Origin of the sequence: Labrys sedimenti (assembly GCF_034424805.1) — a bacterium.
GTDB classification, from domain to species: Bacteria; Pseudomonadota; Alphaproteobacteria; order Rhizobiales; family Labraceae; genus Labrys; species Labrys sedimenti.
This window is the reverse complement of the sequence record NZ_JAXOUF010000014.1, coordinates 56,860-113,853: the sequence shown is the minus strand read 5'-3', so window position 1 is coordinate 113,853 and position 56,994 is coordinate 56,860. Positions and strand designations below refer to the sequence as shown.

Sequence of the window (56,994 nt, the reverse complement as noted above, 5' to 3'; positions counted from 1 at the left end):
TGGGCGTCGCCGACACGATGCCCCGCGACTTGCGCAGCAGGCCGCGGTTGATCAGCTCGTCGAGATCGCGATGCACGGTCATCAGGCTGATGGCGAAGCGTTCCGCCAGTTCCTCGATGCGCATCGTGCCCTCGGCCATCACCGCCTGCATGATGAGCTGGCGGCGGGCCAATTGGCGGGCATGGCGGCTGTCGCTCGGCACCTGATCGGCGATGATCTGTTCCAGCGTTTCGTCCTGCGTGGCTCTCGTCGATGTCATGTCGGTCTGTTTCCGGATTGAGCGACGGCAGGATATCCCGAAGTGCCGGAATATGCCTGCCTGCAGCAATCACCGCTGTGGAAGGACGCGACACGCCCTGCGAGAGCCGGGATGGCCAACAGCCATCCCGGCTTCGTCATTACTTGGCGAGCGTAAAGGCCGAGACATACTTGTCGACATTGTCCTTGGTGATCAGGACGCAGTCGAAAAGCTGCTTTTCGGTCGCCGCGCCGGTCTTGCCGGTCTTGATGAAGGTGTCGGCCTGGACGACGGCTTCCTTGGAGAAGACGGCAACCGGCTGCAGGACGGTGTATTGCAGTTCGCCAGCCTTGATCGCGGCAACCGCGTCCGGCGAGCCGTCGAAGCCGCCGACCTTGACCTGCTTGAGCTTGCCGGCTTCCTTCAGCGCCGCGACGGCACCGAGGGCCATCTCGTCATTGCCGGAGATCACGCCGATGATGTCGGGATGGGCCTGCAGCATCGACTGCATCTTCTGGTAGCCCTGGGCGCGATCCCAGTTGGCGACTTCCTGGGCCGACTTGGTCAGGTCGGGATATTGCGTCAGCACGGTTTCATAGCCGTTGGAGCGGGTGGCGGCGTTGTTGTCGGCGGGGTTGCCGAACAATTCGACATATTTGCCCGACTTGGCGACCGAATTCACCCACTGCTCTGCGCCGACGGCAGCGCCCTGCGCATTGTTCGAGACCAGCTGGGCCTTGGCCAGACCCTCCTTGTTGATCTCGGCATTGACGAGGAACACCGGAATGCCAGCATCGACGGCCTTCTTCACCGCGCCGACCGATCCGTCCGCATTGGCCGGATCGAGGATGATGGCGGCGGACTTGTTGGTGATGGCGGTATCGATCAGCGTGCTCTCGGTGTTGGTGTCGCCCTTATGGGCGGCGACCGAGGCGGTGTAACCGAGCTGCTCGGCGGTCTTCTTGGCGACCTCGCCCTCGGTGAACCAGTAAGGATTGGCCGGATCGGTGACGATGATCGAGATCAGGCCCGCCGCCGAGGCCGAGCCGATCAGCAACGGGGTCACGGCGACGGCCGCAACCAGTAAACGCATGCCTTTTTTGAACATTGGGCATCTCCCTTGATTGGTGAAGTTGTCTGCCGTCGCAAGACGGCAACGATCCCACTGCAGATCTGTTGTTGTTGCCGAAATGGGAAAGTTTCTGCGCGGACTCCTAGCCTTGCCGGCCGCGGGCCTTGTACTGGATCGAGTTGAGCAGGACGGCGAGCACGATTACCGTGCCGGTGAAGACGGTCTGCCAGTAGGAGGACACGCCGATGATCACCAGCCCGTCCGACAGGAAGCCGATCACGAAGGCGCCGAGCATCGTGCCCTGGACCGTGCCGCGCCCGCCGGTGAGGGCGGCGCCGCCGATCACCACGGCCGCGATGGCCGTGAGTTCATAGGTCGTACCCGCAGTAGGGCCGGCCGAGGTCAGCTGTGAGGACAGCACCAGCCCGGCGATCGCCGACAGGATGCCGGAGACGGTATAGACGGTGATCTGCACACGCTTGACCGGTACGCCCGACAATTCGGCGGCGCGGGCATTACCGCCCGAGGCATAAAGCCAGCGGCCGAAAGCGGAGCGGCCGAGTACCAGGGCCGTGACGATGGCGAGCGCCGCCAGGATCAGCACCGAGATCGGCACGCCGAACAGGCGGTTGAAGCCGAGCCACTCGAAGCCGGTATTGCCGAGATCGGCATGGCCGGAGAGGCTGTTGTAGGTGAGGCCGTTGGTCATCAGCAGCGCCACGCCGCGAGCGACATACATCACGCCCAGCGTCGCCACGAAGGCAGGCACCCGAAACCAGGCGATGAGCACGCCGTTCAGCGCTCCGACCAGCCCGCCGACCACCAGGGTCAGGATCACAATGGCCCAGACCGGCGGGTAGAGGATGACGCCGGCGACTTGCAAGGTCACGCCGCCCATCAGGAAGCCGGCGACGCAGCCGGACAAGGCCAGTACTGAGCCGACGGACAGATCGATGCCGCCATTGAGGATCACCAGCAGCATGCCGAGCGCCAGGATGCCGTAGATGGCGACGTGCGAGGCCATCGTCAGGAAATTGCCGAGCGTGAAATAGTTCGGCGACAGGAATGAAAAGACCGCAACGATGAGGATCAGCGCGAAGAAGGCGCGTCCTTCGAGCAGCAACCGGCCGATGCCGGGGCTCGATTTCTGCCCCTTGGCGCTCGTACTTGCAGCGGTTTGCGACATGGGCAGGCCTCCTAAAAGCCTAGAGCGTTTTGCGATCTGCCGGCACTGGCAGGGGTCGCAAAGTCGTGTCGAAACAAAGAGTTAGAGCAAAGGCGCGGTTTCATTCGAAGGCGCCTTGCTCTGGAGGGATCAATGGACCACGGCTTCGCCCGAGGCGGCCATGATCTCGTCCTTGCTTGCGGTTGCGCCGAATTCGGCGGCGATGCGGCCCTTGCGCATCACGATGATGCGATGCGCGACGGAGAGGCATTCGCCGACTTCGGAGGTGGAGTAGATGACGGCGAGGCCCCGGCGTGCGCCCTCGGCGAGAAGCCGGAACACCTCGGCTTTGGCGCCGATATCGATGCCGCGGCTCGGCTCGTCGAGCAGGATCACCTTGGGGTTGGTGGCGAGCATCTTGCCGATCACCACCTTCTGCTGGTTGCCGCCGGACAGCGAGCCGATGGGCGCGCCGCCGCCTGCCGTTTTGACCGTGACCTTGCGGATGGTGTCGTCGATCAGCTGCTGCTCGATCCTCAGCGAGGTGAACAGGCCGCGGGTGAAATCGGCGATCGAAGCCAGGGACAGGTTCTGGCCCACGCTCATGGTCTGGACCAGGCCGTCGCGCTGCCGGTCTTCGGGAACCAGGGCCAGGCCGGCCTGGATGCGCCGGGCGATGGTCAGGCCCGAGACCTCGTCATCCTCCAGGAGGACCTGGCCGGACGAGGCCTTGAGGCGCCCGGCCAGGGTTTCCAGCAATTCGGTCCTGCCGGCGCCCATCAGGCCGTAGATGCAAACGATCTCGCCGGCCTTCACGTCCAGCGACAGCTTGTCGACCACATTGTAGCCGCCGCCGGCGGGATCCGGCACCGTGAGCTCGCGCACCGAAAGCGCCGTGGCGCCGAATTCGTAGCCTTCTGGGGGAGAGCCGAGGTCATAGTTCTCGCCCACCATGTTGCGCACGATCCATTTGAGGTCGATCTCGGCACGCGGGGCATAGGCCGTCATGGTGCCGTCGCGCAGGACGACGGCGTGATTGGTGATCTCCAGCGCCTCTTCAAGATGGTGCGAGATGTAGACGATCGAGACGCCCCGGCTGGTAAGGTCGCCGATGACCTTGAACAGCACCGCCACCTCCGTCGCCGACAGGGCCGAGGTCGGCTCGTCCATGATCAGGATGCGGCTGCGGACCGAGAGGGCGCGCGCGATCTCGACGATCTGCTGCTGTCCCAGCCGCAATTCGCCGACCGGGGTGAGGGGATCGATGTCCTCCTCGAGCTCGGCCATCAAGGCGCGCGTCTCTTCCTCCTCCTTGGCGAAGTCGACGCCGGTGAGGCCCATGATCTCGCGGCCCATGAAGATGTTGTCGCGCACCGACAAATTGGGCGCGAGAGAGAGTTCCTGGTGGATGATCGAGATGCCCCGGTCGCGGGCATCCGACGCCGAGGAGAACTCCACGGGCTCACCGTCGAGGAGGATCTCTCCCGATGTCGGGGTCACGATGCCCGACAGGATTTTCATCAGGGTCGACTTGCCGGCGCCGTTCTCGCCGAACAGGGTCGTGACCTGGCCGCGATGAATGTCGAAGTTCACGCCTTTGAGAGCGTGCACATTGCCATAGGACTTGGCCACGTTGCGCGCGGCCAGCACGACCTCGGGCGCCCGTGCGCCGGAAGGAGAGAGCGCCTCGCTCATTTCACCGTTACCGCCACAGGCGTGATCAGCCAGTTTTCCGGGTTCACCAGACGGAAGGCCCCAACGATCTCCAGGGTCTTGCCGGTGAGATTGGCGGTATCGATGTCGGTGAGCACCTGCTTCTTCATCTCGCGATTGATGGCCGAGCCGGCGTTCTGATACTCGATCTGGTTCTTGAACTGGCCGAAAGCGATATCGCCCGGCGCGTCGCGAAGGTCGGTTCCATTGATGGCGGGGCCGGTCTGCACGCGCACGCCGATGGAGGCCGGCAGTCCGTCAACCGTGAGCTTGTAGATGCCCGCCTTCTGCTCGCCGGCGACGCCCGTCAGACGGACGGGGATGATCGAGCCGGTAGAGGCTGCCGTTCCATATTTGGCGGCCGCTGCCGCCTTGTCGGCGAGAATCGCCGGCGCCAGGGTCTTGGCCTCGACGGCGCGCTGCTCGATGGCCGCCTTGATCTGCGGAAAATGCTCGGCGCCATAGGTATCGGGCGAAAAGGCGGCCTGGCGCACATCGTCCTTGGAACCGATCTGCACGATGCGGGTATCGAAGGCGATTCCGGCGACGACGAGAACGGCAAGCGCCGGCACGATCAGCCGACGCCAGCCGCCGGCGGCCGGTGCCCTCGCGGATGCACCATGACTATTGCTCATGACGAAGCCCACCATTTTCGCTGCGTGCGATCAGGAAGCGGGGATGGAGGAATGCCCGGCCGAGGCTTGCCCGGGCTTGTGCCGCAAGCGCGGACCCGGTGCGCGGAATGCGCAGCATGGCTCCTCCCATTCTGCCGCTGATGCGGCCCGCTCTCACGGGCCGGAACGGCTCTCTCGCTGATCATTGAGATATGTTATATCTGTGTTTTATAAAACGTCAACAGAGTTATAATCCCAACTCGCCGGCTCGGCGAAAAAGTTTTCCGAAAAGGGTGGTTTCCGACTGTTGGTCCTTCGGAGATGCGGCGAACCCCTGGCAGGGTGGCGCGGTCCGCTGCGGAGCTGCTGGTCTAGTGTATTGTTGCGGGGAAAAATCGGAAATTTGAAATTTTAAACAATTAAATCAAATAGTTAAATTCATGACGCAGGCCAAAACAAGTGTGACGCAGGGGGATTTTCCGCTTCGCTCTGACGGAAGGATCGGAGGGCGAGTTTCGGCTTTTGGATATGTTTCCTTTTTCTGCAGGCGGGCGGGGTCTCCTGAAATAATGTGTTATCGTAGCAATAAATTACGTGACGTATGATATCTTTATGATATATGAAATCACGAAGATCACAGATCGACGCGCACGGCGGAAATCGCCGGCGATGAGCGGGAGGCCTGGCCCTGCCTGGGAGATGGATCATGCGCGGAATTGTCGAGCTGTCCGTTCGCGAAGGATGTTGTGATGCCCGCTGATCTGCTGATCGGGGTGGATGCCGGGACGTCTGTGATCAAGGCCGTCGCCTTCGATTTCAGCGGCCGCCAGATCGGGGCATTCTCGGTGCCCAATCGTTACCTGCGCGGAGAGGACGGTTCGGCGACTCAATCGCTGCAGGCGACCTGGGCCGATTGCGTCGCGGCGCTGCGCGGGCTGGCCGGCAAGGTCGACAATCTCGCGGCCCGCACGGCGGCACTCGCCGTCACGGCCCAGGGCGATGGCACCTGGCTGGTCGGCGCGGGCAATGCGCCGGCGGCCGACGCCTGGCTATGGCTGGATGCGCGGGCGGCGTCCACGGTGCAGAGGCTGGCGGCCTCTCCGATGAACCGGGCGCGCTTCGAAGCCACGGGAACGGGCCTCAATACTTGCCAGCAAGGGTCGCAAATGGCCCATATGGACGTTCACAGCCCGGATCTGCTCGACAAGGCCGAGGTCGCCCTGCATTGCAAGGATTGGCTCTATCTGAACCTGACGGACGTACGGGCCACGGATCCGTCCGAAGCCAGCTTCACCTTCGGCAATTTTCGTACCCGCCGCTATGACGATGGGGTCGTGGAGGCTCTCGGCCTGAGCCATCGGCGCACATTGCTGCCCGAAATCATCGATGGCAGCCAGGTCACCCATGCCCTCACGGCGCGTGCGGCCGAGCAGACGGGGTTGCTGGCGGGCACGCCGGTGAGCCTTGGCTACGTCGACATGGTCATGGCCGCCCTGGGGGCGGGCGTCTATGGCGGCTCCGGCGACGCGGCCTGCTCGACCATCGGCTCGACCGGCGTCCATATGCGCGCCAAGAAAGCGGCCGACGTCCACCTCAACCCGGAGGGCACCGGCTATGTCATCGCCCTGCCGGTCCCCGGGGTCGTCACCCAGGTGCAGACCAACATGGCGGCGACGCTCAACATCGACTGGGTGTTGACGATCGCGGCCGACATCCTCGCCCAGATGGGCCAGAAGGTGACGCATCAGGACCTGGTAAAGCGCATCGACGGCTGGCTGGCCGACAGCCGCCCGGGATCGCTGATCTACCATCCCTATATTTCCGACGCCGGCGAGCGCGGCCCCTTCGTCGATGCCGAGGCGCGGGCCGGCTTCATCGGCCTGTCCGCCAGGCATCGCTATGCCGATTTGGTGCGCGCCGTCGTCGAGGGGTTGGGCATGGCCATGCGCGACTGCTACGCCGCCATGGGCGACCTGCCGGCCGAACTGCGCCTGGCCGGCGGCGCGGTGCGCTCGCGCGCTCTGCGCGGCGTGCTGTCAGCCGCGATCAACGCCCCACTGCGCGTTTCCTCGCGCGAGGAGGCCGGGGCCGCCGGCGCGGCGATGATGGCGGCGGTCGCCATCGGTGCCTTCGAGGACATGGACGCCTGCGTCGCCCAGTGGGTGACGCCGCTGCTGGGGGCTCCCGAGCCTCCGGATGCGGCACTGGCCGCCCTCTACGATCAATTATTCCCCGCCTTCAGGGCCGCGCGCCTCGAATTGACCCCAGCGTGGAATGCGCTTGCGACCGCCCGGCATGACGCCGCCGGCGGAGCGGGCGCTTCGTCGGCTGCGGGAAGGAGCCTTGCAGTATGAGCGATATGATCGACCTTCTGGTGATCGGTGGCGGCATCAACGGTGCCGGCATCGCCCGCGACGCGGCAGGCCGTGGCCTGTCCGTCACGCTGGTGGAAAAGGACGATCTGGCCCAGGGCACGTCCTCGCGCTCGGGCAAGCTGGTGCATGGCGGCCTGCGCTATCTGGAATATTACGAGTTCCGCCTGGTTCGCGAAGCGCTGATCGAGCGCGAAGTCCTCCTGAACTCGGCGTGCCACATCATCTGGCCGATGCGGTTCGTGCTGCCGCACAGCCCGCAGGACAGGCCAGCCTGGCTGGTGCGCCTCGGGCTCTTCCTCTACGACCATCTGGGCGGCCGTAAGAAGCTTCCCGGCACGCGCGTGCTCGATCTCAGGCGCGATCCGGTCGGCGCGCCCATCCTCGACCAGTATGCCAAGGGCTTCGAATATTCCGACTGCTGGGTCGATGATGCGCGCCTCGTCGCGCTCAACGCGCTCGGCGCGGCGGAAAAGGGCGCCACGATCCTCACCCGCACGGCGGCGGTCTCGGCGCGGCGGGAGGAGGGCGCCTGGACGGTCGTCACCCGCGATACGGTGACAGGCCAAACCCGCACGCATCGGGCGCGCTGCATCGCCAACGCGGCGGGACCCTGGGTCTCCGACGTCATCGCGCAGGTGGCGGGCTCCAACTCCACGCGCAATGTGCGTCTGGTCAAGGGCAGTCACATCATCGTGCCGAAGTTCTGGGAGGGGCAGCAGGCCTATCTGGTGCAGAACCACGACAAGCGCGTGATCTTCATCAATCCCTACGAGGGTGACATGGCGCTGATCGGCACCACCGATATCGCCTATCAGGGCGCGGCCGAGGACGTTGCTGCCGAGGAGAAGGAAATCGACTACTTGATCACGGCGGTGAACCGCTATTTCAAGCAGAAGCTGCGCCGGCAGGACGTGCTGCATGCCTTCTCCGGCGTCCGGCCGCTTTTCGACGACGGCAAGGGCAACCCGTCCGCCGTCACGCGCGATTACGTTTTCGATCTCGACGAGACCGACGGGGTGCCGTTGCTCAACGTCTTCGGCGGCAAGATCACCACCTTCCGCGAGCTTTCCGAGCGCGCCATGCACAGGCTCGGCAAGTTCTTCCCCAAAATGGGCGGCGACTGGACGCGCGAGGCCCGGCTGCCGGGCGGTGAGATCGAGAATGCCGATTATGTGAGCTTCGTCGAAACCCTGCGCACAGCCTATCCCTGGATGCCCAACCGGCTGCTCCAGCATTATGGCCATGCCTATGGCGCACGCACGGCGCAGCTCGTCGGCGCGGCAGGCAGCGTCGCCGATCTCGGCCGTCATTTCGGTGGCTGCCTCTTCGAGGCCGAGGCGCGCTATCTCGCCGGGCGTGAATGGGCCCGCAACGCGGAGGACGTGCTGGTACGTCGGACCAAGCACTATCTCCACCTGAGCGATGCCGAAAAAGCGGCCTTCACCGCCTGGTTCGAGCGCGAGATCGTTGCCGCAGGTGCAATGGCGCCGACTTCCTATTCCAACGCTTCCGCCTGAGGGTCCGATGCCTCTGACGTTGTCCCTCAATACCAATCCGCTGGTGAACCGCTTCGCCGATCCCGACGATCTGATCGACGCGGTGGCGCGCGATCTCAGGCTGCGCGACCTGCAGCTGACGCATGAATTCATCAATCCGAGCTGGCCGGCGGCCACCATACGGCGCCTGGTCCGCCAGATGAGTGGTGCCCTGGCCCGCACCGGCGTGCGCGTGACCAGTGGCATGACCGGACCCTATGGCCGGCTCAACCATTTTGGACATCCCGATCCGGAAGTGCGGCGCTATTATGTCGACTGGTTCAAGACCTTCGCCGACATCGTCGGCGATCTCGGCGGTTCGTCGGTCGGCACGCAGTTCGCCATTTTCACTTTTGCTGATTACGACGATGCCGCCCGGCGTGAGGAGCTGATCCGGATCGCCATCGACTGCTGGGCCGAAGTCGCCGAGCACGCCAAGGCTGCCGGCCTTACTTCCGTCTTCTGGGAGCCGATGAGCATTGGCCGTGAATTCGGCGAGACCATCGAGGCCTGCCTGTCACTGCAGCGGCGCCTGACGGCGGCCGACATGGCCGTGCCGATGTGGATGATGGCCGATATCGATCATGGCGATGTCACCTCGTCCAACCCCGACGACTACGACCCCTATGCCTGGGCGCGTGCCGTGCCGAGGGTGTCCCCGATCATCCACATCAAGCAGAGCCTGATGGACAAGGGTGGTCATCGCCCGTTCACGGCCGAATTCAATGCCAGGGGCCGGATCCAGCCCGAACCGTTGCTGGCCGCCCTTGCCGAGGGCGGCGCCGAAGACAACGAGATCTGCCTGGAGCTGAGCTTCAAGGAACGCGAGCCCAACGACCGCCAGGTCATTCCCCAGATCGCCGAGAGCATCGCCTTCTGGGCGCCCTTCATCGAGACAGGCGCGGAGGACCTCCATGTCTGACGCGGAGCGAACGGGGCGTGGAGGCGGGATGGGACGCGCCGTCACCGAGAACGAACTGGAGGAATCCCTCGCCCGCCGTGCGGCCTGGCTGCATTATGTCGGCGGCCTCACCCAGGCGGCGGTGGCCAAGCGGCTCGGCCTGCCCTCGGTGAAGACCCATCGCCTCATCGCCCGCGCGGTTGCGAGCGGTGTAGTCAAGGTCTCCATCGATGGCGACATCATCGAATGCGTTGAGCTGGAAGCAGAACTCTGCCGGCGCTTTCACCTCGATCATTGCGAGGTCGCCCCCGATCTCGGCGAGGAGGGCATCCCGCTGCGCGCGCTCGGCCAGGCCGGGGCGGGGTTCCTGCGGCGCGCGATCGAGCGTGGCGACCATGGCACCATCGGCCTCAGTCATGGGCGCACCCTGACTTCAGCCGTGGCTCATATGTCGCGCATCGCGGCCGGCCAGATGCGGTTCGTCTCGCTGCTCGGCGTGCTCACCCGCAATTATGCGGTCAATCCGCATGACGTCATGCACTCCATCGCGGAGAAGACCGGCGCGCAGGCCTATGTGATGCCGGTGCCGTTCTTCGCCAATTCCGCCGAGGACAAGGCAGTGCTGCTCGCCCAGCGCGGCATCAGCGAGGTGCTCGCCATGGCCAATGGCGCGGAGTTGAAGGTGGTGGGCATCGGTTCGGTCGATGCCGACGCCCAGCTCGTTTCGTCCGGCATGATGCATCCGCAGGAGATCCGGGACATCAGGGCCGAGGGCGGGGTGGGCGAAATGCTCGGCTATTTCTTCGACGCCCAGGGACGGGTGCTCGAAAATTCCCTGACCGCGCGGACCCTGGGCGTCGTCCTGAACGGACGGGCCGGTGATCACATCGTCGGCATTGCAGGCGGGGCTCACAAGCTCGAGGCGATCCGGGCCGTACTGCTCAGCGGCCGCCTCAGGGGGCTGATCACCGACGAGGCCACGGCGCGGGCGCTGCTCGGCTAGGCCTCTTCAGACACACGGATTTGCAAGCCGGCCGGTCGTGGTCGGCACGGAGAGACATGGAAAATGACACGTCATTGGGTCGGCACCAGCTGGAAGATGAACAAGACCCTGGAAGAGGGTCTGGCTTTCACGAAAACCCTGGCCCAAGCGCTGGCTTCGGTCGATGATCGCCTGCAGCCCTTCGTCATCCCGCCCTTCACTTTGGTGCGCGAAGTCAAGCGGGCGCTCGTCGGGACGCGCGTGAAGGTCGGCGCGCAGAACATGCACTGGGCCGATGCGGGCGCCTGGACAGGCGAAATCTCGCCGTCGATGCTGAAGGATTGCGGCCTCGACCTGGTCGAGCTCGGGCATAGCGAGCGGCGCGAGCATTTCGGCGAGACGGATCGTACCGTCGGCCTGAAGACGGCGGCGGCGATCAAGCATGGCCTGATACCGCTGGTCTGCGTCGGAGAAACCCTGGCGGAGCGCGAGAGCGGCAAGGCCGAAGAGGTGCTCGCGGCCCAGGTCGCAGGGGCGCTCTCGCAGCTTGGCGACGGCAAGCCTGCCGTCGAGATCATCTTCGCCTATGAACCGGTCTGGGCCATCGGCGAAAACGGCATTCCGGCCAGCGCCGACTATGCCGATCGCCAGCAGGCCCTGATCAAGCAGATGGCGGCGAACCGCCTCGGGACGTCCCCTTCAGTTCTCTATGGCGGCAGCGTCAATCCGGCCAACGCCGCCGACCTCATCGGCCAGCCCCATATCGACGGGCTCTTCATTGGGCGCTCCGCCTGGCAGGCCGAAGGCTATCTCGACATCCTCGATCGCACGGCCCGGGCCCTGTCGGCATAGCCGCCAGGGCAACCGATCTCACTTATACAAGGAAGGAAGACCATCATGAAAATCGCACTTGGAGCCGACAGCGCGGGCAAGCCCCTGCTCGACGTCATCGCCGCGCATCTGGCCAATCGCCCGGACCTCGAGATCACCGATCTCAGCCAGGCGGGCTACTATGCCGATCTTGCCGCCAAGGTGGGCCAGGACGTGGTCGATCACAAGCATGATCGCGCCATCCTGTTCTGCGGCACCGGCATCGGCGTGTGCATCTCCGCCAACAAGGTGCCGGGTATCCGCGCAGCGCTCACCCATGACACCTATTCGGCGGAACGGGCCGCCAAGTCGAACAACGCCCAGATCATCACCATGGGCGCCCGTGTCGTCGGCCCGGAACTCGCCAAGGCCATCGTCGATACCTGGCTGTCGTCGAATTTCGATCCTGAAGGCCCCTCGGCCGGCAACGTGCAAGCCATCGATCAGCTCGACGCCCGAAAGTGATCGACGGCCTTCGGTGGGAGACGGAAGCCTCCTGGGGCTTCCGTCTGTGATGCACCGAAAAGGGTGGGAAGCAGGCAGCCAAAGGAGAGATGATGCGCGGGAGGCAAGGGCCGTCTCCCGGCAGGTCGCCGTTGTGGCCGTCGCCTCGCGGCTTGGGTGATCCGTCATCCGGGCCGGTGCTCCATCGCGCAAAAATATGAGCGGGACCGGCGATGGCATTTCCGCAGGCGCGCTTAAATGCAACTGGTGTCCTGTTCCCGGCGCCGAAGATTCGGTGGCCGGAAAACGGGCGTTCTTGAAACAGACAGAACGGAGGCCGGCTCGATCATGACGACGTCAACTCTCATCAATCGGCGAATAGTGCTCGCCTCCCGGCCCGTCGGCGCTCCTTCCCCTGACGATTTCCGGTTCGAGGACGCGCCGGTCGGCGAGCCTTCGGACGGACAGCTCCTCCTGCAGGTCCTCTATCTCTCGCTCGATCCCTATATGCGCGGCCGCATGAGCGCGGCCAAATCCTATGCCAAGCCCGTGGCGATCGGCGATGTCATGGAGGGAGGCACCGTCGCCCGCGTGATACGCTCGCGCCATCCCGATTACCGGGAGGGCGATATCGTGCTCTCCCATTCCGGCTGGCAGAGCTTCGCGCTTTCCGATGGCGCGGGGTTGCGCAAGCTCGACCCCCGGGCCGCGCCGGTGAGCACCGCGCTCGGCGTGCTCGGCATGCCTGGCTTCACCGCCTATGCGGGCTTGCTGACCATCGGCCGGCCCAAGCCCGGCGAGACCGTCGTCGTCGCCGCTGCGTTGGGTGCCGTCGGTTCGGTCGTCGGCCAGATCGCCCGGATCAAGGGCGCCCGTGCCGTGGGAATCGCCGGCGGCGCCGACAAATGTGCCTTCGTGCGCGATGAGCTCGGCTTCGACGCCGTGGTCGATCATCACGCTCCCGATTTCGCCGCCCAACTCGCTGCCGCCTGCCCGGAGGGGATCGACATCTATTTCGAGAATGTCGGCGGCCGCGTATGGGATGCGGTGTTTCCGCTGCTCAACGATTTTGCACGTATCCCCGTCTGCGGCTTGATCGCGCAATACAATGCCGGCCCCGATGCCCCTGCCGGGCCCGACCGCCTGCCGTCGGTGATGCGGGACGTCCTGAGCAGGAGCCTTCTCATCCGTGGCTTCATCCAGCGCGAATTCGCCGACCAGCGCCCGGCCTTCTATCGCGAGGCCACGGAATGGATCGCCTCGGGACGCCTTCGCTACAAGGAGGATTTCGTGGACGGCCTGGACAGGGCGCCGGAAGCCTTCATCGGCCTGCTCGAAGGGCGCAATTTCGGCAAGCTCGTGGTGCGTGTCGCCCCCGAATAGGCGCGGGTTCCCGGTGCGCGGACGTCTCGTTCGCCTCTTCCGGCAAACCAGACGCAGCGTTTCCAGGAGCGGACGAGACCGCCGCGCGTCCGCAGGTTCGCTCAGCATATAATTGACTAATTCAATAGACTTTATATAGTTATGAGGAATTTGCACAACACGCAGGTGTTTGATGAAGCGTCATTTCCGGGCGGTTGCTGGTCTTCTGGCCGGCGCAGGATTGCTGATTGCCTCGGCGGCACAGGCTGAGGAGGGCAAGCTGCGCATTGCCCAGCAATTCGGGGTCGTCTACCTCACGCTCAACGTCGCGCAGGCGCAGAAACTGTTCGAAAAGCACGGCAAGGCTGCGGGCGTCGACATCGATGTCGAATTCGTCAAGCTGTCCGGCGGCGCAGCGGTGAACGATGCGCTGCTGTCGGGCAGCATCGACATTGCGGGGGCAGGGGTCGGGCCACTGTTCACGCTGTGGGATCGCACCCATGGCAAGCAGAACGTCAAGGGCGTCGCTTCGCTTGGCAATTTCCCCTATTACCTCGTCACCAACAACGCCAATGTGAAGACGATCGCCGACTTTACCGACAAGGACCGCATCGCACTGCCGGCCGTCGGCGTTTCGGTGCAGTCGCGCATCCTGCAATGGGCCTCGGCCAAGCAATGGGGCGATGCGGACTATGCCAGGCTCGACAAGTTTTCGGTCGCGCTGCCACATCCGGAGGCTGCCGCGGCTGTGATCAAGGGAGGTACCGAGATCACCGCCCATTTCGGCAACCCGCCTTTCCAGGAACAGGAACTCGCCGAAAATCCCAAGGCGCATGTCGTGCTCAAATCCTATGACGTCCAGGGCGGGCCGGCTTCTTCGACGGTACTGTACGCCACGGAGAAATTCGTCAAGGAGAGCCCCAAGACCTACAGAGCCTTCCTGGACGGTCTCGATGAAGCCGCCAAATTCGTCCGCGACAATCCCGAGGCGGCGGCCGATATCTATCTGGAGGTGGCCGGCGCCAAGACCGATCGCAATCTGCTCCTCAAGATCATCAAGAATCCGGAAGTGAGCTTCAAGATCGCACCCGAGAACACGCTGGGGCTTGGCCAGTTCCTGCACCGCGTCGGTGCCATCAGGAACGAGCCGAAAAGCCTGTCGGACTATTTCTTCGACGAACCACGCATATCCGGCGGCAGCTGAGTGCTTCGTTCCGAGCATAATTCCGAGATAGGTGATCGGTAGACCGCATGACGGACAGCCTCCTGCATGGTTTTCCCAAGCCTGCTTTTTCCGGGCCTGCTTTTTCCAAGCCGCATGACGGTCCACATGCGCTGCATCCCGGAGGGGCCTTGCCGGCCCCTTTGCTGCAGGCGCGTTCGGTGACCCTGGAGTATGCGACCCGCCATCGGGTCGTCCGGGCCACCCACAGGGTGGATCTCGATGTCTACGAGGGCGATCGCTTCGTCCTGCTGGGGCCTTCGGGCTGCGGCAAGTCCACGCTGCTGAAGGCCGCGGCGGGGTTCATCCGGCCGGTCGAAGGGGATTTCGTGCTCAGGGGAAGGCCAATATATGCGCCGGGGCCGGACCGTATCGTCGTCTTCCAGGAATTCGACCAGCTGCCGCCCTGGAAGACGGTGCTGCAGAACGTGGCCTTCCCGCTGGTCGCCTCCGGACGCCTGCCGCGCCACCAGGCGCGGGAACGGGCCCTGCATTATCTCGACAAGGTTGGGCTTGTCGCCTTTGCGGACGCTTTCCCGCACCAGCTCTCGGGCGGCATGAAGCAGCGCGTGGCGATTGCCAGGGCGCTCGCCATGCAGCCGGAAATTCTCTTGATGGACGAGCCTTTCGCGGCGCTCGATGCCTTGACCCGGCGCAGGATGCAGGAGGAACTCCTGCGTCTGTGGGAGGAGGTGCGCTTCACTCTCCTGTTCGTCACTCATTCCATCGAGGAAGCGCTGGTCGTCGGCAATCGCGTGGCGCTGCTCTCGCCACGGCCGGGCCGGGTGCGCGCCGAGATCAACAGCCATGAGTGGGACCTGGCCAGCATCGGCGGAACTGCCTTCCAGGCCGCAAGCCAGCGTATCCACCGCCTGCTGTTCGAGGAGGAGAGCGAAGAGGTGCGGGAGAGGGGGGAGGCGAGGATCGGCTCGGGAGGACAGGCATGAGCATGGCCGTGAACGGATCGCTCGTTCCGCCGGTCCGCGAGGAATTCGATCGCGACCTCCAGCCCTTCGTCGAAGTGGCGCTCGAGCGCCGGCTGCCGCTGGCGACCCGCCTGTGGCGGCAGGGCTGGCTGCGCAAGAGCCTGATCCTCATTGCCCTCGCGCTCCTGTGGGAAGTTCTTGCCCGCTACCAGGACAATGACCTGCTGTTGCCGACCTTCACCGCGACTGCACGGGCCTTCATTGCCGACATGGCCAGCGGCGAGCTGCCCGAGCGGGTAAGGCTGTCTCTCCTGGTGCTCGTCCAGGGATATCTGGCTGGCATCGTGCTCGCCTTCGCCCTGACCACGCTCGCAGTCGCCACCCAACTGGGCCGGGACCTGTTGTCGACGCTGACGGCCATGTTCAACCCGCTGCCCGCCATCGCCCTGCTGCCTCTGGCGCTGCTATGGTTCGGGCTCGGTGCCGGCAGCCTGGTGTTCGTGCTGATCCATTCGGTGTCGTGGCCGCTTTCCCTCAATATCTTCGCCGGTTTCCAGGCCGTGCCCGAAACCTTGCGCATGGCGGGCCGTAACTACGGCCTCAGGGGCGTGCGCTACGTCTTTCAGATCCTGGTGCCAGCAGCCTTGCCGGCCATCCTCTCGGGGCTGAAGATCGGCTGGGCCTTTGCGTGGCGGACCCTGATCGCGGCCGAACTGGTGTTCGGCGCCTCGTCCGGCAAGGGCGGGCTCGGCTGGTTCATCTTTCAAAACCGCAACGAGCTCTACACCGACCGTGTCTTCGCCGGTCTCGCTCTCGTGATCCTGATCGGGCTCGTCATGGAGAATGTGGTGTTCGCGACGCTGGAAAGGATCACTATCCGCCGCTGGGGGCAGGTGCGCTGATCGTGGCTCGCCTGCCCGAAACCACGTCCTCGACCGGCGGCAGCCCGTGAGGACATCAGGAATGCTTACGGAAAGACCGACCATGTCGAGGATCAACGCACGCCACGCCGGCGACCATCGCGGCTTCGCAGCCGCGGGCAATGGTGGGCCGAAGCCATGAGCGGGACCAGCGAATATCTGTGGTACATCCCCAATGACGTCAGGGCCGGCCATCGCGGCGACGCGGCCACCGCGGATCACAACAGCCTGGAGACACTGACCCGCCATGCCCGCGCCCTGGAAGACCATGGCTGGAAGGGCGCACTGATCGGTACCGGCTGGGGCCGGCCCGATACCTTCACCCTCGCCACGGCCCTTGCCGTGCGGACTTCTACTTTCGAGCCGCTGATCGCCATCCGGCCCGGCTATTGGCAGCCGGCCCAGTTCGCCTCCGCCGCTGCGACGCTCGATCAGCTGACCGGCGGCCGCGTGCGCGTGAACGTCGTGTCGGGCCTGGACAATCTGGCCGCCTATGGCGATGCCGAGGGAGAACAGGCGCATCGCTATGCCCGTACCCGGGAATTCATGCGCCTGGTGCGCAGGCTCTGGACTGAAGAGAACGTCACCTTCGAAGGCGAGCATTTCCGGGTTTCCGGCTCCACTGTGGCGCCGCGTCTTTCCTCGCGTGGCGGGCGGAGGCATCCCAGGCTCTATTTCGGCGGCGCCTCGGCGGCGGCGGAACGCGTGTCCGCGACCGAGGCCGACGTTCAGCTTTTCTGGGGCGAGCCGCTTGGCGGCGTGCGCGAGCGGATCGAACGCCTCAAGGCCTTGAGCAAGGCGCTGGACCGGGATCTTCCGCCCCTGAAGTTCGGTCTGCGGATCACTACGCTGGTCCGCGACACGAGGGAACAGGCCTGGGCCGATGCCGAGGCGAAGGTTGCCGAGATGGCCAGGACCAATGGCGCCGGCTGGCAGGACCATCGCCAGGCCGTCGCCGAGGGCCAGCGCCGGCTGTTGGATCTCTCCTCGCGCGGCGACGTGCTCGACGACAATCTCTATACCGCCCCAGGCAAGTTCGGCGGAGGCGGCGCCGGTACCACCTGGCTGGTCGGCTCAGCCGCCGACGTTGCCAATTCGCTGCGCAAATACCGCGAGCTCGGCATCGGGCATTTCGTGCTTTCCGATACGCCTTACCTCTCCGAGATCAAGCGCCAGGGCGAACAATTGCTGCCGCTGCTGCGCGATTGATGCCGGCACCGGGCAGCTAGAACAGCCTGATCTGACCGACATCAGCATCGGCGTCGAGGTCGGTTATCAGCATGTGGCCCGGCGTATTGGTGATGAACATCTCCGGCGTCGAGCATTTCAGCACGCTCTGCGCCGTCAGGCCGGAAGCCCAGAAGACGGGAATCTCGTCGGGATGGATATCGACGGCATCGCCCCAGTCGGGGCTGTCGAGGTCGTCAATGCCGATCTCCACGGGATCGCCGACATGCACCGGCGAGCCATGGGCGTGCGGAAAACGCGCCGTCATGGCGCGAGCCCTGTCGACGAGATCCTTCCGGATCGGCCGCATCGAGACGACCATGTAGCCGCCGAACACGCCCACGCTCTGGGTACGGATGGAAGAGCGATAGAGGGGCACGTTCTGGCTCATGGCGACATGGCGGACCTCGATCCGGTTCTGCCGGAGCATGTGCTCGAAGCTGAACGTGCCGCCGAGGGCGAAGGCGACCAGATCGTCGCGCCACAGGCTGATGATGTCAGTCCTGCTCCAGGTCTGCGGGCCGGCATGGAAAACGTCATATTGCGGCAGGTCGGTGCGCACGTCGATTTCGCCGAGAGTCGGTAGGCTGGGATCTCCGGCCCGATTGACGCCCACCAGGGGCAGCGACTTGGGGTTGCGCATGCAATAATCCAGGAAGTCGTCGGCAAGGCTGTTCGGCAGGATGATGACGTCTGCCTGCAGCTTGCCATCCGCCAGGCCGGCGGTGTGGCCGCGATAATGGCCGAGCCTGATCGCCTCGCGCAGGCTGGTCGCGCCGACCATGCGGAATTCTTCGTACCTCGTCGCGATATGTGGACGTCCCATTGATTTCTGTGGCCCCCAGCTTGTCGCAGGAGTAGAGAAATCCTGAGCAAGCTATTAGAATTATTATATTTTTTTGGTTCTTCGATGGTTGGAACGGCTCTTTGTTGTTCGGCTGCCGGCCCGAGCGCTCGCACATGTTCCTTATGACCGGGCAGTTTGTTTTGGCTTTTGCGACCATCGCTACCTCGCTCCACCGACAAGCGCCTTGAGGTCGCTTACCCCCTGGTTCAGGAAGGCGAGGTCGCCGGTCATGTAGTGGATGAGGAAGGCGGCGTAGAGCACCGAGACCAGGCTGAAGACGAGGGTCTTCACCACCAGCGACAGGGCGAAAATATTGAGGTGCGGCGAGGCGCGGGCGAGAAAGGCCAGCACGACGTCCGAAAGCAGCAGGCTGACGATCAGCGGCGCCATCAGCGTCAACGCCATGCCCAGGATTCTCGTCAGCAGGGTCAAAAGAATGGCGCCGGCATCGCGGCTGAAGATCGGCGAAAGGCTGTCGATCGCCCAGAGCGCATAGCTGTCATAGAGCGCACTCAAGGTGTGATGGAGGCCGCCGGCGGCCAGATAGATACCCACCATGACGATCATCAGAAGCGTGCCGGTGGCGCTCGTCTCATGGGTCATCATCGGATCGATCAGCGTGCCCATGGTCGAGCCGCGCTGCAAGTCGACGATGTTGCCGGCAGCCTCCGCCGCCCAGAACGGTATGCCGAGCACGAAGCCGAGCAAAGCGCCGATCACCACTTCCTTCAGCATCAGCATGAGCATCATGGGCGCGTCGACATGGCCGCGCCCGGCAATGTCGACGGTCATCGGGATGACCGGCAGCGCCAGCGCCAGAGCCACGCCGGTGCGCAGGATTCCTGCGAGCCGGGTACGGGAAAACAGCGGCATCAGCGCGACCAGGCCGACGATGCGCGCCGTGGCCAGGGCACTGGCCAGAACCAGGGTTTCCAGCCCCTTGAGGGATGCAAACAGGTTTTCCATCACTGGCGCGTCACGACGGGAAACTCGTCCATGACCTTGGACGCCTCATTGGCGATCTGGTAGCCGAGGAGCGGACCGACCAGCAGGATGACGACGAGGACCACGACCAGCTTGACGGTCTGCGGCAGGCTCTGGTCCTGGATCTGGGTCAGCGCCTGGGCAAAGCCGATGAGCAGGCCGACGACCAGCGCCGCCACGATGGCAGGCCCCGAGAGGATCAGTACCATCCACAGGGCGCTCTGGACCTTGGCAAGGATAAAATCATTGGCCATCGGGCGGTCCTTGCGGTGCAACCGTCAATTGTAGCTGAGGATCAGGCCGTGCATCAGGCGCGACCAGCCGTCGATCGCCACGAACAGCAGCAGTTTCAGCGGAATGGATATCAGCGTCGGCGAGACCATGATCATGCCCAGCGTCATCAGCACGTTGGCGACCACCACATCGATGATGAGGAAGGGCAGATAGAGCAGGAAGCCGATCTCGAAGGCCCGCGTCAGTTCGGAGGCGACGAAGGCCGGTACCAGGATCTGCAGGTCGTCATCCTTGACTTCCGCTCGTGCCTGTTCCGGCCACAGCCGCTTGGTGCCGTCCAGGAAGAACTGGCGTTCCTGGGGCTGCGTGTAGCGCAGCAGATGCTGCTTGAGCGGTTCGCGTGCCAGCTCGCCCGCGCGCGTCAGGTCCTGTGTGGTCTGGAACTGGATGTTTTCCTGCTGCAGGCGTCCCGAGATTTCGCCGATCAGGGGCGTCGTCACATAGACCGTCAGCACCAGGGCGATGCCGTAGATCACCAGATTGGGCGGTGTCTGCTGGACGCCGAGCGCATTGCGGATGAGGAAGAGGACGACGGAAATCTTCAGGAAACCGGTCATGGTCACCACGGCCAGCGGCAGAATGCCGACCAGGCCAACCGCGACGAGAAGGCCGAGAAGATTGGGCGAACCCTCAAGCATCGGCCGCCATGCGAATGATACGCACTCCCATGCCGTCGCCGACCTTCACGATCTCTCCGCGACCGATGCGCTTGCCATTGGCCACGAGATCGACGGCGGGCTCGGAAAGCTCGGGAAGCGGCACGATGGACCCGGCAGCGAGCCGGCTGACCTCGCGCAAAGGCATCGTCATGCGGGCGAGTTCGAAGACGACCGTCACCGGCAAATCCCCCAGGCCCGTGTCGTCAGGCTGTCCGCTTGCCGATTGTGGTTCATCCATGATCCATCCCCATCTCGTTTTGCTGATCGGCATTGGCGCCGAAACAAGTCTGCCGCTTTGTCCGATCGGTTCCGCCAGTGCTGCCCGACGCCCGGCCAGCACCACCAGGACCGTTTGCGCGCCGCGGGTCCAGCCGTCGGTCATGACGATGTCGCCTGGCTGCAGGGAACGCAGTTCCCCTACGGAAAGGCTGGTCGCAGCCCACCAGAGGCTGACGGGCAGCGGCAATTCGAGCCGGTGGGCGGCAGGCCTGCCCGATGCGGCGTCAAGGATGCGGCCGATCCTGGTGGCGAGCGCTGCGTCCGCCTGCAGAAGGCAGATGCTCTCGGCCTGGCCGGTGGGCCGGAGCCCAAACCGGAAGGGCATCTCGGGCCGGCCGTCGAGCGATGTGGCCGCAATCAATTCGATCGTTCCGTCCAGCTGCTGTTCCAGCCAGGCAATCTCCTCGCGCAGGAAGGATTCCAGGAGCAGGGCAGAATGTGCAGGAGCCGGCGGCCCGGCGGTGACGCCGGGATTGGCCCGCGCCAGCCAGCGCTCGAACAGTGCAGGCGTGAGACAAAGTCGGCCCGTTGCCGCGCCGACCTTGAAGTCGATGACGGTGGTCGCGCCCGGAGCCATCACCGGCTGCCACAGGGCAGAAAGCAGGAACTCCTCGCCAGCAAGACGGATCTTCACCGGCGGACGATTGCGATAGAAGGCATTGAGCGCCGCGGCATCGGCAGGGGCGATCGCTTGCAGGCGTGCCGCTGAGACCGTGGCTTCGGCCGCAGGGCGCTGTCGCGTTTTTCCAAGTGCCGCTAGTCTCTGATGCATGCGAAAATCACGCTCTTCCTGGCTTGAGCCTTGACGCGGCCGCGAGGCTCGCTTCCTCCTCGATCGTCATTTCCTCGATGGCTTCCAGCCGGCGCGCGCTGCGCGATCTCATCTCGTCGGCGAGACGGGACAGTTTCTCGACAGCTTTGCGCCGGACGTGATGGTCCTCGCGTGCGCGCGCCAGCTTTCGCTGTTGCCCGGCTTCTGCTTGCCTTGCCTCTTCCGTCGCCTGTCGCAGCTGCTCCACTTCGCTGGCGGTAAGCTGGAAGCGCCCGCGCAACGCCAGGAGGTCCTGGGCCGACAGCGGCCGGCCCATCAGATCGGCGAACGAGGTTCGTTCGTCGGCCGCAGCCCGTTCGAGGCGGGTGGTGAGCGCGGTGGCCGCCGATTGCGCCTGGTCCTGCGCTTCGCGGGCCAGGCGCTGCTGACGGGCAACCGCTTCCAGGGCGCGTCGCTCGCGCAGGCTGCGGATCTTGTGAAGCTGGGACATGACCGCCTGCTTAGCCATGAACGATGTCCCGCAAGCGTTCGGCGGTGTGCTCCATGGTTTCCTGCTGGTCGGAGGGCTGGCGCAGGAAGGCGTTGATCCGGTCGATCTTGGCGACGGCTTCGTCGGCGACGGCATCGCTGCCTTTCTGGTATTCGCCGATGCGCACCAACAGTTCCACCTCGGCGTGGCGCGACATCAGCTCGCGTATATGCGTCGCGTCGGCTCTGTGCTGTTGCGAGACCACCGCATTCATCAGGCGGCTTCTGCTGCGCAGGATGTCGATCGCCGGAAAATGGTCGCGGCGGGCCAGATCGCTCGACAGGAAGACATGGCCGTCGAGCAGGGCCTGCAACTCCTCGGCCACCGGGTCGAGCGTGCCATCGCCTTCGAGCAGCACGCTGTAGAGGCCGGTGATGGTGCCGGTCTGGCCCGGGCCGGCTCGTTCGAGCAGGCGCGGCAGCGCCGCGAACAGTGAGGGCGGAAAGCCGCGCCGCGTCGGCGGTTCGCCTGAAGCCAGGCCGATTTCGCGCTGGGCGCGGGCGAAGCGGGTGATGTTGTCCATCGCCAGCAGGACGTGCTGGCCTCGGTCGCGGAAATATTCGGCGATGGTGGTCGCGACGAAGGCGGCCTTGACGCGTTCGATGGCCGGCCGGTCGGAGGTCGCGGCGACGATGATGGTGCGCGTCATGCCTTCAGGGCCCAGCGCATGCTCGACGAATTCGCGCACCTCGCGGCCGCGCTCTCCTACCAGCGCGACCACGGCGACATCCGCGTCGGTGCCGCGCACGATATTGGCGAGCAGGGTCGATTTGCCGATGCCCGGCTCACCGAACAGGCCGATGCGCTGGCCGCGGGCGCAGGTGAGCATGCCATCGAGTGCGCGGATGCCGAGCTGGATCGGCTCGCTGATCAACCCCCGGGAGAGCGGTGAAGGAGGAAAGGCGTGCACGGGCCGTTGATCCTCGATCGCGTCGCCATCGAGTGGCCGGCCATCGAGCGGTTCGCCAAGGGCGCTCACCACGCGGCCGAGCAAGCCCGGTCCGACGCCGATCTGCAGCTGGGCGGCGACGGGTATCACTTCGGTCAGGCTCGACAGGCCGGCGAGGTCGTCGAGCGGAACCAGCACGGCAGAGCCGTCGGCAATGCCGACGACCTCGGCCCTGATGCGGCGGCCCGTCTTCGGATCGACGAGGTCGCAGATCTCGCCGAGCCGCGCCTCTTCCACCGTGGCATGGATGACGACGCCGACGACTTCGCGTACCCGCCCGCTGCGGCCCCGCTGGTTTTCCTCCCGCAGCCGCTTGCCGAGGCGCGGGACGATATTGGCGAGCCGTGCGTCGATGTCGATGGAGGCCTCGGTCATGACGCTGCCTTTCTCGTCGATCCGAGCGCAGCGGCGATGGCATCGAGCTGGGTGCCGATCCCGGCATCGATCACGGCGGCCTCACTCGCCACGATGCAGGCATCACGCGCGAGGGCAGGGTCGGTCTCGACCTCGATGGGGAAGCCGAATTGGCGCTCCCGCGCGAGTGCGCCCAATTCCTCGCGAACCCGGTCATGCGCGTCGGGGTGAACGGTGAGCCTGAGATATTTGGCCTGCCTCACCTCGGCGACGGCCTGGCGGGCGATCCTGGCGACGAGTTCGTCGAGGTCGAAGCTGCCGAGCAGGCGCCGGGCGACTTCCAGCACCAGACCGCCGACCTGGTTTTCAACGCCCTCGAGATAGCGGTCGAGCTTGGCCGTCGTCTCGGTGACGAGGCGCGCTGCCTTGCGCTTGCCTTCGACAAGCCCGTCCTCATAGCCCTGCGCATATTCGGCCGCATAGGCCCGCCGGCCTGCCTCGCGCAGGCGTTCGGCGTCCTGCCGTGCGGTTTCCAGAAAGCCGTAGCCGTCCTGCCAGGCCCTTGCCTCCGTCGCGCGCAGGATGCGCCCTGTCGGGCGCTTGGGTCGATCGGCCAGGGGGCCTGTGTCCTGCCCTGCCATAGCCTACCTCGAACCCGCAGCCCGCCGCACGATCGGCGGGCCCAATTGCGCGAAAGGCGCCGGTGCGATGTCGTCGAGCTCCGGGCTGGGAGGCAGCTTCAGGCGGACCCGCGCCCCGACACCCGCCGGCATGATGCTGCACCAGGCGCCGAGGCAGCGCCAGCCATCGGCTGCAACCCGCCCCGCCAGATCGGCGATCGGCTCGAGGTCCTGTTCGGGACCAGCCAGGTCGCGGTTGAGCACCGCGAATTCGCACAGCGCTTCGCCGAGCTGCGCATGCAGCGCCGTCGTCGTCTCGCGACGGATCACGCCGGCGAAGGCGGTGGCCCAGTAGATCGCGCCGGCTTTCAGCGCGATGTCGCCCAACTCGTCCGCATCGCTGAGCGCGATGGCCCGGTCGCCCGCCTCGACCTGCGGCTCCTGAGGAGAAAAACCGTAATGCTCGCCGATCAGGCTCGAAAGCCTTGTCTCCAGCCGATCGGCGGTGAGCAGATGTGCGCAGGCCTCGTCACCCAGCGTGCCGCCGAAACAGGGAGCCAGGCGGGGGGCGATCGCATGGAGGGCCGGCTTGTGCAGAAAGGACTGCCAGGCATCGGCCGCGTCGGTCTTGCCGGTCATGGCGTCCTCTTCACGGCGCGAAGGGGAGGAGTGCTGTCAAGGGCGTAGACATCGCGTCGCCGTCGCCAGTGAAGATAGGCCAGGCTCCCGGCAAGGAGCACGACCACGGTGACCAGCCCGTAGATGATCCACATGGCACGTGCGAGGTCGTCGGGATGCAGCCAGATGCCCATGAAGTTCGTGAGGCCGGGCTCACTCGTCGCCGGCTCGACAGGGGCCGCGACCGGCACGAGGATGACCGAAACATTGTCATAGGTCAGCCCGGCGACGCCGTTGGCGATCAGCATCTTCACCTGCGGCACCAGTTCCTTCATGTCGACCGAGGTGCGATGGCGGATGAAGACCGATGCCGAGGACGGCACCAGCTGCTGCTTGAGCGGATCGTTCTCCGGCAGGACGAGATGCACGCGGGCGGACAGGACGCCGTCGATGTCGGAGATGGTTTGCGAGAGCTCCTGGCTGAGCCCGTAGATCATCGCCGCGCGTTCCTCCACCGGGGAGGAGACGAGCCCGTCGCGCTTGAATACCTGGCCGAGGGTCGCGAATTTTTCCTTCGGCAGGCCGATCGCATCGAGCACGGACATGGCTTCGGCAAAGCGTGCCTTGTCGACCAGGACGGTCACCGTGCCTTCCTTTTCGATCTGGCGCTGGGCGGGAATGCCCTTGCGCACCAAGGCTGCGACCACTTCGTTGCCCTGGCGCTGGCTGAGGCCGGTATAGAGTTCCACCGTGCAGGCTTGCAGGAACAGCACGCCGACAAGAGCAAAGACGGTGCCGAACCGGCGCAGCCAGGCCGGCAACCGATACATCGACACTGGCCTCACGGAGCCCCCGCCACGCACTATTGCTGTTTGATCAACGTGTTGACCGAGCCGGTGGCGGCCGTCACGCTGTTGATGGCGACGGAGACATTGGCTGCCGCCCACATGAAGGAAATGGCGCGATCCAGCGTCATATCCGTGTTCGGCTGGCCCGGCGCCCCTTCATTGCCGGCCGCTACATTGCCGCTCCCTTCGCCGGCCGGCGGGGCAGAACCCGCCTGGGCCCCGTTCTTGGCGAAGGCCGACTGGGCCTGCTGCACCACCCCTTCGAGCGAGTGGAGGGCACCGCCGACGAGAGCGGCGGGATCATCGGGCTGCCCGGTTCTGCCGACGCTCTTTTCCATCTCCACGAGATAGTCGAAGAGCTGATGCTCGACATTCGCCTGTGGCTGGGTCGGCTGGAACTGGGTGGGTGCCGCCGAAACCGCGCCTATGGCAGCGTCTGCAAGCTGCATGTTCAATCCTCATCGATCGCCGATTGGGGGACCTGCCTGCCGGGCCCAGCTCACCCTTCCTCGTTGCGGGCCTGCTGCATGCCCTCCAGAGCCCGGTCGCCCTGTTGCTGGGCCATGCTCACGGCAAAGTTGGCGAGGGTTTCTTCCATCTGCTTCTGGAGGGCCGCTTCCTGGCTTTCCTTACTCGGGTCGGGCTGATTGGTCGGGCTGATACCGTTGCTCTCGATCTTCATTTGCTCTCTCCTGGATGCTTGGCGGCAGGCGGGGTCTCGACCTCGGCACGCCGGCCTCGGAAAACACGCACGGGCACGACATTTTCGGCCGAGCCGTCGACTTCGCGCGCCCGCGTTGGGCCTGACGGCTCGGTCAGCACGCCGAGCGCCTTGCGGACGGCGTCGATATAGGCGGGTGGGCCGGAAACCGAGACGACCCGCTCGTTCTGGGCGATCTTGATGGGGTAGCGTGCATCGGCGACGCCGAGTTCCCGCAGCCGGCCAGGGATGCCGGGCAGGGTGGCTGCGTCGACCTTGAACATGTCGGTACGCATTTCGGCTTCGGTCGCCACGGCCAGGCTGGAGCCATCATAATACCAGACCAGTCCGTAGCGGTCGCAGACCCATTGCAGGAACTCGCGCGCCGTTCCCATCGGCATGCCGGCACTCAGGCGACCCTTCACGCCGTCGCTGAGCTTGACCGGGACATGGATGTTGCGGCCGAACTCGGTCAAGGCGTCGCGTACCGACTGGTCGATGGTGATGTATCTGTAGGGACCGGCAGGCCAGTCAGGTTCGGCTGCGCGCGCGGGCAAAACAGCCACGCACAGGCAAAATCCGACTGCGAAGCCGAGAATGACGGGAGAGCGACGACGCGTCCCCATGGCCATCCTGCTGGTCTCAAATTCCATGCCCCTTACCTGTGCAACGACGCATTCGCTCTTCGAGCGTGAGTCCCGTGCGGCATGATTTGCCTGCCAAACCGTGCCGCACATTATCGTGATCGTCGCTGAAATGAAAGTCCAATTGGATTATAGAGCCATAGACAAGTGCCAAATGCTTCAGATTCGTGTTGCAGCTGGAGGTACGTTGTTACGGTTTTCGAACGGGGCGGAGCGCAGGGGAGAGCAGCGGAAATGACGGTTGAAGCAAGGCGTCTTCCTGCGTGCCGCCGGCTGCGTGGCAAACCCATGATCCTGCGAGCCGCCTTGCTGCGCAGAGCCACGATGGCTGTCGCCATCGCCGGCATCGTGTCATTGTCGATGATGGGTATCGCCGTGGCCCAGGCTGGCGGCTACGATCCGCGCACATGGGTCTATGACGGCGAGCAGGACGTGGTCATCGCGCCTTCGGACAATCCGGGGGACGTGGTTGACGAGCCTGCCCCAGGGGACACCCGCCAGCCGGCGACGAGGCGCACGCCGCCGATCGCGCGCGAAGTCGTGGCCTTTGCCGAACCCCATCCCAAGGGATCGATCATCGTCGACACGGGCGAACGCCGCCTCTACTACGTCCTCGGTGATGGCAGGGCACTCAAATATGCCATCGGGGTCGGGCGCGAGGGCTTTTCCTGGTCGGGTCGAGACCGCGTTCTCGACAAGAAGGAATGGCCTGATTGGCGTCCGCCTGCCGAAATGCGGGAAAGAGAGGCTGCACAGGGGCATTACCTGCCGGTGCGACTGGCCGGCGGCCCCAACAATCCGCTCGGTGCGCGCGCGCTCTATATCGGCAACACGCTCTATCGCATCCACGGCACGAACGCGCCCTGGACTGTCGGCACAGCCAATTCTTCGGGCTGCATCCGCATGACGAACGATGACGTGATTGATCTCTATCAACGCGCCTCGATTGGCGCCGAGGTTGTCGTGCGTTAGCAGGAGGTACGAAAATACTGATAAATTCTTGTAGAAATTGCCGGTGGGCGCATGCCGCAACCGTTCCGGGTGCTGCGCCGGCCTGCCGAGCCGGGGCTGGCGTCTAGAACGAGCCTATCGGCCGCTTCGGGCGAGAAGCACTCTTACCTGGCCGTGTCATTCTATAACCAATTGTTTTTGCATGCGTTTTTGAATCGCCTGGCCTTTCGGCCTTCCGGGGATGGCCGCACCGGAAGAATCAGGTCTTTTTGCCGGCAGCCCAGAATGCCGCGATCACCCCGATAGCGATGAAGATCATCATCGCGAAAAACACCTGGGCGATCTGGAAATTCAGGGAATCCTTGGCCACGAAAAGGGCGGCGACGGGCGCCGCCACGAACAGCAACAATCGAATGATCAGGCCCATCTGTGCCCCCAATGGCTCGCTTCGAAGCTGGGGGCAGAGTGGGCCTGTCACCGGTGCCCTGCATTGACCTGAATCAAGGCAAGATCGGGCTGCCGCGGGCGACGAACGCTTCCGAACTCATCTCATGCCGTCGCGCCGGGCAGGTAGATGCGGTCCCCGGCAAAGATGACGTCCGGAATGGCGATATGGCCCATGTTGAGCAATACCGTTTCCCGCACATCGGCCGAATGGTTGCGCGCGATGCCACCCATCGTATCGCCATCGCGGGCGATGATCGGCTGGTAGCCCTGGCGTTCGAGCTCGGGATTGAGGCGTCCCTCGCCATCCTGCGCCCCGGCCGGATGGGTCTGCACGAAACTGGCCTCGACCCAGCCCATATGCTCCGTGCCATCCGCACCGTGGGCACTGACGGGAACCCAGGTCTTGCCGGATTCGTCGGTTTTGGAAGCACCCGTTTCCTTGACCAGGGAGCCTGGTCGGATCAGCGTCACCACACCGGAATCGCCAGCCGGCTCTCCGCGCAGATTGAGCCCATCATCCGCCGAGACGACGAACTGGGCCGGCGTCGCCTCGGGCGTGCCGGGTTCTCTCGGCAGAGGCTTGTTCGGTCCCGTCTTCGTCGTGGTCGGCGAGGGGGTTGAGGAACTCGTGGCCGTGGGCGAGGTCGTGGGTGCTGGCGTCGTCTTTGAAGGCGTCGGTGTTGGCGTTGTCGGCACCGGTGTTGTCGGCGTTGGCGTGGAGGTGGTGTTACCGGAGGGCTGTACCCCGGGGGCATTTGTCTTGTTTTGCTGATCCAGCCAGTTCGCGACCACGATGCCGCTGAACAGGATCATGCCGCCGCCGAAGGTGACACCGAAGACGACACGATCGAAGCCTGACATACTAGGCTCCCATTTCCCGTGTCCCAGTCCCGTCCGGGCACCGCGTGCCCACAGATAGGCCGAACCGAGGAGGAAGGCGGCATTGTCGACCGTATCGGCCGCGCCCGGAACGAAGTCGAACCCTTTTGACACGAAATCCGGCATGCCAGGCAGGCTCGAGAGGTTCGAGCCGTCCTTGGGGATGGAATCGCCGAGCGAGAGGCCGCTCCCGATCGCATAGGAGGGCAGGTTCCATTTGTCAGCCATCGGCATGGTCGGCCGCCCGGTGCGGGCTTCGCGCACGGCCTTGGCGAAATAGAAGGCGTTGCTTCCTTCAAACAAGGCTCCGCCGGCACCGCCCAGAGTGACCGAGGTGGGGATGCCGGCCGCCTGGGTCGGCAGATAGCTCAACGCATCGCCGATCTTCATGATGCGGCCCAGCGGCGTGTGGAGCGCCGTCCATTTGCCCGGCAGGGCCGCAGTGGCGCTCATGGTCAGACCGCGCCAGGCGAGACCGCCGGCTCGCATATAGGCTTGGATATGCGGTGGCAGGGCTGGCCAGACGGCGGCAAAGGTGGCCGTGGCGGTCGTGGTGAGAACGAGATCGTCGACGCCCATCGCGCGCATTTTTGCCAGCGCCCGCACTGGCGCCGAGGCGGGCGTGTAGCCGTTGAGGGCCGAGCGCTGGTTGGCCTTCAGCAGGGCGGTCTGGAAAGGCTTGAGCACATCAACCTGGGCTGGCGTGAGGGCCTGCAATTGATCGTCCTTCAGGCCTGCCAATTGGTTCGGCCTGAGTTTTTTCACCTGCTCTGGCGTCAACTCAGCCAGTTGCGAGGGGCTGAGCTCGGCCAGATCGAGATATTTGATGCGTTTGGGCGCAATGGCGCGCAACTGATCCGGCGTCAGATCCCTCAATTGATCCGGCGTGAGATTGATGATTCCGCTCGGCGAGAGGCGGGCGATGTCATCCGGAGACAGGTTGCGGACCTCGATGAGTTCGTCCAGCAGCTTGCGCCCTTCCTCGCTCATCGCTTTCTTCTGGGTGTCGCCAACCGCCTCCATCTGCGCCAGCGTCAATTCAGGAATCTGCTTGCGCGTTAGGCTGGCAGCCATATCTGCGACAGACGCATTGGGCAAAGCGCGCAGCTGTTCGCCGGAGAAGGCTCTGATCTGCGACTTGGTCAATGCCGAAAGCTGGTCGGGTTTCAGCCATCCGGCCTGGTTGGCGTCCAGACTGGCGATGTCGAGATATTTGACGCGATTGCTCGGGATCGCGGCGATCTGGGCCTGCGTCAGCTGCCCCTGCAGGCCGGATCGCTTGAAGGCTTCCCATTGCTTCAAGGTCAGCCAGGAGACCTGCTTGGGCAGCATGGAGCCGATATTCAGGTCTGCAATGCGGTTCTCCGGGATCGAGCGCGTTTGAGACCGCGACAGATGAGGCAGCAGCCCGGCCTGATTGAAGGCTTTCCATTGGCTGTTGGTCATTGCCGCGATCTGGGCCTGAGAGAGGCCCCCGATCTGTCTTTTCGTCAAACTGGCGCTATCGAGATACTGGACGCGATTGTCGGGTATCACCCCGATCTGGCCCTGAGTCAGATGCTCCTGCAGGCCCGCCTGATGGAGCCCCTGCAATTGCTTGCCATTGAGGGCCGCAACCTGAGCCTTGGTCAGCGAGCGAACCTGGGATTTCGTCAGGGATCCGGCGTCGATATTCCTGATCCTGTTTTCCGGAATCACCTGTAATTGGCTGCGCGTGAGCGAACCCTGCAGTCCGGCTTGTTTGAAGGCCTCCCATTGCTTGGGCGTGAACGCAGCGACTTGGTCCGGCTTCAGCCAGGGCACGTTTTTGGCGTTGAGCTGGGTGAAGTCCAACTGTTTGGGATCGGTGGTCTGCAATTGCTTGCGCGTGGGAGGCGTGCTTTTCGGCGATTGCCCCGAAGGATTGGGGCCGGTCTTCTTGCCCAGGGTGATCGGGTCGATGGGGCCGTCACCGGCAACATGCACGTTGCTCGGGGAGGCAGGAGGCGCGGTATTCTTGCCACCTTTGAACCAGAAGCCCTCTTGAGCGGCATGGTTGGGCTGCTGGAGCGTTGCTCCCCCGGAAATATCGGTCAGGGGCAGGCCGGGCAGTTCCACCACCTCCTTGCCTCCCTCGGCAGGCTTGATGGCGTCGGCAAGCTCGACAGGTCCGTCATAGGCGCGCGTCCGCACGCCGAGCCTGTCTGCCACCTCGCCGGCGAGGGACCGCGTGAGGGGACTGCCGGTTTGATGGTCGAGGGAACCGGCGCGGCAGGCGAGGATCGTGATGCTCTGGCCGTCGCGATAGCCGGTATTGCGTAGGTCTGCGATCAATTGGGTCGCGCCGGGCAGGTTGGTCTCGTCGGCGATCACGAGGAAGGTGTCCTTGTCGATCGCGCCCTTGTTGGACAGCCCGATCGAAAGGTCCTTGGCAGCGACAGGCTGCCCGCCGATCGTCACCGTGCCGTCGGGAAGATAGTTCAGCGTGCGGCCGTTTTCCGAACCGAACGAGCGTGTATTGACCGATGCAGGCAATGTCGTCGGGTGGGATCCCCCGGCCGACTCGTCGGCCGCGAGTGGCCGGGTGGCTCGCAGTCCCTTGACACCCAGGCCCGTGCCGGCCACGCCGACCCCGAGGCTGGTCAACGCGCTGGCGAATTCCAGGCCGCTCATCTGGTCGCCATAGGCGGCGAGGTCATGGGCCGATACTGCCGTCAGTGGCACGCCCGTGCCGATGGCTGCCCAGTCGAGGCCCCGCGCGGTGCGGTTGAGCCCGCCCGAACTTCTCATATAGGCGTCTGCCGTCGTGGCGACGGAGGTGCCTTGTCCCGTCATGCCGATGCTGGCCCGGAACGCCTGCGTCACCGACAATTCCGTGGTTTTCGCCATGCCGATGGTGCGCAGCACGCTCGATCCCATCGGCAGGACGGTGGTGGCCACCGTGCCGATGTTCATCATCGATTCCATGTCGCCCAGTTCGCCGCCATGGTGGAGATAGTCCACTTCCTTGATGACGGCGCGGGTGCCGAGATAGGCGCCTCCGGCATAGGCCACGCCGGCGGCGAGCGGCGAGAAGGGATTGGGAATGACGGCGACGGCCGTGGCGAGGGCGGTGCCGATGCCCACGATCGGATCGACGATCTTGTCGAACGTCGAGACATTGCGGGCTTGCACGACCTCCAGGTCGATCTTGCCGTTGGCCCCGGGCTTCATGTTGAGACCGGTCGGCACGATCAGCTTGCCGCTTTCCTGGAACTGGCGGTTGTTGTCCTGAAAATCCTTGATGGACTCGAATTTCTGGCCGGTTGCGTCGACATACCAGGTCTTTTCGCCGTCCTGGACGGCGAAAAGCGAGACCTGTTGCGCACCGACCTTATCGTCGACATAGAACAGGGGCACGACCTTGACGGAGGTGGTGTTGCCGCCGATGTCGCGGATCTCGTCGACCACCTTGTCGAGGGTCGTACGGCCGTCTTCGCTGGAGGTATCCAGGCCGAGCGTGCGTGCAACCAGCCCTTCCTGGGCCTGGCGACCCTCGAGCGGCTTGAACTGGTCATTGTAGCCGGAATTGTAGAGGTTCTGGAACGTAGCCTGGTAGACCGACATCGCCTGGTCGCGATGGTCGTCGAGATAGACACTCTGGAGATGGGCGTAGTAGGGCGCCGATCCCGCATCGTCCAACAGCTTGAGCGGCTGGGTCAGCAGGAAGGAATACCATTGTTCGGAGCGCTCGGCCGATTGGCGGGCATTCTCGACGCTGGCGCGCTGATCCTGCGCCGCGTCGAGCCGGATCTGCGCCGCCGCGACGTCGGGATGCACCCACAGCCACTGGCCGTTGATCTCCATGCGAACAGGCTTGCCGGCCTTGACGATGGCATCGATACCGCCGCGCTGCACGTCGCCGGCCATATCGGGTGCTACCCCAACCTTCTGGCCGTTGACCGTGACTTCTACGGGCTGGGTACCCGGGGGCAGCAGGCCTGCCGGCGCCTCGACACTGCCTGGGCCATGCTGCTTGAGGGCACCGTCGAGATCGGTCTTGAGCCCGGTGATCTGCTTGTCGAGACCGTCCCGCACCAGGCCGAGCTGGTCCTTCATCATCCCCTGGATCTGCTGGCCGGCCGAGACCTGCGCCGCCTTGGCCGCCGCCAGGCCGCCCTGGCCGTCGGCGTAGCACATATTGGCGTTGGCGGGGTTGTTGAGAAGCGCCTGCCACTGCTTGTTGAGCTCGCCGTTGCGCAGGTCCTCGCGGATGTTCTTGTCGCTGGCCGCGAAGGTCAGTTGAACCCGCTTGGTGTCGTGCTCGTATTTGGTCTCCAGATAGAGCTGATGATCCTTGGGATCCTCTATGACGTTCTGTTCCTTGATCTTGCCCAGATAGTCGCCGCCAGCAGTGGAATATTCTTCGTTCCAATCGAACATGTCCGGATGGGCGGCTTGGTACTGTGCCAGAATCTTCTGCCTGAGATCGGTGGCCTGAACCTCTTGGCCAGAAAGCGTGCTCGTGGCCGAATAGAAGTTGGAATAGGCGGTCGCCGCATCGACCTGCTTGCCGGCATTCTCGCTCAATGTCTTGGCATCGCTGAGATTTTTCTCAGCCGCCGTGCGCTCGGGCGTACCCTGCTTGGTGGCGTTGACCTCCTGCTGCCGGACGCCGACCAGATAGTCCGCCAGCGCCTTGTCGCCCTGGCTGGAAGAGAGCCCGGCCTGGTAGAACAGCGCGGTCACCTCGTCATGGGCCGCCTTGGACTTGGCGTCCTTCAATTCGTAATTGGTATGATCGTTGGCGGCCGTGGCTCTTACCGTCGCCTGCCCGGGCAGGGGCGGCGGAGGCGGCAATGTCGCCTGCTTGGTGATCGCCTGGTCGAGAAGGCTCTGGGCCTTCTCGTAGGCCTCGCGCGCCGTGGTCGCATTGGTGAGCTGGGTGTTGGCGTCGGTGAGGGCCTTCTTGGCATCGGCGAGCGAACCCTCCGGCGTCGGCGCGTTCCATTGCAGGCCGAAGGGAGCCAGCTTGTCGTCGAGCAGGGCCTTGGCGTCGGCCATCGCGCCCTTATAGGCGGGATCGAGTGCGTAGACGTTCAGTTGCGCCTGTGACTGGTTGACCTTGGCACTGGCCTCGGCCCGCTGCCCGATGGCAACGTTTTCGGCGTCCATCGCCTTGGCGACCACCGGATCGACCCATTTGCCGTTCTTAGGCACCCAATTGCCTCCCGACGGTGCCTTGCCGGGGGGTGGGGTACCGTAGGGGTTTTCCGCCGTCGGATTGGTGCCGGGCTGGCCCTCGCCATATTTTCCGATGGCGTCCTGGGTTTTCTGGTGCAGGTCTGTGACGGCCTGCTGCAGGCTTGGCAATTCCTCGCCGGCGAAGATGCCGTCGAGAGTGGTCTTGACGATCTCAGCCTTCTTGGCTTCCTGCGGATCGGCACTCTTGGGGTCGACGGATACGAGCGTCTGGGCGAGCGCCGCCTCGGCGCTGTCGGGCTTGAGCTTGACGTCGCGCCCGGTGCCGTCGTCTTGCAGCGTCATGCTGCCATCCGGCTTGGTGGTCAGCGTGTAGCCGTTGAAGGTCACGGAGACGGTGGTGTCCTTGCCCTGCTTCACGGTGCGCGTGGTGCGGCCATTGCCTTCGACCACACTCTTGGTCTCGGTTCCGTTGGCTTCCGTGCTGGTGGTGACCGCATTGCCCCTGTCGTCGGTCGTGCGCACGGTGCGGGAATCGTGCTGATAGTCCTGGTAATAGCCGGTGACGGTCTTGCCGGTCTTCTGGTCGACGATCTCGGTCGATTGCACGTCGCCATTGTCGCTGGTGGGTTGGTTCGTCTTGACCTCGAGGCCGGCAGCTGCGAGCTGGGCCGTCACCTGCTCCTTGGTCAGCCCGCGTTCGGCAGCGATCTGGTCGATGCTCTTGCCGGCGGCGACATCCTTCTCGATACCCTCGGCCCCCTTGCGGGTCGGATCCTGGTTGGCGGCGAGCGTCGTCTTCTGCCCCTTGGCGTCGGTTACCACCGTGGTGGACTTGCCGTCCGCGCCGGTCGTCTTCACCGTCGTCACGCCGGTGGAAAGCTGCGTCGTCTGGGTGATGGTTCCGGTTCCCAGATCGTCCTCGCGGCGGGTCGTCGTCGTCCCCGTCTTCGGGTCATAGTTCGTGGTGATCTTCTGGCCGGATTCATCGCGCACCGGCGTGTCGGTCTCCTTGCCCTTGGCGTCCTTTACCTGCGTGTAGTAGGTGCCGTGCTGGAAATCGTAATATTCGGTGACGGTCTGGCCGGTCTTGGGATCGCTGATCTCAGTGGTGCGGACGTCGCCATTGTCGCTCTTCGGGTCGGTCGTCTTGATGCCGAGGCCGCCGGCCTTGAGCTCATTGAGCACCTGGTCGCGCGTCAATCCGCGTTCGGTGGCGATCTGGTCGACGCTCTTGCCTGCCTGCACGTCCTTGACGATCGCACCGGCATCCGTTCCCGGTTTCGGCGTATCGACGGGAGCCGGATTGACGACCTGTACGACCGCCGGCGTGCCGCTCTGCGGCGTGAGGAACAAAGCCGGGGTCACCGTCGGCGTGCCGGACGTCTTGAACAGGGGCGTATTGCTCGCCAGGGCCAGCGGCGCAACGACCGGGCTCGGTGCCGCCGGCGGCGGCTCAAGTTTCGTCAGTTCCGTATTGGTCTGCTTGAGTTCCTTCTGCAGCTTGGAGGCCTCTTCGGCCTCGCCCATCTTCTGCGCGAGCCGGATCTGCTCGCGAAGCTTTTGCGCCTGAGCCCGAAGTTCTGCGATGCGGTCGATGTTATTCTTGGGGATGATCTTCGGTGGTGGTGGCGGCAAAAAGATGGGACGAACGACCATGCGTTGAATCTCCAAAGCAGCCCGATCTCCTGCGCACCTCCACCGGAACGCTTGAGCCGGATCTCAAAGTGACGGTGGCCGCCTCATCGTGAAGGCGTCCAGTAGACATCGTATTCGGTGAGGTGCTGCTCCACGGCACGCATCGCTTCCTTGACGTCGACGCCGGACCGTTGGGCGATGAGGGCGATCAGGATCTCCGCCGCCGCGAGGGCCGGCGTAACGCTCCTGAAGAAGGAATGGGATTCGACCGTGACGATGACGCTGGCGCGGGCCAGGCGAGCCAGCGGCGACACGCGGCTGTCGGTGATTGCCACGATGGTCACGCCGCGCTTGGCCGCACGGCGTGCCACCTCGACGGTGGCACGGGCGTAGGGCGCCATGCCGACCACCAGCATGACGTCCCCGGGACCGGCATGGCGAAGGGCATCGACCTCGCCCTTGGCGGCAGCGTCGAGCAGTGTGCCGCGATCGTCGAACAGCGAAAGTAGGCGGGAAAAGTGAGTCGCGACGACCTGTTCCGAGCGCAGCCCCAGGCAATAGACACGCCGCGCGCCGATCAGGATGTCGGCGACGGCGACATGCTGCATGGCACTCGTATATTCGCCCAGGCGGGCAACCTGGGCGGCGAGCATGTCGGTGGTCGCGCTGACTGTCGAATAGCCTTGGCCGTCCTCCGCCACGTTCGGTGTCTCCACCGCTTCCGCCGGTTTGGCGGCCGATTTGGCGCCTGGCTCACGTAGTGCCTGCGCGTAGAGAGCGCGCATGTCTTCATAGGCTTCCAGGCCCAGCCAGCGGGCCAGGCGCATCATGGTGGAATGCGAGACGCCAGCCCGCTGCGCCTGCTCGCGCATCGATATCAGCGCCACTTCCTGGGGGTGGTCCAGAACGAACCGGGCCGCCAGCTTCAGTTGCGACGGCATGGTCTCGAACCGCTCGACCAGGAGCTGCGTCAACGGACCTTCTCTCATTGCGGCGACCCAAATCTATTGATGACAACAGTATGACATGGCCTTCGCCAATGCAACAATTGGAACTTATTAATAGCACGCATTCCAAATGGACTTTCATTCTAAGATTCACTAGCATGCCGGCGACGGCGATCCGAGCGATGCCCTTCGCGGTCTTGTGATCTCGCCGTTCGAAGCGCGATTCAAGGAGTGAACGATGTCCGTGTCTTCCCTAAATCCAAACGCATCCAGCACCCCCAGCGGGGCTGTCGACGATGCGATCGCGAAAATGGAAAAGATGTTCTTGCTGAACCTGAAGCTTCAGGTGGCGACCACTGAAATCGGCGTCAAAAACAAGGCCGCCGACAACATTACCCGCGGTAGCAAGACCTGAGTGACGAGCGCCGCCGGCCTGGGCTGGCGGCGCTTGAACCGTATTGTCGGAGCCGTTTTCCGCAGGCGCAGATCGGAAAAGGCGGCCCGATTGGGGATTGGGGATTGGAACGATGCCCACCGGATTGATCGACAAGGCTCAAGGTGAGGCGCGTGCCCTGCGTCGGCCCTCGTCACCGCCGGCTGCGAATGCGGACAAGACCCGATTCGAATCCGAATCGGTCATGGATTTCCAGGTGACCGATGGCCTCCACAAGGGGGCCGGTATCGGATTGGACGAGGCGGACTACACGATCGGCTCAGGGCCGGATGCCGACATCGTCCTCAGGGATGCTGGCATTGCCCCCCTTCATGCGCGCCTGCGCTGCCGGGGACGCCGGGTGGAAATCGAGGCCATTGGCGGAGCACTCGACCTTGTAAAGGCGGAGATCCTGCCCGAGGGCCATGGCCGCCGCTGCCGCCTGCCGCTCGACGTCGGTATCGGCGAAGCACGGTTTCGCCTGGAAGCCCGGCGGGGATCGGTAAGGGCGGCACGTCTGGGCGGCGGAACGTGGCTCGGGCGCTTGCTGTTCGTGAGCGGTGCCGTGATCCTCACGGTGGTGGGAGCTTCGCTCGCCCTGAACTGGCTGCCGAGCGCCACGGCATTTTCCTCCCAGCCCCACCGAACCGACGTGCCGCAGCCGCTTGCCGACATCTCCGAAAAACCCGCCGCGCAGCCGGCCGTCGTGAGTTCGACCGATGCGGCTGTTCCGGCGAGCCGCGCTCGTGACGACCTGGCGGGGCGCCTGGCGGCTGCCGGATTTTCCAATCTGACCATTGCTGCCGAAAAGGACCGCGTGGTCGTCTCGGGCGTGCTGCCGGCACTGCAGGGCGAGGCTTGGCGGGACGTCCAGGCCCGCTACGACCAGACCTATGGCGATCGTGTGCCGCTCGTTTCGCGTGTCGAGACGGGCAAGCCGGCGCAGTCGCCTCCGCTCACTCTGCGGGCGATCTGGTTCGGAGAGCGGCCCTATGTCATCGCCAGTGATGGTGCGCGTTACCATGAAGGGGCATTCGTCGCCGGCGGCTGGATCATCGAGAAGATCGGCGAGGATGACCTGCGGCTGGCCAAGAACGGTTCGACGCTCACCTTGAAATACCGATGACCCGACGGCTGGATGCAATTCGCCTCGATGCCCCCAATCTTGGTTCGTCCAGCCAGGAGACGAACGTCAAGGGCTTGCAGGGCCCCCCGGTCAACCGGCGGCGGCTGCATTCGATCGACTCACGCTCCGAAGAGGCCGGCAAGGCCGGCAGGAGCGAGCGCTCGGAAACGGCGGCGCGATCGACGGGCAGGGCGGCAGGGCTATCGGCCAAGCGTTCTCTCGACGACGAACTCCAGGATTTCGCGATGCCCAAGGGAGCCGGCTCGGCCATCTTGCGCCGCTCGGTGCCCATTCTGCGCTACTGCATCACCGACCTGGTGCCCCAGCTGGAGGGCGGAGACCAGCTTCGCAGCCTCGCCCAATCGCTGATGGAAGAGGAAATCGAACGTCATCGCGACCTGATGGCGCGGCTGCAGAAGGAAACCGAAAGCTGACCGACCGGCAGGACACCGTAAAGCTGCTGCACCTGCTGGGCTATCTCTATGGTCGCCACGGCCAGGTCAAGCGCGGCACGGCCTATCTCCTGATCGCAGCGCAGCTCGAGCCGGCGAATGCGGAAGTCCTGCAGACCCTGGCCCATCTGCTCGTGCTGGGCGGTGAGGCGGGCAAGGCGCTCGCCACGATCGAAAGGCTGGAGGAATTGGAAAGCGCCGATCATCCCGCCCTCGCCTTGCTCAAGGGCAAGGCCTTGCTGGCGGCGGGGCGCCCCGTGGAAGCGCGGCGGTCCTTTCAGGACTTTCTTGCGCAACGAGAGCTGAATGAGCATGCCTGACCGCATTCTGACGTTCCTTGCCAAGGCCGCCAAGCGCGCCGATCTCGTCATCGCGATCATGATGCTGGTGGCGGTGATCATGATGCTCATCCCGCTGCCGACCGAGCTGGTCGACGTGCTGATCACCATCAACATTGCCATCAGCGTGCTGGTGCTGCTCGCCGCACTCTACGTCACCCATCCGCTGGATTTCTCGTCCCTGCCATCGGTGATCCTGGTGGCGACGCTGTTTCGCCTCGCCATCACCATCACCACGACCCGCCTCATCCTGCTCCAGGCCGATGCCGGCCAGATCATCACGGCATTCGGCACCTTCGTGGTCGGCGGCAGCATCGCGGTGGGACTGGTGGTGTTCCTGATCATCACCATCGCGCAGTTCCTGGTCATCGCCAAGGGAGCGGAGCGCGTCGCCGAAGTCGCCGCACGCTTCACCCTGGATGCCTTGCCCGGCAAGCAGATGAGCATCGACGCCGAATTGCGCAATGGCGACATCGACAAGACGGAGGCGCGCCGGCTCCGCCAGCGCCTCGAGCGCGAAAGCCAGCTCTTCGGCGCCATGGACGGCGCCATGAAATTCGTCAAGGGCGACGTCATTGCCGGCATCGTCATCATCCTGGTCAACCTGATCGGCGGTATCGCCGTCGGCACCCTGCAGCACGGCATGTCGGTCGGCGTGGCCGCCTCCACCTATGCCCTGCTGACGGTGGGCGACGGCCTGGTCGCCCAGATCCCGGCCCTGCTGGTGGCTGTGGCCTCGGGCACCATGATCACCCGCGTTTCCGGAGCGGAGGGGGAAGGCGATCTCGGCGGCCAGATCGCCGGGCAATTGCTGCGCGATTCGCGCACGCTGGGCCTGGCTGCGGTCATTCTGGCCGGTCTCAGCCTGGTGCCTGGCTTTCCCACCATCATCTTCCTGATCCTCGGTGCCATCTTGGGGGCCGGCGCTTATGCCATGCACCGCAACGCCAAGGGGACAAAGGAGGAGGGACGGGGCTCGGCTTCCGCGATCGCCTCAGATGTCGCGCGGTCCGGCGTGGCTTCCGGCTCCCTCGCGGCCGAGGAAGGGGAGGAGACCCTGCCTTCGACCCGTATCCTGGTCCGCTACGGCAAGGGCACGTTGCTCGACAGGGCCGTGCTGGACGAGCATGTGGGCGGTATTCGCCAGCGCCTCTACGACGATCTGGGCGTCGAGCTGCCCCGCATCGGCGTCTATGAAGATCCGGCCTTGCCGGGTCAGCATGTCCGCATCGACGTGGAGGAGGCGCCGGTCCTCGAGGCGGATCTGCCCGAAGGCCGCCTCAGGGTCGAGGGTGATGCCGCCAATCTCGCTCTGCTCGGCCTTGCCTATGAGGAACGTCCTGCCGGCCCGCGAGACCATGCCTTGTGGGTCGATGCGGGTGCGGCATCGGCTTTGGCCGATGCTGGGCTGGTCTCCCTCGGGCCGGGAGAAGTCGTCGGCCAATGGGCCGAGGACGTGTTGAGGCGCTATGCCGGGCATTTCGTCGGCATCCAGGAAACCCGGGCACTGCTTTCCGAAGCCGAGCAGGATTATGGCGAACTGGTCAGGGAAGCGCGCGAGGCCGTGCCGCTGCAGAAGATTGCCGAAGTGTTGCGCCGCCTGGTGGCGGAAAACGTGCCGATCCGCAATCTGCGCATCATTCTGGAAGCCTTGGTGGAAGCGGGCGGCCACGAACAGGATCCGGCCCTGCTTGCCGAGCATGTGCGCGTCGCGCTGAAGAGGCAGATCAGCTTTCGTGCCGCCGACCGCAACCGCGTCATCGCCGCCTATGTCATGCAACCCTCGGCAGAGGAACTGCTGCGCGCCGGCCAGCAGACGGCGGCGATGGGCGGCTTCCTCGGCCTGCCGGAGGAGCAGGCCCAGTCCATCGTCACGCAGATCGGCCGGGCTCTCCGGGAAACCGCGCCCGACGCCGCGCCGGTCGTCCTGACGGCGGGAGACGTCCGGCGGCACTTGCGCACTTTCCTGGCGCAGCACGGCATCGAGCTTGCGGTTCTGTCCTATCAGGAGCTCGCACCGGAATTCAACGTGCAGCCGCTCGCCACCATCACCAGCCTGCAGGGCCAGGGCGCGGCCCGGCCCTCGCTCGCAACCACCCGCCCGGCCAAACAACATGAGGGGGCCGCCTGACACGGGGCAGGCAGGGGCGCCATCGACAGACGACAGGAGAGGAACGGAATGACAAGTCACGGCAGGGCCGGCCTTTGCATGGTCACACATGCAACGGGCCTCGCCCCGGAAATCGGTTGGTCTCTCCTGTATCGGCAACTGGCCGTGCTTGCCGCTTTCGCGCTTCTCCTGCTGGGCCTGGCGCCAGGCGCCCACGCCCAGACCATGACCAGCCTGCCGAGCAAGCCTAGCGTCGACCTCGCCGTGGGGCAGGGGCGGCTGTTCCGCTTCAAGCAGCCTGTCGAATCCGTGCTGGTGGCCGATACCACCATTGCGGACCTGCAGATCGTCTCGCCGCAGTTGGTTTATGTCTTCGGGCTGAAGCCCGGCCTGACCAATTTGATCGCCGTGACGGCCGACCAGAAGGTCGAGGCGACCACCGAATTCCGGGTCAGCACCGATCCCAGGCCAGCCCAGCGGGCCCAGAAGGTGATGCAGCCGCGCGGCGCGACCAATCTCACGATTTTCGGGGACCGCATCGTCGCCAGCGGCAATGCGGGCAGCGTCGATGAGGCGCTCGATACCGACGATGTCGCGCGCACCTATTCGCAGCCGGACCGGCCGCCGATCAACGACACCACCATCTCAGGTTCGCAGCAGATCAACATCCGCGTGCGCTTTGCCGAGATCTCGCGCTCCGAATTGCTGTCCTTCGGCGTCGACTGGGGCGTCTTCGCCAATTCGGGAAATTTCTCCTTCGGCCTGTTGAAGACTGGCGGCGTGAGCGAGGGCGGCGGCAATCTCGGCATCGGCCTGCGATCCAATGCCGTCAATGTCAGCGCCCTCATCGAGGCCCTGCAGCGCAACGGTATCGTCAAGATCCTGGCCGAGCCGAACCTGACCGCGGTCACCGGCCAGACGGCCAGTTTCCTCGCCGGTGGCGAGATCCCCGTGCCGATCCCGCAAAGCCGCGATACCGTGACGGTCGAATACAAGTCCTTCGGTGTCTCGCTCAACTTCACCCCGACCCTGCTCCCCAACAACCACATTGCCATTCACGTCAAGCCGGAGGTCAGCTCGATTTCCGATTCCGGCGGTGTCAGCCTGAACGGCTTCAACCTGCCGAGCTTCGTGGTGCGGCGGGCCGACACCACAGTTGAGGTGGCAAGCGGGCAGACTTTCGCGATCGCGGGGCTGTTTCAGCAGAGATTTGCGAAAAGCTTGCAGAAATTCCCCTTCCTGGGCGACGTGCCCGTGCTCGGAACGCTGTTCCAGTCCGAGCGTTTCCAGCGCGAGGAAACCGAACTGGTGATCCTGGTCACGCCCTATCTCGTCCAGCCGGTGCGAGGCCACGACCTTGCGACTCCGATCGACCGGCCGGCCCGAACCAAGAAGGCCCGCAAGCCAGCGAATACCGCCGGCATGGGCCTCATCGTGAAATAGGGAGGACGGGAGCAATGCGCGCGAATTTCCTGCGGGCCGGCCTTCGCCGGGGTCTGGCTCTCCTCGGCGTGATGGGGCTTGCCGGTTGCTCGGCCGGGCCCACGGCCGATTATTCCCCCGGCTACGGCTATGTGGCGACCAATGCCGGCCAGGGTTCAGCCAAGGGCGCCACAGGTTCGGTGCTGGTGCCCGATGCCTGCCTTGGCCCCCCGGCCGACGTCCAGCGCCCCGCCTGGGGCACGGTGGAAGCGGCGATGCCCGATCTCGGAGCCCATCTGCCGCCGGGCTGTGCCAATGCCTACAACCTGCAGCGCATGACCGAAAGGCAGGGGGACCTTGTCGAAGGCCGGCGCATGGGCCCGGCTGCCGGCGTCACGACCGCGCGCGCGGCCCGCAAATATCTGCTGGGGGAGAAAGAGGGGGATGCATCCTCATCGGAAAATCTCGGCGGTGCCGGCGGCAGCGCGACGCAACAGTCCTCCGACTAGCACCGGATCCTGGTCCAGGGAAGCATCAGGCCATCGCTTAGCTGGCGCTGGTCGCCGCGTTCATCAGGCCGAGCGCCTCGGCGCGCTCCTTGGGGTTGGCCTTGGCGCGGATCGAGCGGGTGCGGGCCAGCAGCGCGTCGACCTCGCTGCTGGAAAGCCCGACGGGCGGGGCGGCGCGAACCTGGCTGTCCTGGCCCAGCAGGCCGTAGCAGACCACGAGGTTGCGCTTGTGATGCAATTGCGCGTCCGGAGCGGCCGCGACCTGCTGGATGAACGGCATCGCTTTCGGCGCGTCGCCGGCGAGGGATGCGGCGAGCGCCATATTGGCCTTGATGTCGAGATCGCCGGGCGTCAGGGCCAGGGCACGCGAGAAGGAGGCCTCGGCCGCACCGGTCTGGCCGGCCACGGTCTGCGCCACGCCAAGCCGGTTATAGGCGCTGGATGTGTTGACGATCTCAGCGCCTTCGCCGAGGGCGCGGAGCCCGGCCTCGTTGTCGCCGGTTGCCATCATGGCCGAGCCCAGTCCGACGAGGGCCTTGCCGTCCTTCGGCGATTTCGCCAGTGCGGTACGATAGGCGCTTATCGCGCTGGGATAGGAGCCGGCGCGGACATAGGCATCGCCGACCTCGACATTGGCCGTCGCGGAGGCGTCGGGCGCTGCGGCTGCCCGTTCATAGAGGGCGAGCGCGGTTCCCTTGTCGCCATGCGACTCGACATCCGCGGCCAGCCGCATCAGACGGGAAGATTGCGTGTTCGATGCGCTGCCCAGGCCGACGGCGGGCGTGTTGGCAGTATGCGCCGTGGTGCAGGCCGTAAGCACCACCATCGCAAAGACGGGACAAAACGCCGTGCGCAGCCGCATGCCGATCCTCCTGAAAGCCGCCGGATCATATCGCAAGCCTCCTGCCGCGGAAACCATATACGCAGGTCATCCACGAAGAACCTCGGAAAGATGCGCGGCCGCGCAGGAAATAGCGCAATCGCGCATGGTATAGGGCGCTGACATGTCCCAGGAAAGCGAAGAGAAAAAGCTTCCCGCTTCGGAAAAGAAACTGCGCGATGCACGACGCAAAGGCCAGGTTTCCAACAGTCGGGACCTGGTTTCGGGCTTCTCGATCTTCGCGGCCCTTGCCTTCCTCTATATCGCGGGGTCCGGCATCATGGACCGCATCAAGCAATTCGCCGAGCTTGTCGCGAGTGCGCAGTCGGCTCCCTTTGCCCAGACCGCCAGTGCCCTCATTCACCAGGCCATGCTCACGCTTCTCTACATCGTGGTGCCGCTGGCGGGGGTCGTCGTCGCCGTGACGATCCTGGTCAGTACCATCGCGACGCGTGGCCCGGTGTTTTCCTTCGAGCCGCTCAAGCCGCAATTCGAGCATGTCAATCCCGCCAAGGGGCTCAAGCGCATCGCATCCCTGCGCAACGTCGTGGAGTTCGCCAAGAGCCTGATGAAGACGTTGTTGCTGGCGGCCGTCTTCGTCGCCATCATGGCCGCCTGGCTGCAGCCGCTCTTCGAGGTTCCAGCCTGCGGCCAGTCCTGCCTCGAGCCGACGCTGCTTGCCATCCTTACGCCCCTGGGGGCGGCGGCGGCCCTCGCCTTCATCGTGGTCGGCCTCATCGACATGCCGATCCAGCGCGGGCTCTTCCTGCGCGACATGCGGATGACGAAGACTGAGTATAAGAGAGAACACAAGGATTTGGAGGGAGATCCTCTCATTCGACAGGAACTTCAACGTCAGCGTCGCGATGTGGCCAGCCGGCCCTTCCGGCTCGGCCTCGCCAATGCGGTTCTGGTCGTCGCCGGCGCGGAGTACCTGGTGGGCCTTCGCTATGTGCGCGGCGAAACGCCCGTTCCGGTTCTGGTCGGCAAGGGCGAGGGCGCTGCGGTGCCGGGCCTTCGTTCGCAAGCCCGCGAGCTCGATCTGGCGATCGTCGAGGATGCGGCCCTGGCCGAAGCCCTGTTCGAGCGCACGGCCCCCGGCGCCTATGTCGACCCCGACTATTTCCCGGCCATCGTCGCCCATCTGGTCAAGAACGGGCTAGTCTAGCAGTAGCAATCTCCATTTGAACGAAACACGGAGTATCGACCGGAGGTCGACACTCCGTGTTTCGAACGCTTCGTTGGGAATGTGCGACTGTCGGACTACGGGGGACGCCAGTTGTGGCTTCGACCTCGACGGGAGCGTTTTCCAGAACCGGTCAGGCCACCGGAATGGCGATGCCGAGTGCCGCCAGGACGACATCGATCTGCGCGACCGAAGCCGGCCCGGCCTCGCCCTTGCGGACCTTGGAGGCGGGGTTGTCGATATGCACGGTGACTTCGCCCGAACCGTAGTCGTCGGGCGCCGTGAAATCCTCCTGGGCGTTAAAGCGCGAGGGATCCGTGTAGGTGGAGTCGGAGGAGGCCGTCTGCGGGAGCTTGGTGGCATCGCCCTTAAGGCCGGCCAGCGTATGGTGCAGATTGCTCACAAGCGTGTCGCGCGCCGCATTCGGTATGGCGTTGATCCAGTTGATGAAGGCCTGCCGGCTGGTGGGATCGTTCATCCTGAAGCCCTTGAGCTCGCCATATTGGATGAGGAGCGGCACGGGGCTGTAGCCTTCGCGGCTCTGGTTCATGAGGGCGGCGGCGGCTTCCTCCGACAGGCCGGCATGTTCGAGGAAGGCGGTCGCGTCGGCGGTCTCGAATTCGTGATTGTCGCGATTGCCCGCCACGACGAACTGGGCGATCACCGCGCCGATGACGACGGCCAGCCCGATCGGTCCGAAGGCGGTGCCGGTGCCGAGAGCGGCCATCACCGTGCCGCCGCCGGCGACGAGGGAGAGGCTGCCCATCGTCGGATCGCCCGCCTTGAAATAATCGACCGCGTTCCAGACATCGAAGATCGCGCCGACCGCACCGAGAACCTTCACCGCCGGCTTGCTGCTGGATCCGAACACCTCTACCGTCTTGTTGCCGCCCGAGAGAAGGCCAAAGCCGTGCGAGAGCTCGATCGCACGCTGGCTGACGCCGGCGGCGTCGATCACCATCTTGAGCCCGCCCTTCCAGGTCGGATTGTTGGCTAAGTTGACGCCGGTATTGACCAGACCCGCCAGGGTGGCGGCGGTGCCGATGATGCGCAGGATCTTGCCCGGCGTCGTGTCGTTCTTGAAGGCCTTGATGCCATTGGTGTCGGTGATGTCGTCCAGCCCGGCATTGAGCTGGCGCATCTTGCGCTCCACTTCGGCGGGCGTGTCACCGGCCTTGGGCAGTGAATCCTCGACCAGCTTGATGGCCTTGTCGAGCTCGCTCTGCTTGACGCCGAGCATCTTGGCCATGCTGCCGTCCTTGAAGGAGACGAGCGCATCGTCGACCTTCCTGAACGTTGCCGGATTGCTTGGGTCGAAATCGGCGAAGCCGGGGATCACGGCGCGCCGGATCAGCTGGGTTGCCGCTTCCTCGACGATCTTGCGGCCGCGATCCGTCAGGCGCAGCGTGCCTGCGAGCTTGTCGAACTTGGGCAGGCCGAGCAGGGTCGGCTCCTGCGTCAGCGTCATGTTGAGCGCCATCGCGGTCTTGTCGTCGGCGAGCAGTTTGGCGACGGCGTCGTTGGCCTGTTTCTGATACTGGGCCAGTTCGGGCGGCAGATTGCCCAACTGGTCGATCTGGACCAGGAGCTTCTTGCCGTCCTCGCTGATCTTGGCGGCGAGGTCCTGCTCCTTCTGCTGCCATTGCGGGCCCTTGCCCGTCTTGTAGTCGGCGATCGCCTGGGTGAGTTGCTCGGGCGTCATCAGCGGGCCCTTGCTGGCGATCAGATATTGCAGCTCCTTGGTGTGTTCCAGATAGGCATCGACATCCCTGTTCACGCTGCCGGCCGCAAATTGCTGCACATTGGGAATGACGGTTTCATCGACCGGATAGCCGAGGGCAAGCGGGTAATCCAGGCGCGAGCCGCTGGCGATGGCCTGGGGAATGGAATTGATGTCGTAGCTTCCGATCTCGGCGAAGCGCGCGACGATGGCCGATGCGCCTGGGGCATCGCCTATCTTGTCCATGATTGCCATCAGGTTGGACAGGCCTTCCATGCCGATCAGATCGGTGCCGACCTCGCGCTGACGCGTGGCATTGGCGGCCTCGATGGTGGGCAGGGCTGCCTGCATCAGCTTCACCGCCAGGTCCGGATCGGCCTTGTCCACCAGGCCGCGCAGATTGTACATCACCGTCGCAGCATCGCCCTGGTCGCTGACCGCCGTCTTGGGATCGTAGTCCTTCAACTGCTGCGTCGCCTCGTCGGCGGCTGCCTGGATGAGGGTGAGGGCATCCTGCGAATTCGCGATGGCCTGCTTCACCTCGGGCGTTGCCTTGGTGTAGCCCTCGGCCATCTTCTCGAAGGCCTTGCCGGGGCTGCCTGCGGCCTTGGCGTCGTCGATGATCTTGCGCGCCGCGGCTTCCACCTGCGGCCCGGCATGGCCGGAGGGACGCAGGGCGATGCCGAGATCCTTGCCGGCCATCTCGATGGCGCTCTGTGCAGGGCCACCATCCGTCCAGTCGCGATCGAACAGGCGCTGCAGCGCGGCCGGCCGCTCGGCTTCCGGCAAGTCGGCCAGATAGGCCTTGGTGTCGGCAGTGAGCTGTTTCTGCTCGGCCGCGAAATCGTAGGTCGGGCCGTCGGAATCGGCGCCCTTGTTGCCGCGTTCGTAGAGGCCTTTCGCAAAGGCCTCTTCCGGATCGGTCTCCAGCCCGCGCTCGTGAATTGCCGCTTCGGCGCTGGCCTTGGCCGGCCCGCCATCCGACCAGTCATAGGCAGCGATCCTGAGGGCAGCCGCCTGGCGCTGAGATGGCGGCAGAGCATCGAGATAGGCCCCGATATCGGCCTTGATCGCCGCACCACCGGCCTTCAGCTCCTCCAGGGAGATTCCGTCCTGGTAGCCGAGCTTGTTGCCCTGGCCATAGAGATCGTCGAGGAAGGCCTTCTCTCCGGACGGCGCGCCGCCGGCACCGGCCGGGGACTTGGCAATCAGTTCGGGCGCGCTTTCGGGGACGATGACGACATCGTTGGGGTGGATCACGTCGCCATTTGCGTCGAGATGCCCCTTGTTGGCCGCGATAAGGTCCGCGAACTTGACGTTGCTCTCGGCGGCGATCTTCCACAGGCTGTCGCCCTGCTCGACGATGACCGTCTTCTCCGTTTTCGGATCGAGCTGCTTGGGTCCGCCGGCATCGGCCCGCTCGCGCACGGCCTTGTCGATCTGCGATTCGAAGAATTTCTGCTGCTGCGGGGGGAGCGCGAAGCTCACATTGCGGATCGGATCGAAGCGAAACCGTGCGTTCGGATCTATGCGAAAAGACATGCTGCATTACCCCGCCAGAGTCAGTCGTGCCATGGCGACGGCGCATCCGCCGCGAGCGGCTGCGCGGCCAGTTTGTGGGCAGCACTATGACCGGGGGTGGATGATGGTTTGATGACACGCCGGGACCATCCGGCGCGGGTCTGGTGGATTCCGCGAGGCGAAGGCGGACACTTCAGATCCTGGACTGGCCCATTGGGAAAGGCTGGACTATCGTCGCATCTCACCTGTGATATCGGTGAGTTTATTGCCGGAAGATTTCCATCTGCGATGGTCGACGGCGAATAGTCCGATCAAGATTTGGGGCCGGTATGGGTACGATCTGGCAATCACTCCTGGCAAACCTTGCACTCGTCTCGATATTTCTGGTGGGATGGGACATCATTTCCGATCTCGCCAGGCGGACGTCCAGGAAAGTTCAGGAGCTCCTCCTGGGTGCTGTGATGGCGGGTGGGGCTATAATATCCATGCTGTTGGCCGTGCCGATCGCCTCCGGCTTCATCGTCGATCTGCGGTCCGCCTTCATCGCTTCCGCCGCCTTTTTCGGAGGATGGAGAGCGGCTGCCATTGCCACCCTGTGCGCGATCGCCTTCCGGCTCTATCTCGGCGGCGCAGGGGCATGGCCGGGTGTGACAGGCATCCTGATCTCGGCAGCCGTCGGGCTGGGCTATCACTACGCCATAGGCGGCCGGCGCCGGAAGTCGGTGGATATTCTGGGGTTGGGTGCTGCGGTCGCTGCCGGCAGCGCCATCGGCTTCATGCTGTTTCCATCACATGCCGGTCTTGAGATTTTCAAACAGGCCGGCTTGCCGCTGCTGTCGTTCGTCTTCGTCAGCCAGATTATCATTGGCGTCCTGCTCGACAGGCAATGGCGTCGACGCGAACTGGCGGAAGCCAATTTGATCTTCAGTGCGATGGTGCGAGAGCTGCCGGACTGCCTCAATGTGAAGGATAGTCAGGGCCGCTTCATCGCCGCCAATCCCGCAACAGCCAGATTCATGCGGGCTGGCTCGGTGGATGCCCTGATCGGCAAGACGGATTTCGATTTCTTTCCCCCCGATCTGGCGGAGAAGTTCCGCCAGGACGAAGTGTCGACCCTGGAGCGTGGCGAGACGGTGCGGATCGATCAGCCGGCCGTTTTTCCGGACGAGCGGAAGGGCTGGGTAGCGACATTGAAGGCGCCGTTCCGCGACGAGGGTGGGCGTATCGTCGGCATCATCACTTATAATCGCGACGTGACGGAGCAGAGGCGCGCAGCCCAGCTCAAGAATGAATTCATCTCCACCGTCAGCCATGAATTGCGGACGCCGCTGACCTCGATCCGCGGTTCTCTCGGCCTCATCGCCGCCGGTGTCTCGGGCACACTGCCTCCCAAGGCCGCCAACCTCGTCAAGATCGCCCACACCAACAGTGAGCGACTGGTTCATCTCATCAACGACATCCTCGACATGGAAAAGATCGAGTCGGGCAAGATGGTGTTCCAGGTCGCCCGGACGGCGCTGCGGCCGATCCTGGAGCAGGCCATCGCGGGCAGCACCAACTACATGTCCGAAAAGCAGATCCGTATCGCCCTGATGGACGATGCTCCCCGGGCGGAAGCCGTTCTCGATCCGGATCGGCTGCATCAGGTCCTGGCCAATCTCCTGTCGAATGCCATCAAGTTCTCCCCGGACGGCGAGACGGTAATCCTCCGATTGCAGCGTCAGCAGGGCAGAAAGCTGCGCATATCGGTGATCGATCGCGGCGGCGGCATTCCCGACACGTTCCAGGACCAGATTTTCGAGAAATTCGCCCAGGCCGATGCCTCGAACACCCGCAGCAAGGGAGGTACCGGCCTTGGCCTGAGCATTGCCAAGACCATCGTCGAAAAGCTTGGCGGTACCCTGTCTTTCGAAACCGGAGAGAGAACCGGTACGGCCTTTCACGTCGAGCTTTCCGAAGCGGAGCGGCCGCCCAGGCCGGAGCCCGCCGTCATCGTCCGCAAGCGGGACAATCGGCTGAGAGTGCTGATCTGCGAAGACGAGGCGGACATCTCCGCCGTGCTGGCCCTGCTTCTCGATGCGGAAAACTTCACAAGCGACGTCGCCCCCGACATTGCCTCGGCCAAAACCCTTCTGCGGACACGCGACTATGTGGCGATGACGCTGGACATCAAATTGGCCGGGGAGTCGGGCATCGAGCTCTTCCGCCATATTCGAGCCTCCGCCACCAATGCGAACATCCCCGTCATCGTGATATCCGCGGTCGCCGACGAAACCCGGCGCTCCCTGAACGGATCTGCGATCGGGATCGTGGATTGGCTGGAGAAACCCGTCGATCCCGACCGTCTTCATGCCGCGCTCGAAAAGATCGTCACCCGCAAGATCGACCGCCGGCCCAATATCCTGCATGTCGAGGATGACGAGGGTGTCCTGACCGTGATGTCGGAGGGATTGGGGCCGGATGTCTGCATTTCGTCGGCTCGCTCCTTGGCCCAGGCCCAGGAGGCGATTGCACTGCAGCGCTTTGATCTTGTCATTCTCGACATTGGGTTGCCGGACGGGTCCGGCCTCGACCTCCTGAAGGATTTGCCCCTCGATACGCCGGTCATCGTGTTTTCGGCCGTGGAACTCGACCAAAATCTCGGCGATCGCGTCAGGGCCATCATGACCAAGACCAAGACGTCCGAGCTTGATGTGGCAAAGCTGGTCAGGAACTTGCTGCCCACCTTCGATATTCATATCCACATGACGACATCGGGAGAGTGAAGCGATGCCGACCAAGATCCTTTACGTCGACGATGAGGATGATATCCGGGAAATCGCTCAGATCTCGCTGGAGCTCGAGCCGCAATTCGAGGTGCGTTCGTCCGCCTCGGGCCGCAGGGCGCTCGTCGATGCCGCGGAGTGGCAGCCGGATCTGGTCTTGCTGGACGTCATGATGCCTGGCATGGATGGCCCCGAAACGTTGCGCCAGCTGGCTGCATCGACCCGAACGGCTTCAATTCCCGTCGCCTTCGTCACCGCCCGGACCCAGACGCATGAGGTCGTGCAATATCGTGCCATGGGTGCCATTGGTGTCGTTGCAAAACCGTTTGATCCCATGACCTTGGCGAAGGATGTGAAGAGATTGCTCCAGGAACGCGGCTCAGGTCGACAGCTTTTGTGAAGGTCTGACCGGTGCGGTTCATGCGGACAGGGTGGAACAACCGGGCCTATGCGATAGCCTTGGTCGCTGCAGTGGAGGTCATGGCTTTGTCTCCATTCATATCGGTTGCCTCCGCTTCGGAGGACAAGCAATGGTCTTTTCCCATGCCGGGTCTGACGGCCACGCCCGACAAGCTCGTCGTCATCGGTGTGAAGGAGAATGGGCTTTTCAAGCCGACCGAGGTTGTCCGGCCTCAGGAGGACGGCGGCAAGCAGCCGGCACGGCCGGCCTCCTTGCCCTTCGAGGCTAATTTGCTCCCTCTCCTCGATCATCGCATTTTCGGGGTGGAGGAGCGCGTCCAGCTGTCGCCGGATGCAGCTGGCGTCGTCATCCGATGCTCCCGGGGGCATCGACCGGCCGGCGTGGTGTTCGGCGCGGCCGGATACCGGCTTCCGCCCGGCATGCGGGGCGCGTTGCTCATCGAAGGGCAAAGCTCGACCGGCTTCGGCCTGGCCCTGACCGCTCCAGGCCAGGACGCGCCCGATGCTCCGCCCGGCGGCATGCAGTCCCTTCCGGCTTCCATCCCCTCGGCGAGCTGGCGCAACACGGACGGCATCCGCAACCTGGTCGTGACCTGCCCGCAGGATGATGCCGCGGCGATGATCTCAGGTTTGCACCTGGTCCCCGATCGTATCGGGGACCATCGGGGAACCGGGAGCTGGATTTGGGACCCGCGGCCCTGGCTGGCCGATCCGGACCGGCTGGTGGAAGAAGCCAGGCGCGCGAGGGTCGATCGCCTCTATTTGCAATTGCGCATCAAGGATGGACAGGTCGAGGACGCTGCCCAGATTGCCCGTTTGATCGACATCCTCGCCCGCGCCGATATTGCCGCGCATGCGGTGGAGGGCGATGCGGCGATGGCCACGCCAGCCGGGCGTGCCCATGCGCTCGACCGGGCCAGGATATTGCGGCGCTTCAAGCAGGCCGCCCCCGGGATACGTTCCTTCCAATACGACATCGAGCCCTATCTCCGGCCCGAATATGCTGCCGATCGCGCTGCCGGATGGCGGGAGTGGGCGGCGACCGTCAAGGCGCTCTCACAGGTGCTCGGGGAACCCGTCGAAGTCGTGGTGCCCTTCTGGATGTTCGATGATGTCGCGGGCGAGCAGGCCCTGGAGAGCGTGCGTGGATCGATCCAGGCAATTGCTGTAATGGCGTATCGCACCGATACTGCCGTCGTCGAGCAGATCGCGCAGCCATGGCTGAATTGGAGGGGCGCTGATGCAATTCCGGTTGGCATCGCGCTCGAGAACGGTAGGGTTCCCGACGAATATCACAGAACTTATGTTCGAGCGCTGCGCGGCGAGGTGGTGCTTGATCGTTCGGGAGAGGGCGTAGCTGTACGAATATTGCCTGAGAAGATTTCAGATTCAAAAACTAAACCTGTTTTTTCGCTAAGTCATGAAGTTGAGGTGAATTCATCGCGAATCAGCTTTATGAATGCTCCCCAGACCCTGGCAGAGGCTCGAAGAAGGTTAGAGCGGACATTGCCGGCATGGCCTGGGTTCGGCGGTTTGCTGGTCCATGAATTGTTGAGGCCGGGGCCGTGACGGTTGACGTGGGATAGTCCAAGTGAGTGCTGCAAAGACAAAGGTCCTGATCTGCGACGATGATCCCCTGCTGCTGGAGCTCATGGAGTTTCGGCTGCAGGCAAAGGGCTATGACGTCGTCAAGGCGGTCGATGGTGCGGAAGCGCTTTCCCGGGTGGGCGGGGAGCGGCCGGATATCGTCGTGCTCGATGCCATGATGCCGAAATCGGACGGATTCGAGGTTCTGGCCCGCATCAAGAACGATCCCGACCTGTCCGCGATTCCCGTCGTGATGCTGACGGCCCGCAAGGGAGAAAAGGATATCGTTTCGGCACTGGAGAAAGGTGCAGACGACTATCTGGTCAAGCCCTTCATTCCGGAGGAATTGTTGGCGCGGCTGGCACGCCTGGTTTCACGGCGGCAGGGCAGGCGCGGATGAAGGGGCGGGCGGGCGCCGTCGCATTGACGCTCCTTCTGGCGCTGGGGCAGGTCGCGTCGGCCCAGACGCCCGACGAGCTCTATGCGTCCGGCGTGAAGGCCCGCCAGCAGCAGCATTTCGACGAGGCCGCCGACCTGTTCAAGCGTGTATTGGCGCAAAAGCCCGATAACACCGATGCTCTCGTGCAACTGGGCTTCGTCGAGCTTGGCCGTAACGATCTCGCCGCTGCTCGTGAATCCTTCTCCAAGACGCTCACTCTCGCGCCCGCCTATGCGGATGCCAAGTTCGGGCTCGCGGAAATCGAGTTCCGCTCCGGGAATTTGGATGCGGCGCTCGGGCTCATCGAATCGCTTGCGAAAGAGCATCCCGATAATGGCGATTTTGCCCAGCTCCTCGCCAATCTCCGCAAGGCGCAGGCGGCGAAGAAGCAGGTGACGACCGCCAGACCCGTAAAACCCAGCCCCGCCAAGGCTTCTCACCCGTCCAAGCCTCTCCCATCCAAGCCTCGCCCGGACCCCGTTGCGGCCTTGCTGGAGAAGGGCCGGAAGCTCAGAAATGCGGGGCGTTTTGCCCAGGCCGAGCAGATCTACCGCGAGGCCCTCAAGCGGGCACCGCGCAATACGGACGTGTTGGTGGCACTCGGCCTGGTCGCGGGCTTCCAGCAGAAATTCGGCGAAGCGGACCGTTTTTTCGATGAGGCTCTGCGGATCAAGTCCTCTTTGCTGGACGCCAGGCTCGGCAAGGTGCGGCTCGCCCTCTGGCAAGGCGACGTCGCGCTTGCCAGGGCCCGTATCGACGCCATTCTGACCGAGGCACCCGGCAATTCGGAAGCCCTTGTCCTCGAGGGGCGGATCGCCATGCTTGAGGGCGACCATGTTCGCGCTGCCCAGGCCTACCGCCAGGTCCTGGCGCGGGAGCCTCGCAACGGCGAGGCTCTGGTGGGGCTTGGCGATATCAGCCGGGCAGAGGGCGATGACGATGCGGCGCGGCAGGCCTATCGCCAGGCTTTGGCCATCGAGCCCAATTCGCAGGATATCGCGCAGAGGCTGGCCGTGCCGCCGCCTCGCAAATGGCGTTTCGACATCGGCAGCGAGGTCAGCGCCTTGACAGCGGGCCAGGGAAACTGGACGGACAGCATCGTCGGCCTGTCCTACCGCCTGACGCCCAGCACCACCTTATCGGGCAAGGCCCGCCTCGCCACGCGTTTCGGACAGACGGACGTACAGGTCGAAGGACGTATCGACCATGCTTTCTCCTCCCGGTTTTCGGCCTATGCCTTGGTGGCCGCGACACCGAGCGCGGATTTCCTGGCCCGCTATTCCGTCGGCGCCGGTGCTTCCTGGCAGGCGGTTTCCCGCACGAATGGCGTCGGCCCGCTGTTTCTCAATGTCGATGCCCGCTATGATGATTTCGCAGACACGCGGGTGACGACGATTTCGCCCTGGATCCAGGGTTATGTCTTCGATGGCCGTCTCGGCCTGTCGGCCCGCTGGGTCCATGCGCGCGATGATGCCGATACCCGGGCCGACGGCTATGTGCTTCGGGCGGATGTGGTGGTGACGCCTCGATTGTCGCTGTTCGCGGGCTATGCCGATGCTCCCGAGATTTCCGACGGCTCGCTGGTGCCAACCCGCTCCGTCTTCGGTGGGGCTGCCTATGATCTGACCGACGACCTGACGCTGCGGGCCAGCTTCGCCCATGAAAGGCGGCGAGCGTTCGATCGCAACACCTTCGGTCTTGGCCTGACTACCCGGTTCTGATCATGCTCTGGCTGATATGGTCCATTTCGATTGTCCTGAGCCTCTTGTCACTCCTGGTCATGGGCATCCTGATCCTTCGGCGCATGCTCAAGCAGCGCCGGAAGGCAGCAGAGGCACAATCCCGCCAGAACGTGCTCAGGGCATTGATCACCTTCTCCCACGACCGCGATCGCGAAGCGCTGAAGCGAGTGATAGCCGGCGTCCCGCCGCGCGTGGCCCTGGATGCGGGTTTCGAATTCCTGGCCTTGTTGCGGGGAGACGAGCATGATGCGGTCATCGCGCTTTTCGCCGAGTGCGGACTGCCTGCCGAGGCAGGTCGCCAGCTCCGCAAGGGCAACGCTGCCGCACGCATTCATGCCGCCGAGATGCTGGCCAAGTTCAAGGGGAACGACACGACGGCCGCGCTGCAGATGGCCCTGGAACGGGATCGCTCGCGGGAGGTCCGTTTTGCGGCTGCGATCGCTCTTTGCGACCTCGGCGCACTGCCTCCACTCGACACCGTCTTGCGCCAGATCGGCCTCACCGGCCAGCGCTCGCGGCGCCTGGTCGATTTGTTCCGGCGTCTGCCCGCCGATCGTTTCGACGAGTTGAAGGCCCATATCGCCCGTCCCGATACCACGGCCTTCGTCAAGTCTGCCGCGATCGAGGCGCTGGCGCGGACAGGCGATCACCGGCTCAACGACCTCTTCCAGCGGGCAGCCAGAGAGGCCATTCCCGATGTCGCGGCTGCGGCTGTCCGGGCCTTGGGATTGCTCGGGCATCCCGATGCCATACCCGTTCTCACCGAGGCCATGACCCATGGCGACTGGAGCGTCCGGGCTGAGGCCGCCGAAGCCGCCGGTCGCCTGGGGTTGCCGGATTTCGTCGCGCCTCTGGTCGCTCTCCTCGACGACGAGATCTGGATGGTCAGCTATACGGCTGCAAAGGCCATGCGGGGTATCCCGCCCTTGGGCGAGGACAGGTTGCGCGAAGTCGCCGCGGGTGAGACCTCCCTTCGCCAGCGCATGGCCTCGCTCGTTCTCGCGGAAGGACCTGCATGATGTCGGACTGGTCTCACTACGCTACCGTAGGGGCGGGCATCCTCGCCTGGCTCATTATTGCGCTGGGCCTGATGCAGACGCTGGTCTATCTGCTGCAGCTCCTGGTGGCCGCCTATGCGCTTTCGCGGCGGCCGCCCGTTACGCGCTCGGCCCTGTTATGGCATCGCTATGCCGATATCGCGCCGCCGATTGCCCTGATCGTGCCTGCCTACAATGAGGAAATGAACATCGTCGAGAGCGTCCATTCGATGCTGGCACTCGAATATCCTAATTTCGAGGTCGTGGTGGTCAATGACGGCTCCAAGGACCAGACATTGCAGCGTCTGATCGAGGGCTTTCGGCTGGTGAAGTTCCAGCGGCCGCATGAAGACGCCCTCAAGCACAAGCCGATCCGTGGCCTCTACTCCTCGCCCATGAACGAAAGGCTGTTCGTGGTCGACAAGGAGAACGGCGGCAAGGCGGATGCGCAGAATGCCGGCATCAATGTCTGCCGGGCTCCGGTCTTCTGCGTCATCGACGGGGACTCGATCCTGGAGCCGGATGCGCTGATGCGCGCCGTTCAGCCCTTTATCGAAGACCCGGAGCGTGTGATCGCGGTGGGGGGAACCATCCGTATCGCCAACGGTTCGCGCATCGAAAG

General features: G+C 64.4%; 50 protein-coding genes (2 of these 50 cut by a window edge). 26 read left to right on the top strand and 24 right to left on the bottom strand.

The window, feature by feature from the left end; all coding sequences use genetic code 11:
• From U1R88_RS27305 to U1R88_RS27285, 5 genes are all read right to left on the bottom strand, one after another.
• A protein-coding gene (locus U1R88_RS27305; RefSeq protein WP_322434093.1) for a DeoR/GlpR family DNA-binding transcription regulator crosses the window boundary here: on the bottom strand, window positions 1-259 show its 5' end (the start). Its footprint begins 608 nt before the window's first position; only the first 259 of its 867 coding nucleotides appear in the window; the start codon lies at window positions 257-259; its stop codon lies off the left edge, out of view.
• Between the two features lie 139 nt (window positions 260-398).
• Entirely contained in the window at window positions 399-1,346 is a 948-nt protein-coding gene (locus tag U1R88_RS27300) for a D-ribose ABC transporter substrate-binding protein (protein WP_068281436.1), read from the bottom strand.
• 106 nt (window positions 1,347-1,452) lie between these two features.
• A complete protein-coding gene (locus tag U1R88_RS27295; RefSeq protein WP_322434092.1) occupies window positions 1,453-2,496 on the bottom strand; it encodes an ABC transporter permease in 1,044 nt (347 codons plus the stop codon).
• A gap of 129 nt (window positions 2,497-2,625) precedes the next feature.
• A complete protein-coding gene (locus U1R88_RS27290) occupies window positions 2,626-4,170 on the bottom strand; it encodes a sugar ABC transporter ATP-binding protein (RefSeq protein ID WP_322434091.1) in 1,545 nt (514 codons plus the stop codon).
• Window positions 4,167-4,823 carry a DUF2291 domain-containing protein gene (locus tag U1R88_RS27285; protein ID WP_322434090.1) on the bottom strand — a complete coding sequence of 219 codons (657 nt, stop codon included), beginning with the start codon at window positions 4,821-4,823 and terminating at the stop codon, window positions 4,167-4,169. The genes U1R88_RS27290 and U1R88_RS27285 overlap by 4 nt, the downstream gene beginning before the upstream one ends.
• Before the next feature lie 728 nt (window positions 4,824-5,551).
• Here U1R88_RS27285 and U1R88_RS27280 point away from each other — a divergent pair.
• The 11 genes from U1R88_RS27280 (at window position 5,552) to U1R88_RS27230 (ending at window position 17,548) form a co-directional block, all read left to right on the top strand.
• Window positions 5,552-7,156 (top strand): FGGY-family carbohydrate kinase, encoded by a 1,605-nt coding sequence (locus U1R88_RS27280; RefSeq protein ID WP_322434089.1) that lies wholly within the window; start codon window positions 5,552-5,554, stop codon window positions 7,154-7,156.
• Window positions 7,153-8,694, top strand: a complete 1,542-nt coding sequence (locus tag U1R88_RS27275) for a glycerol-3-phosphate dehydrogenase (protein ID WP_322434088.1) — start codon at window positions 7,153-7,155, stop codon at window positions 8,692-8,694. The genes U1R88_RS27280 and U1R88_RS27275 overlap by 4 nt, the downstream gene beginning before the upstream one ends.
• Before the next feature lie 7 nt (window positions 8,695-8,701).
• Window positions 8,702-9,634, top strand: a complete 933-nt coding sequence (locus tag U1R88_RS27270) for a sugar phosphate isomerase/epimerase family protein (protein WP_322434087.1) — start codon at window positions 8,702-8,704, stop codon at window positions 9,632-9,634.
• Window positions 9,635-9,662: 28 nt separating this feature from the next.
• Window positions 9,663-10,616: a sugar-binding transcriptional regulator gene (locus U1R88_RS27265; protein ID WP_322434098.1), complete on the top strand. Its 954-nt coding sequence runs from the start codon at window positions 9,663-9,665 to the stop codon at window positions 10,614-10,616.
• Window positions 10,617-10,679: 63 nt separating this feature from the next.
• A complete protein-coding gene (locus U1R88_RS27260) occupies window positions 10,680-11,447 on the top strand; it encodes a triose-phosphate isomerase (RefSeq protein WP_322434086.1) in 768 nt (255 codons plus the stop codon).
• 45 nt (window positions 11,448-11,492) lie between these two features.
• Entirely contained in the window at window positions 11,493-11,930 is a 438-nt protein-coding gene (gene derI, locus U1R88_RS27255) for a D-erythrulose-4-phosphate isomerase (protein WP_068281428.1), read from the top strand.
• Between the two features lie 327 nt (window positions 11,931-12,257).
• Window positions 12,258-13,292 (top strand): NADP-dependent oxidoreductase, encoded by a 1,035-nt coding sequence (locus U1R88_RS27250; RefSeq protein ID WP_322434085.1) that lies wholly within the window; start codon window positions 12,258-12,260, stop codon window positions 13,290-13,292.
• A gap of 172 nt (window positions 13,293-13,464) precedes the next feature.
• Entirely contained in the window at window positions 13,465-14,475 is a 1,011-nt protein-coding gene (locus U1R88_RS27245) for an ABC transporter substrate-binding protein (RefSeq protein WP_322434084.1), read from the top strand.
• A 47-nt stretch (window positions 14,476-14,522) separates the two neighbouring features.
• Window positions 14,523-15,440, top strand: a complete 918-nt coding sequence (locus U1R88_RS27240; protein ID WP_322434083.1) for an ABC transporter ATP-binding protein — start codon at window positions 14,523-14,525, stop codon at window positions 15,438-15,440.
• Window positions 15,437-16,321, top strand: a complete 885-nt coding sequence (locus U1R88_RS27235; protein WP_322434082.1) for an ABC transporter permease — start codon at window positions 15,437-15,439, stop codon at window positions 16,319-16,321. The genes U1R88_RS27240 and U1R88_RS27235 overlap by 4 nt, the downstream gene beginning before the upstream one ends.
• A 156-nt stretch (window positions 16,322-16,477) precedes the next feature.
• The gene (locus U1R88_RS27230; RefSeq protein WP_322434081.1) at window positions 16,478-17,548 is read left to right on the top strand and encodes an LLM class flavin-dependent oxidoreductase; all 1,071 of its coding nucleotides are present in this window, start codon (window positions 16,478-16,480) and stop codon (window positions 17,546-17,548) included.
• Between the two features lie 16 nt (window positions 17,549-17,564).
• On the opposite strand, the gene U1R88_RS27225 is transcribed toward U1R88_RS27230, so the two are convergent.
• From U1R88_RS27225 to U1R88_RS27165, 13 genes are all read right to left on the bottom strand, one after another.
• Window positions 17,565-18,350 (bottom strand): putative hydro-lyase, encoded by a 786-nt coding sequence (locus tag U1R88_RS27225; protein ID WP_322434080.1) that lies wholly within the window; start codon window positions 18,348-18,350, stop codon window positions 17,565-17,567.
• 222 nt (window positions 18,351-18,572) lie between these two features.
• Window positions 18,573-19,379, bottom strand: a complete 807-nt coding sequence (gene sctT, locus U1R88_RS27220) for a type III secretion system export apparatus subunit SctT (protein WP_322434079.1) — start codon at window positions 19,377-19,379, stop codon at window positions 18,573-18,575.
• Window positions 19,379-19,651, bottom strand: coding sequence for an EscS/YscS/HrcS family type III secretion system export apparatus protein (locus tag U1R88_RS27215; RefSeq protein WP_068281421.1), 273 nt, complete (start codon window positions 19,649-19,651; stop codon window positions 19,379-19,381). Before U1R88_RS27215 ends, sctT begins: the two co-directional genes overlap by 1 nt.
• A 24-nt stretch (window positions 19,652-19,675) precedes the next feature.
• On the bottom strand, window positions 19,676-20,329 hold the full coding sequence (gene sctR / locus U1R88_RS27210; protein WP_322434078.1) for a type III secretion system export apparatus subunit SctR: 654 nt from the start codon (window positions 20,327-20,329) through the stop codon (window positions 19,676-19,678).
• A complete protein-coding gene (gene sctQ / locus U1R88_RS27205; RefSeq protein WP_322434077.1) occupies window positions 20,322-21,401 on the bottom strand; it encodes a type III secretion system cytoplasmic ring protein SctQ in 1,080 nt (359 codons plus the stop codon). Before sctQ ends, sctR begins: the two co-directional genes overlap by 8 nt.
• 7 nt (window positions 21,402-21,408) lie before the next feature.
• Window positions 21,409-21,891 carry a type III secretion system stalk subunit SctO gene (sctO, locus tag U1R88_RS27200; RefSeq protein ID WP_322434076.1) on the bottom strand — a complete coding sequence of 161 codons (483 nt, stop codon included), beginning with the start codon at window positions 21,889-21,891 and terminating at the stop codon, window positions 21,409-21,411.
• A gap of 10 nt (window positions 21,892-21,901) precedes the next feature.
• Window positions 21,902-23,254: a FliI/YscN family ATPase gene (locus U1R88_RS27195; RefSeq protein ID WP_322434075.1), complete on the bottom strand. Its 1,353-nt coding sequence runs from the start codon at window positions 23,252-23,254 to the stop codon at window positions 21,902-21,904.
• On the bottom strand, window positions 23,251-23,874 hold the full coding sequence (gene sctL, locus U1R88_RS27190; RefSeq protein ID WP_322434074.1) for a type III secretion system stator protein SctL: 624 nt from the start codon (window positions 23,872-23,874) through the stop codon (window positions 23,251-23,253). Before sctL ends, U1R88_RS27195 begins: the two co-directional genes overlap by 4 nt.
• Before the next feature lie 3 nt (window positions 23,875-23,877).
• Complete coding sequence (locus tag U1R88_RS27185; RefSeq protein WP_322434073.1) at window positions 23,878-24,492, bottom strand: hypothetical protein; 615 nt, start codon at window positions 24,490-24,492, stop codon at window positions 23,878-23,880.
• On the bottom strand, window positions 24,489-25,301 hold the full coding sequence (sctJ, locus tag U1R88_RS27180; protein ID WP_322434072.1) for a type III secretion system inner membrane ring lipoprotein SctJ: 813 nt from the start codon (window positions 25,299-25,301) through the stop codon (window positions 24,489-24,491). The genes U1R88_RS27185 and sctJ overlap by 4 nt, the downstream gene beginning before the upstream one ends.
• Window positions 25,302-25,333: 32 nt before the next feature.
• A complete protein-coding gene (locus U1R88_RS27175) occupies window positions 25,334-25,768 on the bottom strand; it encodes a hypothetical protein (protein WP_322434071.1) in 435 nt (144 codons plus the stop codon).
• 50 nt (window positions 25,769-25,818) lie between these two features.
• Window positions 25,819-26,001: a hypothetical protein gene (locus tag U1R88_RS27170; RefSeq protein WP_068281412.1), complete on the bottom strand. Its 183-nt coding sequence runs from the start codon at window positions 25,999-26,001 to the stop codon at window positions 25,819-25,821.
• A complete protein-coding gene (locus U1R88_RS27165) occupies window positions 25,998-26,645 on the bottom strand; it encodes a hypothetical protein (RefSeq protein WP_068281872.1) in 648 nt (215 codons plus the stop codon). Before U1R88_RS27165 ends, U1R88_RS27170 begins: the two co-directional genes overlap by 4 nt.
• Window positions 26,646-26,951: 306 nt before the next feature.
• Here U1R88_RS27165 and U1R88_RS27160 point away from each other — a divergent pair, with 306 nt between their 5' ends.
• Entirely contained in the window at window positions 26,952-27,635 is a 684-nt protein-coding gene (locus U1R88_RS27160) for a L,D-transpeptidase (protein WP_322434070.1), read from the top strand.
• Between the two features lie 238 nt (window positions 27,636-27,873).
• Here U1R88_RS27160 and U1R88_RS27155 read toward each other — a convergent pair whose 3' ends face one another.
• The 3 genes from U1R88_RS27155 to U1R88_RS27145 form a co-directional block, all read right to left on the bottom strand.
• Complete coding sequence (locus U1R88_RS27155) at window positions 27,874-28,041, bottom strand: hypothetical protein (RefSeq protein ID WP_322434069.1); 168 nt, start codon at window positions 28,039-28,041, stop codon at window positions 27,874-27,876.
• A 122-nt stretch (window positions 28,042-28,163) separates the two neighbouring features.
• A complete protein-coding gene (locus U1R88_RS27150) occupies window positions 28,164-35,759 on the bottom strand; it encodes an SH3 domain-containing protein (protein ID WP_322434068.1) in 7,596 nt (2,531 codons plus the stop codon).
• Window positions 35,760-35,842: 83 nt separating this feature from the next.
• Entirely contained in the window at window positions 35,843-36,712 is an 870-nt protein-coding gene (locus U1R88_RS27145; RefSeq protein WP_245314463.1) for a MurR/RpiR family transcriptional regulator, read from the bottom strand.
• 211 nt (window positions 36,713-36,923) lie between these two features.
• Here U1R88_RS27145 and U1R88_RS27140 point away from each other — a divergent pair, with 211 nt between their 5' ends.
• The 3 genes from U1R88_RS27140 (at window position 36,924) to U1R88_RS27130 (ending at window position 38,678) form a co-directional block, all read left to right on the top strand.
• The gene (locus U1R88_RS27140; protein ID WP_156771301.1) at window positions 36,924-37,100 is read left to right on the top strand and encodes a hypothetical protein; all 177 of its coding nucleotides are present in this window, start codon (window positions 36,924-36,926) and stop codon (window positions 37,098-37,100) included.
• Between the two features lie 112 nt (window positions 37,101-37,212).
• Window positions 37,213-38,244: a SctD/MshK family protein gene (locus U1R88_RS27135; RefSeq protein ID WP_322434067.1), complete on the top strand. Its 1,032-nt coding sequence runs from the start codon at window positions 37,213-37,215 to the stop codon at window positions 38,242-38,244.
• Window positions 38,241-38,678, top strand: coding sequence for a hypothetical protein (locus U1R88_RS27130; RefSeq protein ID WP_322434066.1), 438 nt, complete (start codon window positions 38,241-38,243; stop codon window positions 38,676-38,678). Before U1R88_RS27135 ends, U1R88_RS27130 begins: the two co-directional genes overlap by 4 nt.
• On the opposite strand, the gene U1R88_RS27125 is transcribed toward U1R88_RS27130, so the two are convergent.
• The gene (locus U1R88_RS27125; protein ID WP_322434065.1) at window positions 38,633-39,010 is read right to left on the bottom strand and encodes a hypothetical protein; all 378 of its coding nucleotides are present in this window, start codon (window positions 39,008-39,010) and stop codon (window positions 38,633-38,635) included. The two genes, U1R88_RS27130 and U1R88_RS27125, sit on opposite strands and share 46 nt — an antisense overlap.
• Between U1R88_RS27125 and sctV the strand changes: the two genes are divergently transcribed.
• Genes sctV through U1R88_RS27110 form a run of 3 tightly spaced genes read left to right on the top strand, consistent with a single transcriptional unit; the run spans window position 39,003 to window position 43,075 of the window.
• Window positions 39,003-41,165, top strand: a complete 2,163-nt coding sequence (gene sctV, locus U1R88_RS27120; protein ID WP_322434064.1) for a type III secretion system export apparatus subunit SctV — start codon at window positions 39,003-39,005, stop codon at window positions 41,163-41,165. The two genes, U1R88_RS27125 and sctV, sit on opposite strands and share 8 nt — an antisense overlap.
• 48 nt (window positions 41,166-41,213) lie before the next feature.
• Window positions 41,214-42,587: a type II and III secretion system protein family protein gene (locus U1R88_RS27115; protein WP_322434063.1), complete on the top strand. Its 1,374-nt coding sequence runs from the start codon at window positions 41,214-41,216 to the stop codon at window positions 42,585-42,587.
• 14 nt (window positions 42,588-42,601) lie between these two features.
• Window positions 42,602-43,075, top strand: a complete 474-nt coding sequence (locus U1R88_RS27110; protein ID WP_322434062.1) for a hypothetical protein — start codon at window positions 42,602-42,604, stop codon at window positions 43,073-43,075.
• A 37-nt stretch (window positions 43,076-43,112) separates the two neighbouring features.
• Here U1R88_RS27110 and U1R88_RS27105 read toward each other — a convergent pair whose 3' ends face one another.
• On the bottom strand, window positions 43,113-43,937 hold the full coding sequence (locus U1R88_RS27105; RefSeq protein ID WP_322434061.1) for a tetratricopeptide repeat protein: 825 nt from the start codon (window positions 43,935-43,937) through the stop codon (window positions 43,113-43,115).
• Window positions 43,938-44,079: 142 nt separating this feature from the next.
• On the opposite strand from U1R88_RS27105, the gene U1R88_RS27100 reads away from it, so the two are divergent.
• Window positions 44,080-45,123, top strand: coding sequence for an EscU/YscU/HrcU family type III secretion system export apparatus switch protein (locus tag U1R88_RS27100; protein ID WP_322434060.1), 1,044 nt, complete (start codon window positions 44,080-44,082; stop codon window positions 45,121-45,123).
• Window positions 45,124-45,274: 151 nt separating this feature from the next.
• Here the strand turns inward: U1R88_RS27100 and U1R88_RS27095 are convergent, their stop codons facing one another.
• The gene (locus U1R88_RS27095) at window positions 45,275-48,403 is read right to left on the bottom strand and encodes a LysM peptidoglycan-binding domain-containing protein (RefSeq protein ID WP_322434059.1); all 3,129 of its coding nucleotides are present in this window, start codon (window positions 48,401-48,403) and stop codon (window positions 45,275-45,277) included.
• A gap of 308 nt (window positions 48,404-48,711) precedes the next feature.
• Here U1R88_RS27095 and U1R88_RS27090 point away from each other — a divergent pair, with 308 nt between their 5' ends.
• The 7 genes from U1R88_RS27090 to U1R88_RS27060 all read left to right on the top strand — a co-directional run.
• Window positions 48,712-51,147: an ATP-binding protein gene (locus U1R88_RS27090; RefSeq protein WP_322434058.1), complete on the top strand. Its 2,436-nt coding sequence runs from the start codon at window positions 48,712-48,714 to the stop codon at window positions 51,145-51,147.
• A 4-nt stretch (window positions 51,148-51,151) separates the two neighbouring features.
• Complete coding sequence (locus tag U1R88_RS27085; RefSeq protein WP_322434057.1) at window positions 51,152-51,547, top strand: response regulator; 396 nt, start codon at window positions 51,152-51,154, stop codon at window positions 51,545-51,547.
• Between the two features lie 290 nt (window positions 51,548-51,837).
• Window positions 51,838-53,136: a hypothetical protein gene (locus tag U1R88_RS27080; protein ID WP_322434056.1), complete on the top strand. Its 1,299-nt coding sequence runs from the start codon at window positions 51,838-51,840 to the stop codon at window positions 53,134-53,136.
• A 22-nt stretch (window positions 53,137-53,158) separates the two neighbouring features.
• Window positions 53,159-53,554 carry a response regulator transcription factor gene (locus tag U1R88_RS27075; protein WP_068281395.1) on the top strand — a complete coding sequence of 132 codons (396 nt, stop codon included), beginning with the start codon at window positions 53,159-53,161 and terminating at the stop codon, window positions 53,552-53,554.
• A complete protein-coding gene (locus U1R88_RS27070; protein WP_322434055.1) occupies window positions 53,551-55,314 on the top strand; it encodes a YaiO family outer membrane beta-barrel protein in 1,764 nt (587 codons plus the stop codon). The genes U1R88_RS27075 and U1R88_RS27070 overlap by 4 nt, the downstream gene beginning before the upstream one ends.
• A 44-nt stretch (window positions 55,315-55,358) precedes the next feature.
• A complete protein-coding gene (locus U1R88_RS27065) occupies window positions 55,359-56,354 on the top strand; it encodes a HEAT repeat domain-containing protein (protein WP_322434054.1) in 996 nt (331 codons plus the stop codon).
• Window positions 56,351-56,994, top strand: the start of a protein-coding gene (locus U1R88_RS27060) for a glycosyltransferase family 2 protein (RefSeq protein ID WP_322434053.1). It continues 784 nt past the right edge of the window; 644 of the gene's 1,428 nt are visible here — the first part of the coding sequence; it begins with the start codon at window positions 56,351-56,353; its stop codon lies off the right edge, out of view. The genes U1R88_RS27065 and U1R88_RS27060 overlap by 4 nt, the downstream gene beginning before the upstream one ends.

What these genes read in the sequence shown, in the direction of transcription:
- U1R88_RS27300 (WP_068281436.1), bottom strand. Translation starts at nt 1,346, where the DNA reads ATGTTCAAAAAAGGCATGCGTTTACTGGTTGCGGCCGTCGCCGTGACC.
- U1R88_RS27295 (WP_322434092.1), bottom strand. Translation starts at nt 2,496, where the DNA reads ATGTCGCAAACCGCTGCAAGTACGAGCGCCAAGGGGCAGAAATCGAGC.
- U1R88_RS27290 (WP_322434091.1), bottom strand. Translation starts at nt 4,170, where the DNA reads ATGAGCGAGGCGCTCTCTCCTTCCGGCGCACGGGCGCCCGAGGTCGTG.
- U1R88_RS27285 (WP_322434090.1), bottom strand. Translation starts at nt 4,823, where the DNA reads ATGAGCAATAGTCATGGTGCATCCGCGAGGGCACCGGCCGCCGGCGGC.
- U1R88_RS27280 (WP_322434089.1), top strand. Translation starts at nt 5,552, where the DNA reads ATGCCCGCTGATCTGCTGATCGGGGTGGATGCCGGGACGTCTGTGATC.
- U1R88_RS27275 (WP_322434088.1), top strand. Translation starts at nt 7,153, where the DNA reads ATGAGCGATATGATCGACCTTCTGGTGATCGGTGGCGGCATCAACGGT.
- U1R88_RS27270 (WP_322434087.1), top strand. Translation starts at nt 8,702, where the DNA reads ATGCCTCTGACGTTGTCCCTCAATACCAATCCGCTGGTGAACCGCTTC.
- U1R88_RS27265 (WP_322434098.1), top strand. Translation starts at nt 9,663, where the DNA reads ATGGGACGCGCCGTCACCGAGAACGAACTGGAGGAATCCCTCGCCCGC.
- U1R88_RS27260 (WP_322434086.1), top strand. Translation starts at nt 10,680, where the DNA reads ATGACACGTCATTGGGTCGGCACCAGCTGGAAGATGAACAAGACCCTG.
- derI (WP_068281428.1), top strand. Translation starts at nt 11,493, where the DNA reads ATGAAAATCGCACTTGGAGCCGACAGCGCGGGCAAGCCCCTGCTCGAC.
- U1R88_RS27250 (WP_322434085.1), top strand. Translation starts at nt 12,258, where the DNA reads ATGACGACGTCAACTCTCATCAATCGGCGAATAGTGCTCGCCTCCCGG.
- U1R88_RS27245 (WP_322434084.1), top strand. Translation starts at nt 13,465, where the DNA reads ATGAAGCGTCATTTCCGGGCGGTTGCTGGTCTTCTGGCCGGCGCAGGA.
- U1R88_RS27240 (WP_322434083.1), top strand. Translation starts at nt 14,523, where the DNA reads ATGACGGACAGCCTCCTGCATGGTTTTCCCAAGCCTGCTTTTTCCGGG.
- U1R88_RS27235 (WP_322434082.1), top strand. Translation starts at nt 15,437, where the DNA reads ATGAGCATGGCCGTGAACGGATCGCTCGTTCCGCCGGTCCGCGAGGAA.
- U1R88_RS27230 (WP_322434081.1), top strand. Translation starts at nt 16,478, where the DNA reads ATGAGCGGGACCAGCGAATATCTGTGGTACATCCCCAATGACGTCAGG.
- U1R88_RS27225 (WP_322434080.1), bottom strand. Translation starts at nt 18,350, where the DNA reads ATGGTCGGCGCGACCAGCCTGCGCGAGGCGATCAGGCTCGGCCATTAT.
- sctT (WP_322434079.1), bottom strand. Translation starts at nt 19,379, where the DNA reads ATGGAAAACCTGTTTGCATCCCTCAAGGGGCTGGAAACCCTGGTTCTG.
- U1R88_RS27215 (WP_068281421.1), bottom strand. Translation starts at nt 19,651, where the DNA reads ATGGCCAATGATTTTATCCTTGCCAAGGTCCAGAGCGCCCTGTGGATG.
- sctR (WP_322434078.1), bottom strand. Translation starts at nt 20,329, where the DNA reads ATGCTTGAGGGTTCGCCCAATCTTCTCGGCCTTCTCGTCGCGGTTGGC.
- sctQ (WP_322434077.1), bottom strand. Translation starts at nt 21,401, where the DNA reads ATGCATCAGAGACTAGCGGCACTTGGAAAAACGCGACAGCGCCCTGCG.
- sctO (WP_322434076.1), bottom strand. Translation starts at nt 21,891, where the DNA reads ATGTCCCAGCTTCACAAGATCCGCAGCCTGCGCGAGCGACGCGCCCTG.
- U1R88_RS27195 (WP_322434075.1), bottom strand. Translation starts at nt 23,254, where the DNA reads ATGACCGAGGCCTCCATCGACATCGACGCACGGCTCGCCAATATCGTC.
- sctL (WP_322434074.1), bottom strand. Translation starts at nt 23,874, where the DNA reads ATGGCAGGGCAGGACACAGGCCCCCTGGCCGATCGACCCAAGCGCCCG.
- U1R88_RS27185 (WP_322434073.1), bottom strand. Translation starts at nt 24,492, where the DNA reads ATGACCGGCAAGACCGACGCGGCCGATGCCTGGCAGTCCTTTCTGCAC.
- sctJ (WP_322434072.1), bottom strand. Translation starts at nt 25,301, where the DNA reads ATGTATCGGTTGCCGGCCTGGCTGCGCCGGTTCGGCACCGTCTTTGCT.
- U1R88_RS27175 (WP_322434071.1), bottom strand. Translation starts at nt 25,768, where the DNA reads ATGCAGCTTGCAGACGCTGCCATAGGCGCGGTTTCGGCGGCACCCACC.
- U1R88_RS27170 (WP_068281412.1), bottom strand. Translation starts at nt 26,001, where the DNA reads ATGAAGATCGAGAGCAACGGTATCAGCCCGACCAATCAGCCCGACCCG.
- U1R88_RS27165 (WP_068281872.1), bottom strand. Translation starts at nt 26,645, where the DNA reads ATGGGGACGCGTCGTCGCTCTCCCGTCATTCTCGGCTTCGCAGTCGGA.
- U1R88_RS27160 (WP_322434070.1), top strand. Translation starts at nt 26,952, where the DNA reads ATGATCCTGCGAGCCGCCTTGCTGCGCAGAGCCACGATGGCTGTCGCC.
- U1R88_RS27155 (WP_322434069.1), bottom strand. Translation starts at nt 28,041, where the DNA reads ATGGGCCTGATCATTCGATTGTTGCTGTTCGTGGCGGCGCCCGTCGCC.
- U1R88_RS27150 (WP_322434068.1), bottom strand. Translation starts at nt 35,759, where the DNA reads ATGGTCGTTCGTCCCATCTTTTTGCCGCCACCACCACCGAAGATCATC.
- U1R88_RS27140 (WP_156771301.1), top strand. Translation starts at nt 36,924, where the DNA reads ATGTCCGTGTCTTCCCTAAATCCAAACGCATCCAGCACCCCCAGCGGG.
- U1R88_RS27135 (WP_322434067.1), top strand. Translation starts at nt 37,213, where the DNA reads ATGCCCACCGGATTGATCGACAAGGCTCAAGGTGAGGCGCGTGCCCTG.
- U1R88_RS27130 (WP_322434066.1), top strand. Translation starts at nt 38,241, where the DNA reads ATGACCCGACGGCTGGATGCAATTCGCCTCGATGCCCCCAATCTTGGT.
- sctV (WP_322434064.1), top strand. Translation starts at nt 39,003, where the DNA reads ATGAGCATGCCTGACCGCATTCTGACGTTCCTTGCCAAGGCCGCCAAG.
- U1R88_RS27125 (WP_322434065.1), bottom strand. Translation starts at nt 39,010, where the DNA reads ATGCTCATTCAGCTCTCGTTGCGCAAGAAAGTCCTGAAAGGACCGCCG.
- U1R88_RS27115 (WP_322434063.1), top strand. Translation starts at nt 41,214, where the DNA reads ATGACAAGTCACGGCAGGGCCGGCCTTTGCATGGTCACACATGCAACG.
- U1R88_RS27110 (WP_322434062.1), top strand. Translation starts at nt 42,602, where the DNA reads ATGCGCGCGAATTTCCTGCGGGCCGGCCTTCGCCGGGGTCTGGCTCTC.
- U1R88_RS27105 (WP_322434061.1), bottom strand. Translation starts at nt 43,937, where the DNA reads ATGCGGCTGCGCACGGCGTTTTGTCCCGTCTTTGCGATGGTGGTGCTT.
- U1R88_RS27100 (WP_322434060.1), top strand. Translation starts at nt 44,080, where the DNA reads ATGTCCCAGGAAAGCGAAGAGAAAAAGCTTCCCGCTTCGGAAAAGAAA.
- U1R88_RS27095 (WP_322434059.1), bottom strand. Translation starts at nt 48,403, where the DNA reads ATGTCTTTTCGCATAGATCCGAACGCACGGTTTCGCTTCGATCCGATC.
- U1R88_RS27090 (WP_322434058.1), top strand. Translation starts at nt 48,712, where the DNA reads ATGGGTACGATCTGGCAATCACTCCTGGCAAACCTTGCACTCGTCTCG.
- U1R88_RS27085 (WP_322434057.1), top strand. Translation starts at nt 51,152, where the DNA reads ATGCCGACCAAGATCCTTTACGTCGACGATGAGGATGATATCCGGGAA.
- U1R88_RS27070 (WP_322434055.1), top strand. Translation starts at nt 53,551, where the DNA reads ATGAAGGGGCGGGCGGGCGCCGTCGCATTGACGCTCCTTCTGGCGCTG.